The sequence below is a fragment of the Kitasatospora sp. NPDC087314 genome (genome assembly GCF_044744365.1).
GTDB lineage: Bacteria > Actinomycetota > Actinomycetes > Streptomycetales > Streptomycetaceae > Kitasatospora.
Map to the genome: position 1 here is coordinate 226,711 of NZ_JBIUYE010000003.1, position 56,443 is coordinate 283,153.

Annotated in this window: 49 protein-coding genes and 2 tRNA genes (2 of these 51 running past the window's edge); 27 read left to right on the forward strand and 24 right to left on the reverse strand. The window is 73.1% G+C overall.

Going from position 1 to position 56,443, the window contains the following annotated elements; translation table 11 throughout:
• The 4 genes from dnaJ to ACIO5E_RS07545 all read left to right on the forward strand — a co-directional run.
• Positions 1–350: the 3' end of a molecular chaperone DnaJ gene (gene dnaJ / locus ACIO5E_RS07530; protein ID WP_400664787.1), read on the forward strand. 808 nt of this gene lie to the left of the window's left edge; 350 of the gene's 1,158 nt are visible here — the last part of the coding sequence; the start codon falls outside the window, past its left edge; the stop codon is at positions 348–350.
• A gap of 7 nt (positions 351–357) precedes the next feature.
• On the forward strand, positions 358–882 hold the full coding sequence (locus ACIO5E_RS07535; RefSeq protein ID WP_280673756.1) for a heat shock protein transcriptional repressor HspR: 525 nt from the start codon (positions 358–360) through the stop codon (positions 880–882).
• 192 nt (positions 883–1,074) lie between these two features.
• The gene (locus tag ACIO5E_RS07540) at positions 1,075–2,082 is read left to right on the forward strand and encodes a hypothetical protein (RefSeq protein ID WP_400664789.1); all 1,008 of its coding nucleotides are present in this window, start codon (positions 1,075–1,077) and stop codon (positions 2,080–2,082) included.
• Positions 2,083–2,627: 545 nt separating this feature from the next.
• The gene (locus ACIO5E_RS07545; RefSeq protein WP_400664791.1) at positions 2,628–3,254 is read left to right on the forward strand and encodes a hypothetical protein; all 627 of its coding nucleotides are present in this window, start codon (positions 2,628–2,630) and stop codon (positions 3,252–3,254) included.
• Positions 3,255–3,261: 7 nt separating this feature from the next.
• On the opposite strand, the gene ACIO5E_RS07550 is transcribed toward ACIO5E_RS07545, so the two are convergent.
• The 3 genes from ACIO5E_RS07550 to ACIO5E_RS07560 form a co-directional block, all read right to left on the reverse strand.
• Positions 3,262–4,239 (reverse strand): LuxR C-terminal-related transcriptional regulator, encoded by a 978-nt coding sequence (locus tag ACIO5E_RS07550; RefSeq protein ID WP_400664793.1) that lies wholly within the window; start codon positions 4,237–4,239, stop codon positions 3,262–3,264.
• Positions 4,232–5,206, reverse strand: a complete 975-nt coding sequence (locus ACIO5E_RS07555; RefSeq protein WP_400664795.1) for a LuxR C-terminal-related transcriptional regulator — start codon at positions 5,204–5,206, stop codon at positions 4,232–4,234. Before ACIO5E_RS07555 ends, ACIO5E_RS07550 begins: the two co-directional genes overlap by 8 nt.
• A gap of 585 nt (positions 5,207–5,791) precedes the next feature.
• A complete protein-coding gene (locus ACIO5E_RS07560; protein ID WP_400664797.1) occupies positions 5,792–6,910 on the reverse strand; it encodes a TDT family transporter in 1,119 nt (372 codons plus the stop codon).
• A 70-nt stretch (positions 6,911–6,980) separates the two neighbouring features.
• Here ACIO5E_RS07560 and ACIO5E_RS07565 point away from each other — a divergent pair, with 70 nt between their 5' ends.
• The 4 genes from ACIO5E_RS07565 to ACIO5E_RS07580 all read left to right on the forward strand — a co-directional run bounded on the left by ACIO5E_RS07565 (position 6,981) and on the right by ACIO5E_RS07580 (position 12,746).
• Positions 6,981–7,904 carry a LysR family transcriptional regulator gene (locus ACIO5E_RS07565; RefSeq protein WP_400664799.1) on the forward strand — a complete coding sequence of 308 codons (924 nt, stop codon included), beginning with the start codon at positions 6,981–6,983 and terminating at the stop codon, positions 7,902–7,904.
• Positions 7,905–7,997: 93 nt separating this feature from the next.
• On the forward strand, positions 7,998–10,604 hold the full coding sequence (clpB, locus tag ACIO5E_RS07570) for an ATP-dependent chaperone ClpB (protein WP_400664801.1): 2,607 nt from the start codon (positions 7,998–8,000) through the stop codon (positions 10,602–10,604).
• 301 nt (positions 10,605–10,905) lie between these two features.
• On the forward strand, positions 10,906–11,466 hold the full coding sequence (locus ACIO5E_RS07575) for a YbjN domain-containing protein (protein WP_280673768.1): 561 nt from the start codon (positions 10,906–10,908) through the stop codon (positions 11,464–11,466).
• Between the two features lie 119 nt (positions 11,467–11,585).
• Positions 11,586–12,746: a pyridoxal phosphate-dependent aminotransferase gene (locus ACIO5E_RS07580; RefSeq protein WP_400664803.1), complete on the forward strand. Its 1,161-nt coding sequence runs from the start codon at positions 11,586–11,588 to the stop codon at positions 12,744–12,746.
• A 25-nt stretch (positions 12,747–12,771) separates the two neighbouring features.
• Here ACIO5E_RS07580 and ACIO5E_RS07585 read toward each other — a convergent pair whose 3' ends face one another.
• Positions 12,772–13,356, reverse strand: coding sequence for a TetR/AcrR family transcriptional regulator (locus ACIO5E_RS07585; protein WP_400664804.1), 585 nt, complete (start codon positions 13,354–13,356; stop codon positions 12,772–12,774).
• A 92-nt stretch (positions 13,357–13,448) separates the two neighbouring features.
• Between ACIO5E_RS07585 and ACIO5E_RS07590 the strand changes: the two genes are divergently transcribed.
• The 5 genes from ACIO5E_RS07590 (at position 13,449) to pyrE (ending at position 19,329) form a co-directional block, all read left to right on the forward strand.
• Positions 13,449–14,876: an amidase gene (locus ACIO5E_RS07590; RefSeq protein WP_400664806.1), complete on the forward strand. Its 1,428-nt coding sequence runs from the start codon at positions 13,449–13,451 to the stop codon at positions 14,874–14,876.
• Positions 14,877–15,333: 457 nt separating this feature from the next.
• Positions 15,334–15,864: a DUF2617 family protein gene (locus ACIO5E_RS07595; RefSeq protein ID WP_400664808.1), complete on the forward strand. Its 531-nt coding sequence runs from the start codon at positions 15,334–15,336 to the stop codon at positions 15,862–15,864.
• 139 nt (positions 15,865–16,003) lie between these two features.
• Positions 16,004–17,644, forward strand: coding sequence for a polyamine aminopropyltransferase (locus tag ACIO5E_RS07600; protein WP_400664810.1), 1,641 nt, complete (start codon positions 16,004–16,006; stop codon positions 17,642–17,644).
• A gap of 85 nt (positions 17,645–17,729) precedes the next feature.
• Complete coding sequence (locus ACIO5E_RS07605; RefSeq protein ID WP_400664812.1) at positions 17,730–18,761, forward strand: hypothetical protein; 1,032 nt, start codon at positions 17,730–17,732, stop codon at positions 18,759–18,761.
• A 31-nt stretch (positions 18,762–18,792) separates the two neighbouring features.
• Entirely contained in the window at positions 18,793–19,329 is a 537-nt protein-coding gene (gene pyrE / locus ACIO5E_RS07610) for an orotate phosphoribosyltransferase (RefSeq protein WP_280673778.1), read from the forward strand.
• Positions 19,330–19,435: 106 nt separating this feature from the next.
• Here pyrE and ACIO5E_RS07615 read toward each other — a convergent pair whose 3' ends face one another.
• Positions 19,436–20,161 carry a DedA family protein gene (locus ACIO5E_RS07615; RefSeq protein WP_400664814.1) on the reverse strand — a complete coding sequence of 242 codons (726 nt, stop codon included), beginning with the start codon at positions 20,159–20,161 and terminating at the stop codon, positions 19,436–19,438.
• A gap of 342 nt (positions 20,162–20,503) precedes the next feature.
• Between ACIO5E_RS07615 and fbaA the strand changes: the two genes are divergently transcribed.
• The gene (gene fbaA, locus ACIO5E_RS07620; RefSeq protein ID WP_280673780.1) at positions 20,504–21,526 is read left to right on the forward strand and encodes a class II fructose-bisphosphate aldolase; all 1,023 of its coding nucleotides are present in this window, start codon (positions 20,504–20,506) and stop codon (positions 21,524–21,526) included.
• A gap of 90 nt (positions 21,527–21,616) precedes the next feature.
• Here fbaA and ACIO5E_RS07625 read toward each other — a convergent pair whose 3' ends face one another.
• Positions 21,617–22,036, reverse strand: coding sequence for a DUF3151 domain-containing protein (locus ACIO5E_RS07625; RefSeq protein WP_400470529.1), 420 nt, complete (start codon positions 22,034–22,036; stop codon positions 21,617–21,619).
• A gap of 208 nt (positions 22,037–22,244) precedes the next feature.
• On the opposite strand from ACIO5E_RS07625, the gene ACIO5E_RS07630 reads away from it, so the two are divergent.
• Positions 22,245–23,039, forward strand: coding sequence for a DUF3152 domain-containing protein (locus ACIO5E_RS07630; protein WP_400664817.1), 795 nt, complete (start codon positions 22,245–22,247; stop codon positions 23,037–23,039).
• An 88-nt stretch (positions 23,040–23,127) separates the two neighbouring features.
• Here the strand turns inward: ACIO5E_RS07630 and ACIO5E_RS07635 are convergent, their stop codons facing one another.
• From ACIO5E_RS07635 to purS, 4 genes are all read right to left on the reverse strand, one after another.
• On the reverse strand, positions 23,128–23,955 hold the full coding sequence (locus ACIO5E_RS07635; RefSeq protein WP_400664819.1) for a sterol carrier family protein: 828 nt from the start codon (positions 23,953–23,955) through the stop codon (positions 23,128–23,130).
• Between the two features lie 81 nt (positions 23,956–24,036).
• Positions 24,037–26,292: a phosphoribosylformylglycinamidine synthase subunit PurL gene (purL, locus tag ACIO5E_RS07640; RefSeq protein WP_400664820.1), complete on the reverse strand. Its 2,256-nt coding sequence runs from the start codon at positions 26,290–26,292 to the stop codon at positions 24,037–24,039.
• Positions 26,292–26,969 carry a phosphoribosylformylglycinamidine synthase subunit PurQ gene (purQ, locus tag ACIO5E_RS07645; RefSeq protein ID WP_400664821.1) on the reverse strand — a complete coding sequence of 226 codons (678 nt, stop codon included), beginning with the start codon at positions 26,967–26,969 and terminating at the stop codon, positions 26,292–26,294. Before purQ ends, purL begins: the two co-directional genes overlap by 1 nt.
• Positions 26,966–27,220: a phosphoribosylformylglycinamidine synthase subunit PurS gene (purS, locus tag ACIO5E_RS07650; protein ID WP_045692676.1), complete on the reverse strand. Its 255-nt coding sequence runs from the start codon at positions 27,218–27,220 to the stop codon at positions 26,966–26,968. Before purS ends, purQ begins: the two co-directional genes overlap by 4 nt.
• A gap of 466 nt (positions 27,221–27,686) precedes the next feature.
• On the opposite strand from purS, the gene ACIO5E_RS07655 reads away from it, so the two are divergent.
• From ACIO5E_RS07655 to ACIO5E_RS07685, 7 genes are all read left to right on the forward strand, one after another.
• Positions 27,687–28,004: an Lsr2 family protein gene (locus ACIO5E_RS07655; RefSeq protein ID WP_280673786.1), complete on the forward strand. Its 318-nt coding sequence runs from the start codon at positions 27,687–27,689 to the stop codon at positions 28,002–28,004.
• 140 nt (positions 28,005–28,144) lie between these two features.
• Positions 28,145–28,217 (forward strand) — tRNA-Gly (locus ACIO5E_RS07660).
• Positions 28,218–28,256: 39 nt separating this feature from the next.
• A tRNA-Gly gene (locus ACIO5E_RS07665) sits at positions 28,257–28,332 on the forward strand.
• 225 nt (positions 28,333–28,557) lie between these two features.
• Positions 28,558–29,568 carry an ABC transporter ATP-binding protein gene (locus ACIO5E_RS07670; RefSeq protein ID WP_400664823.1) on the forward strand — a complete coding sequence of 337 codons (1,011 nt, stop codon included), beginning with the start codon at positions 28,558–28,560 and terminating at the stop codon, positions 29,566–29,568.
• Complete coding sequence (locus tag ACIO5E_RS07675; protein ID WP_400664825.1) at positions 29,565–30,410, forward strand: ABC transporter permease; 846 nt, start codon at positions 29,565–29,567, stop codon at positions 30,408–30,410. The genes ACIO5E_RS07670 and ACIO5E_RS07675 overlap by 4 nt, the downstream gene beginning before the upstream one ends.
• A gap of 99 nt (positions 30,411–30,509) precedes the next feature.
• Positions 30,510–31,739: a sensor histidine kinase gene (locus ACIO5E_RS07680; RefSeq protein WP_400664827.1), complete on the forward strand. Its 1,230-nt coding sequence runs from the start codon at positions 30,510–30,512 to the stop codon at positions 31,737–31,739.
• Positions 31,740–31,765: 26 nt separating this feature from the next.
• Positions 31,766–32,386, forward strand: a complete 621-nt coding sequence (locus ACIO5E_RS07685; protein ID WP_280673791.1) for a response regulator transcription factor — start codon at positions 31,766–31,768, stop codon at positions 32,384–32,386.
• A 24-nt stretch (positions 32,387–32,410) separates the two neighbouring features.
• On the opposite strand, the gene ACIO5E_RS07690 is transcribed toward ACIO5E_RS07685, so the two are convergent.
• The 4 genes from ACIO5E_RS07690 to purD all read right to left on the reverse strand — a co-directional run bounded on the left by ACIO5E_RS07690 (position 32,411) and on the right by purD (position 38,546).
• Complete coding sequence (locus ACIO5E_RS07690) at positions 32,411–33,310, reverse strand: phosphoribosylaminoimidazolesuccinocarboxamide synthase (protein WP_400664829.1); 900 nt, start codon at positions 33,308–33,310, stop codon at positions 32,411–32,413.
• Between the two features lie 89 nt (positions 33,311–33,399).
• Positions 33,400–34,938, reverse strand: coding sequence for a N,N-dimethylformamidase beta subunit family domain-containing protein (locus ACIO5E_RS07695; protein WP_400664831.1), 1,539 nt, complete (start codon positions 34,936–34,938; stop codon positions 33,400–33,402).
• 218 nt (positions 34,939–35,156) lie between these two features.
• The gene (locus ACIO5E_RS07700) at positions 35,157–36,740 is read right to left on the reverse strand and encodes a hypothetical protein (protein WP_400664833.1); all 1,584 of its coding nucleotides are present in this window, start codon (positions 36,738–36,740) and stop codon (positions 35,157–35,159) included.
• Positions 36,741–37,298: 558 nt separating this feature from the next.
• Positions 37,299–38,546, reverse strand: coding sequence for a phosphoribosylamine--glycine ligase (purD, locus tag ACIO5E_RS07705; RefSeq protein WP_400664835.1), 1,248 nt, complete (start codon positions 38,544–38,546; stop codon positions 37,299–37,301).
• A 369-nt stretch (positions 38,547–38,915) separates the two neighbouring features.
• Here purD and ACIO5E_RS07710 point away from each other — a divergent pair, with 369 nt between their 5' ends.
• Positions 38,916–39,701, forward strand: a complete 786-nt coding sequence (locus ACIO5E_RS07710; protein ID WP_400664836.1) for an SLATT domain-containing protein — start codon at positions 38,916–38,918, stop codon at positions 39,699–39,701.
• 103 nt (positions 39,702–39,804) lie between these two features.
• Here ACIO5E_RS07710 and ACIO5E_RS07715 read toward each other — a convergent pair whose 3' ends face one another.
• The 3 genes from ACIO5E_RS07715 to ACIO5E_RS07725 form a co-directional block, all read right to left on the reverse strand.
• Positions 39,805–40,452, reverse strand: a complete 648-nt coding sequence (locus ACIO5E_RS07715; protein ID WP_280673803.1) for a hypothetical protein — start codon at positions 40,450–40,452, stop codon at positions 39,805–39,807.
• A 115-nt stretch (positions 40,453–40,567) separates the two neighbouring features.
• Positions 40,568–41,572 carry a GntR family transcriptional regulator gene (locus ACIO5E_RS07720; RefSeq protein ID WP_400664839.1) on the reverse strand — a complete coding sequence of 335 codons (1,005 nt, stop codon included), beginning with the start codon at positions 41,570–41,572 and terminating at the stop codon, positions 40,568–40,570.
• A 141-nt stretch (positions 41,573–41,713) separates the two neighbouring features.
• Positions 41,714–42,511, reverse strand: coding sequence for a carbon-nitrogen family hydrolase (locus tag ACIO5E_RS07725; RefSeq protein WP_400664840.1), 798 nt, complete (start codon positions 42,509–42,511; stop codon positions 41,714–41,716).
• A 173-nt stretch (positions 42,512–42,684) separates the two neighbouring features.
• Between ACIO5E_RS07725 and ACIO5E_RS07730 the strand changes: the two genes are divergently transcribed.
• Complete coding sequence (locus tag ACIO5E_RS07730; protein WP_400664842.1) at positions 42,685–43,506, forward strand: maleylpyruvate isomerase family mycothiol-dependent enzyme; 822 nt, start codon at positions 42,685–42,687, stop codon at positions 43,504–43,506.
• Between the two features lie 111 nt (positions 43,507–43,617).
• Here ACIO5E_RS07730 and ACIO5E_RS07735 read toward each other — a convergent pair whose 3' ends face one another.
• The 3 genes from ACIO5E_RS07735 to ACIO5E_RS07745 form a co-directional block, all read right to left on the reverse strand.
• The gene (locus ACIO5E_RS07735) at positions 43,618–44,961 is read right to left on the reverse strand and encodes a nitrate/nitrite transporter (protein WP_400664843.1); all 1,344 of its coding nucleotides are present in this window, start codon (positions 44,959–44,961) and stop codon (positions 43,618–43,620) included.
• A 73-nt stretch (positions 44,962–45,034) separates the two neighbouring features.
• Positions 45,035–46,264, reverse strand: a complete 1,230-nt coding sequence (locus ACIO5E_RS07740) for a M64 family metallopeptidase (protein WP_400664845.1) — start codon at positions 46,262–46,264, stop codon at positions 45,035–45,037.
• Positions 46,265–46,468: 204 nt separating this feature from the next.
• Positions 46,469–47,692, reverse strand: coding sequence for a benzoate/H(+) symporter BenE family transporter (locus ACIO5E_RS07745; protein WP_400664846.1), 1,224 nt, complete (start codon positions 47,690–47,692; stop codon positions 46,469–46,471).
• A gap of 205 nt (positions 47,693–47,897) precedes the next feature.
• On the opposite strand from ACIO5E_RS07745, the gene ACIO5E_RS07750 reads away from it, so the two are divergent.
• Complete coding sequence (locus ACIO5E_RS07750; RefSeq protein WP_400664847.1) at positions 47,898–48,833, forward strand: LAETG motif-containing sortase-dependent surface protein; 936 nt, start codon at positions 47,898–47,900, stop codon at positions 48,831–48,833.
• 79 nt (positions 48,834–48,912) lie between these two features.
• Here ACIO5E_RS07750 and ACIO5E_RS07755 read toward each other — a convergent pair whose 3' ends face one another.
• From ACIO5E_RS07755 to pdhA, 3 genes are read right to left on the reverse strand one after another with little or no spacing between them, the layout of a single operon-like run.
• Positions 48,913–50,346 (reverse strand): dihydrolipoamide acetyltransferase family protein, encoded by a 1,434-nt coding sequence (locus ACIO5E_RS07755; RefSeq protein ID WP_400664848.1) that lies wholly within the window; start codon positions 50,344–50,346, stop codon positions 48,913–48,915.
• Positions 50,347–50,360: 14 nt separating this feature from the next.
• A complete protein-coding gene (locus ACIO5E_RS07760) occupies positions 50,361–51,335 on the reverse strand; it encodes an alpha-ketoacid dehydrogenase subunit beta (protein WP_400664850.1) in 975 nt (324 codons plus the stop codon).
• Positions 51,335–52,489 (reverse strand): pyruvate dehydrogenase (acetyl-transferring) E1 component subunit alpha, encoded by a 1,155-nt coding sequence (gene pdhA / locus ACIO5E_RS07765; protein WP_400664851.1) that lies wholly within the window; start codon positions 52,487–52,489, stop codon positions 51,335–51,337. Before pdhA ends, ACIO5E_RS07760 begins: the two co-directional genes overlap by 1 nt.
• Positions 52,490–52,915: 426 nt before the next feature.
• Between pdhA and ACIO5E_RS07770 the strand changes: the two genes are divergently transcribed.
• Both ACIO5E_RS07770 and ACIO5E_RS07775 read left to right on the forward strand, forming a co-directional pair.
• Complete coding sequence (locus tag ACIO5E_RS07770) at positions 52,916–53,575, forward strand: response regulator transcription factor (protein ID WP_280673821.1); 660 nt, start codon at positions 52,916–52,918, stop codon at positions 53,573–53,575.
• 67 nt (positions 53,576–53,642) lie between these two features.
• Entirely contained in the window at positions 53,643–54,743 is a 1,101-nt protein-coding gene (locus ACIO5E_RS07775) for a phosphotransferase enzyme family protein (RefSeq protein WP_400664852.1), read from the forward strand.
• A gap of 20 nt (positions 54,744–54,763) precedes the next feature.
• Here ACIO5E_RS07775 and ACIO5E_RS07780 read toward each other — a convergent pair whose 3' ends face one another.
• Positions 54,764–56,443 carry the 3' portion of a protein kinase gene (locus tag ACIO5E_RS07780; protein WP_400664853.1) on the reverse strand. Its footprint extends 105 nt past the window's final position, so 1,680 of the gene's 1,785 nt are visible here — the last part of the coding sequence; the start codon falls outside the window, past its right edge; it ends in the stop codon at positions 54,764–54,766.

The following is a 56,443-nucleotide window of genomic DNA, read 5'->3' on the forward strand; positions in this document are numbered from 1 at the left end:
ACGTCGACCCGCACCCCGTCTTCGGGCGCAAGGGGGACAACCTCACCGTCACCGTCCCCGTCACCTTCCCCGAAGCCGCCCTCGGCGGCACCATCGAGGTGCCCACGCTCAACGGCCCCGCCGTGAAGCTCAAGCTGCCCCCCGGCAGCGCCAACGGCCTCACCATGCGCGCCCGCGGCAAGGGCGCCACCCGCAAGGACGGCACCCGCGGCGACCTCCTCGTCACCGTCGAGGTCGTGGTGCCGCAGCGCGTCTCCGGCGACGCGCTGAACGCCCTGGAGCAGTACCGCGAGGCCACCGCCTCCGACGACCCACGAGCCGCCCTCTTCCGGGCGGCGAAGGGAGCGTGACGACCAGATGATCCCCGACAGCCCCATCGGCCCCGGCATCGGCCCCATCGGGCCCGGCATCGGCGAAGGCCTGCCCGGCGACGGCCGCCGCACCCGGCGCCCCGCCGCCCCGCCGCAGTACGTACTCACCGAGGACACCCCGGTGTACGTCATCTCCGTCGCCGCCGAGCTCTCCGGCCTGCACCCGCAGACCCTGCGCCAGTACGACCGCCTCGGTCTGGTCTGCCCCGACCGCACCGCCGGCCGCGGCCGCCGCTACTCCGCGCGCGACATCCAGCAACTGCGCGAGGTCCAGCGGCTGTCCCAGGACGAGGGCATCAACCTGGCCGGCATCAAGCGGATCATCGAGCTGGAGAACCAGGTCACGGCCCTGCAGTCCCGCATCACCGAGCTCGTCGACTCCCTGGAGGGCGCCGCCACCGCCCTCCAGCAGCGCGAGGCCGCCGTCCACGCCTCCTACCGCCGCGACCTCGTCCCGTACCAGCCCCCCACCCAGTCCAGCGCCCTCGTCGTCTGGCGTCCCAAGCGCTGACTTGGCTGAACACCTCCAGCCGCCGGCTCCCCTCCACCCGGGGGGTGCCGGCGGCTTGATCGTGGTGAGAGAGTGCTGTCGAACAAATCTTGTCGCCCTCACCGATGCCACCCGATCTGGCATGCTGCACTGCGATTCCGGTATTGGTGCCCGGCAGGTAGTGCAGACACGGCCACGGCAAGGAGCCCGCAGATGAGTGGACGAGAACAGCCCAGTACCGCCGCGATTGGGCCCTCCGTCCTCTCGAAAGAAGCGCGGGAGTTGTATCTGGCGGTCATCCGCGAGAACGGGCGGATCCCGAAGGACTCCGACCTCGCCAGGGCAGGCGGGGCCCAGGACGAGTTGGTGGCCATAGGCCTTCTGGTCGCCGACACCGACGAACCCGGTGTCCTCGTCGCGGTCGACCCTCAGCAGCTGTCCGAGAGCCTCTCCGTGACCTGGCAGCGCCAGGCACTCGACCTGCTCACTCGCGCATCGGCCCTCGCCACCGATCTCCACGACCTGACGGCCGCCTACCACTCACCGGAGCAGGCCGGCGGCGCGATCGAGTACGTGCGAGGCAAGGTGCTGATCAACCAGCGGGTGCAGCAGATCGTCGCCAGCGCCTCGGAGGAGATTCTCGCCGCCCAACCCGGCGGTCCACGCCCGTCGGAGGCGCTCACCGGCATTCTCGCCCGCGACCTCGAAGCCCTCCGCCTGGGCATCACGCTCAGGACGATCTACCACCCGAGCACCCGGTACCACGCTCCCACCAGGGAATACGTGGCCACGATAACCAAGGCCGGCGGACGGTTCCGGACGCTGGAGGAGCCTTACACGCGATTGATCGTCATCGATCGTCGAATCGCGGTCATCCCCATCGCCGAGGACCTCAATCTGGCCGCGTTCGTCCATGATCGGGCCGTCATCAGCTACCTGATCAGCGAGATCTTCGAGCGGAACTGGAGCCGGGCGCTGGACTTCGACGGCGCGCGCGCCGTTCCGCAGCAGGTGGTCTCCGGGATGCGACAGACAATCATCGACCTCATGCTCGAAGGCGTGAACCACCGCGTGATCGCCCGCAGACTCGGCATCAGCGAACGGACGCTCGCGCGGCATCTGGCCGAGATGCGCGACGAGCACAATGTCGAGTCACTCTTCCAACTCGGGTATGCGTTGGCCCGGAACAGCGTTCCGATCGACTCCGACAGCTATCACTGACCAAGCGTCGCGGCAGTCTCAGTTCCAGATGGTGTCATTGGCCAACGCCATGGTCTTTGGCGCTGCCACATCATGGGAAACCCCGATGTTCCAGATCGTGTCGTCAGCCGGACTCGAACCACTGCCGATGAAAAGCGCCAGACCCACAACGACTGGAACCAGGACAAACCGCACCACCCGGCGTATCCGAGACATGGTGCCCCCTCTCTTTGTAAGGCTTAGTGCGGGTACCCAGCCCATTGTTTCGAACAACCTGCCACATAATGCCGCAAGCCCATGCCGGAAGCCAGGGGGCCTGCTACCTCAGTGCGTCATCTCTCTGCCAGGCATCGAGATGACACCACGGCTCTGTGGACGGTGGCGACGGTCGACAGAGACGATCAGTGCACTCCCCAACCCTCTCGCGGGAGGGGGAAGACGGGGACACCACAATCAACATGTCCATGACTAGTTTGTTTCGACCATAACGAATGCACAGCAGCATTCCGATAGTCACCACCCAACGGGGCGATCGGCCTGGTTGGCACCTATCCCCGGAGTCGACAATGAGTGAGCCCTACCTGCGAGAGCACGCCGGACAGGCCCCCGAGGGCCGGCGTGCACGTGTGTTCCTGGCCGCGCCGCTGATGCGGCTGACCGGGCCGGCGGACAGTGTGGTGACGCTCGCCAGCCGGACGCGGCTGACGACGCTTCGCACCACCCTGCTCCGCAGCGGTGCCGCCGTGTACAGCGCGCACCACAGTGACGCCTGGACCGTCGCCGGGCAGGCGCCGGAGCCCCGGGTTCCGTCCGACTTCCGGGCGCTGCAGTCCGCGGACCTCGTGTTCGCCTACGTCGGAGCGCCGCTGTCGGCCGGGGTGAGCCTGGAGCTGGGCTGGGCGTCGGCACTGCGGAAGCCGATCGTCCTCCTCGTCGACGAGGCCATCACGCACAACCCGCTGATCGCCACCATCGAGCAGGTCGCCCCCGTCCTCCCGCTGGTCTTCGACGACACCTGGTCGCAGGAGGCCCTCAACCACACCGTGGAGACCGCGCTCGACTGGGCCGGCATGGCGCTGTCCCTGCGCGAGGGCTTCTGGACCGCCCCCGGTGAGCAGTTCAACGTCCCCCGGCAGCAGCCCCCCGTCGTCGGCCGGGCCGGCTACTGGCCGACCGGCGCCGCCACCGGCTGAGCAGCGCTCACTCACCGGGCTTCCCCGTCCGGGCTCCCCGCATCTGCCAGCCCAGTTGGAAGAGCGTCTCCGCGTCGTACAGCTCACGCAGCCGGGCGATGTGGCCGGCCACCGTCCGCTCGCTCAGGCCGAGCCGGGTGGCGATCGCCCGCTGCGTGAGCCCCTGCGCGAGCAGGCGCCCCACCTGCTCGTGGATCACGGGCTCCGCCGCGCCTTCCGCGAGCGCGGCCCAGTTCACGCCCTCGGCCAGTTGCCAGAAGCGGTCGAACACCTCGGCCAGGAAGTCCACCGTCGCCGGGTCCTCCACGAAGGCCGCGCTGTCGAAACCGGCCGACGCGGGGATGACGGCGACCGTACGGTCGAAGACCATCATCTTGGGGAACGAGAACGGCGCGACCCGGACGTGGCAGCCGATGTCCGTCAGCCGGGCGGCCAACCGGACGGTCGGGCCGTCGAACTGTGCCGCCGTCTCGTACAGGGTGCGAATGGCACCGCCCAGCTCCGTGAAACGACGGGCGTGGTCGACGATGTCGTCGGCGGCGTCCGCCGGACGAGCGCCGCCCGGCTGGGCGGACAGCACTTCGTGCCGCAGCTCCTCGGAGAGTTGGGAGACACGGTGCCGGATGTTGTCGATCCCGTCGACGATCCGGGTGGCCCCGGTCCGTTCGTGGCGCCGGGGGGCGGTGTCGTAGGCGGTGGTGAGATCGCCGAGGAGGTCGGGAAGTTCCTCCGCCTGCATCAGCAACCGGGTGCCCGCGGCCCGCAGGTCGGCACCGATCCGGGCGGTGACCGCACGCGGGTTGACCGCGCTGAGCGAGCCCTCCGAGACGTAGGCCTTCAACAGACCCAGGTCCAGCAGCGCCCGGACGGTGTCCGCGTCCTGCGCCGCGACCTCCGCCATCCGGATCCGGCCTCCCGCACGCAGGATCGACCGGTAGAGGTCGCGGGCGGCGGCGTCGAGGACGTCGAGCACGGGTTCAGCCATCGCGGGTGCCTCGCATCAGCCAGCCGAGTTGGAAGAGGGTCTGGGCGCCGTGGCGGTCGCGCAGGCGGGAGATGTGGGCGGCGACGGTGCGTTCGCTCAGGCCGAGCCGGGTGGCGACGGCCCGCTGGGTGAGGCCGCGGGCGAGCAGGCGCCCGATCCGGTCGGGGGCGGTGCGGGTGGGGCCGGGCGCGGCGGCGGTGTCGGCGCGGGCCCAGTCGCGTTCGAAGGCGCCGACCAGGAAGGCGACGGCGGCCGGGTCGGTGAGGAATGCGGCGGTGCTGTTGTCGTCGCTGGCGGAGATCACCGCGACGGCGCGGTCGAAGACGATCAGCCGCTGGAACGGCTCGTCGAGGACGCGGATGAGGGAGCCGTGCCGGGTGACCTCTTCGACGTAGGCGAGGACGGGCGGGTCGGCGAGGGCGTCCGGCTGGTAGATGGTGCGCAGGGAGCAGCCACGCTGGAGGAGCCGGACGTCCTGGAGCAGGGCGACCTGAAGGGTGTCGGCGGGGCGGTGGCCGGGCTGGGCGGCGAGGACCTCGGAGCGGCAGTCGGAGGCGAGTTGGGAGATCCGCTGACGGATGTGGACGTGGCCCTCGACGTGGACGGACCCGCCGGCGCCGCCGGCCGGGCGGGGCATCGCGTCGTAGGCGCGGGTGAGGCCGTCGAGGGCGCCGGGGAGGTTCTCCGCGCGGACCAGCAGTCTGGTCGCCTCGCTGCGGAGTTCGGCGCCCAGGCGGTCGCTGACGGAGCGTGGGCTGATGGCGGTGTAGCAGCGGTCCATCGGGTTGGCGATGAGCAGGCCGAGGCCGATGAGCTGACGGAGCGCGGCCGGGTCGGTCTCCTGGGCGCCGGTGAACGGGACGCGACCGCCTGCGGCGAGGATCGCCAGGTACAACTTCCGGGCGGCCTCGTCGGGTTCGCCCTCGGGCTGTCCGTGCCGCGGCGCGACCGCCGGTTCCGCCGTCACGTCGCACACTCCCTGCCGGACTCTTCTCCCCTGGTGCCGCCTTCGCGCCGTCCGGCGCGGGGCTCGGCGGTCACGGTACCGGGCGGCCGGCGGACCCCCGGGGCCCGGGTGCCGTCGCACTCCGGGATGCCCGGGGGCCGCCGTCACCACGCCAGCGCCTAGGCGCTTCCGTCGAGGCGGAGCAGCAACGCCTCGCCGGTTCCGGTTCCGGGACCATCACCACACATGGCGCCCCGACCGGCGCTCTTCCCCCCCGTTCCACAGGTGCGGGTCGTTGCACCTGCGGTCAGTTCCGAAGAGCAAGTCGCCAGCGTCGGGCTGCGGTGCCCGGACGGCCTGGCGTGACTTCCACCCTCACAGCGTGACGGCCGGTGAACAAGTGGCGCCCGAGTGCATGTTCGCGCAATTGCAGCTATCTGCACGGGGGCTGGGCGGGGCGGGCCGAGCGGCGGGCCGGGTTCCGGTAAAGGCCGAGGCCAGCGGGGTGGGTGGGCGGAGCCCGCCGGTACGACCGGTTGGCCGTGCGCGGTCAAGCAGCGGGTGCGAATTTCTGCACCGGGGGCGTCCACCGGGCATGACGGCGGCTCAGCGCGCCAGCAGCCGCCCGCGGGCGAGCCCGGCGGCCGTCCCGCCGGCGGCGAGCACCCAGGCGACGGCCAGCAGCAGGTAGAGCCCGGCGGCGAGCGCGGTGAAGCCGCCGAACCCGGTGTGCCGGGCGAGCGCGGAGGCGCCGGTGACGCAGGTGCCGATCGGGAAGGTGTACGCCCACCAGGTCATCGCGAACGGCATCCCGGCCCGGCGGGCACGCAGGTTGGCGGTGAGCGCGACGGCCAGCCAGAGCATCGCGACGCCGATCACCGCGACGCCGTACAGCTCGGCGAAGGGGAGCATGGTCGGCGCCAGGGCGGGCAGCACCGGCCGGGCGGCGTCGGCGAGTTGGTGGACGGCGGTGACGGACTGGCCGAGCGGGCCGAGCACCAGGAACAGCGAGGGGGTGAGCACCAGGGTGGGCAGCTTGCTGTGGAACAGCCCGGTGAAGACCACGGGCAGCAGCACCAGGGTGGCCAGCAGGCCGACCCCGAAGAGGGCCCAGCAGCCGTACAGCATCGCCTGCTGCGCCGGCCCGGCCGGCAGGTGCGGGATGAGCGCCGGGCCGGTGGCGGAGGCGACCAGCGGGGCGACCACCGGCAGCAGCCAGGTCGGGTTGGCCTCCAGGGCGGAGACCGGGTGCCGGGTGATCATCAGGTACGGGATGCCGCCGGCGACGGCCAGCGCGTACAGGGTGCCGACGCCCCACAGCACGGCGTCGACGGCCACCGCGGGGCCGGTGCCGATCACCCGGGAACCGAGCAGCAGGGTGCCGAGGCCGACCGAGAGCAGGGCCATCGGCGGGCAGCCGTAGAAGACGGCGGTGGCCGGGTTGTCCAGCAGCTGGGTGCGGGCGGCCTCGCGGTGCCGGGTGAGGTGGACCAGCCGGGCCGCGCCCAGCACCAGCAGGGCGGCGAGTCCGAGCGCCCACATCACCACGCCGAAGCCGGTGAGCCCGGGCAGCCGGACCGGCAGGACGGCGGCGCCGTTGCCCAGGATCGCGGTGCCCATGACGGCGGCGTACCAGTTGGGACCGAGCTGGGAGAGGTCGAGGCGGGCGAGGCGGGCGTTCAGCGAGGGACGGGCGAGCGGGCGGGCATCGGCCAAGGTGGACATGGTTCCACCGTGCCGCCCCGGGCGGGGCTCCGGTAGCGCCGCGGGCTCTATGAGGACATAGCCTGAACCTATGGCCCTCTCCCCCCGCGTCCCCGAGCTCGGTGCCCTGGAACTGCTGCTCGCGGTGGCCCGGCTGGGCAGCGTCGGACGGGCGGCGGCCGAGCTGGGCGTCAGCCAGCCGACCGCCAGCGCCCGGATCAAGGGCATGGAGCGGCAGGTCGGTGTCCCGCTGCTGGAGCGCTCCCCCCGGGGCAGCAAGCCGACCGAGGCGGGCCGGCTGGTGGTCGAGTGGGCCCGGCAGGTGGTGGAGGCGGCGCAGTCGCTGGACGCCGGGATCGACGCGCTGCGCGAGCGGCGGGACGCCAAGCTGCGGGTGGTGGCCAGCCTGACCGTCGCCGAGTACCTGATGCCGGGCTGGCTGCTGGCGCTGGCCGAGGTCAGTCCGGGGACGTCGGTGACACTGCGGACGGCGAACTCGGCGGAGGTCGCCGGGCACGTACTGGCCGGGGACGCCGACCTCGGCTTCGTCGAGGGCCCGTCCACCCCGCCCGGGCTGGCCGGCGCGGTGGTGGCGGCGGACCGGCTGGTGGTCGTGGTGGCGCCCGGCCACCCGTGGGCACGCCGCCGGACGCCGCTGACCGGGCCCGAGCTGGCGGCCACCCCGCTGGCGCTGCGCGAGTCGGGCTCCGGCACCCGGGAGGTGCTGGAGATGGCGCTGGCGCCGTACGGGAGCGCGGTGCGGCCCCGGCTGGAGCTGGCCTCGTCCACCGCGTTGAAGGCGGCGGCGATGACCGGGGCCGGGCCGGTCTGCCTGAGCGAACTGGCGGTGGTGGAGGAGCTGGCCACCCGGCGGCTGGTGGAGGTGCCGCTGGCGGAGGGGCTGGACCTGCGGCGGCCGCTGCGCGCGGTGTGGCCGCCCGGGCAGCGGCCGAGCGGGCCGGCCCGGGAGCTGCTGGTGCTGACCCGCCGGACGCCCCGGACGAAGCGGGCCTGAGCACGCGAGGTAAAAACTTGAGCGGAATAGACTCAACTTAGTGCATGCTGTAGGTAGCAGCACTGAAGGACGACGAGGGAGGATCCCCCAGCAGTGGACGCCAGCAAGTTCACCACCAAGACGCAGGACGCCCTGTCCGCCGCGATCCGGCAGGCGGGCGCGGACGGAAACCCGGACGTCAAACCGGTGCACATCCTGATCGCCCTGCTGGAGCAGCCCGAGGGCATCGCCCGGCCGCTGCTGGAGGCCGTCGGGGCGAACGTCACCCGGATCGACGCCGAGGCGCGCCGCCAGCTGGCCGCCCTGCCCAAGGCGATGGGCTCGACCGTCGCCGCACCGCAGCTCGCCCGGAACACCCTCGCGGTGCTCACCGAGGCCGGCCGGCGGGCCGACGACCTGGACGACCAGTACGTCTCCACCGAGCACCTGCTGGTCGGCCTGGCCGCCGAGGGCGGGCCCGTCGCCGAGCTGCTGGTGCAGCAGGGCGCGACGCCCAAGGCGCTGCTCGCCGCGTTCAAGGACGTGCGCGGCAGCGGCCGGGTCACCTCGCCGGACCCGGAGGGCACCTACAAGGCGCTGGAGAAGTACGGCACCGACCTGACCCAGGCCGCTCGGGACGGCAAGCTCGACCCGGTGATCGGCCGGGACCAGGAGATCCGCCGGGTGGTCCAGGTCCTCTCCCGCCGGACCAAGAACAACCCGGTGCTGATCGGCGAGCCGGGCGTCGGCAAGACCGCCGTGGTCGAGGGCCTGGCCCAGCGCATCGTCGCCGGCGACGTGCCGGAGTCGCTGCGCGGCAAGCGGCTGGTCGCGCTGGACCTCAGCGCGATGGTGGCCGGCGCCAAGTACCGCGGCGAGTTCGAGGAGCGGCTGAAGGCCGTCCTGAACGACATCAAGCAGAGCGACGGCCAGGTCGTCACCTTCATCGACGAGCTGCACACCATGGTCGGCGCGGGTGCCGGCGGCGACTCCGCGATGGACGCCGGCAACATGCTCAAGCCGATGCTGGCCCGCGGCGAGCTGCGGATGGTCGGCGCCACCACGCTGGACGAGTACCGCGAGCGGATCGAGAAGGACCCGGCCCTGGAGCGCCGCTTCCAGCAGGTGCTGGTCGGCGAGCCCAGCGTGGAGGACTCGATCGCGATCCTGCGCGGCCTCAAGGGCCGGTACGAGGCGCACCACAAGGTGCAGATCGCGGACGCCGCGCTGGTCGCCGCGGCCACCCTGTCCAACCGCTACATCACCTCCCGTTTCCTGCCGGACAAGGCGATCGACCTGGTCGACGAGGCGGCCTCCCGGCTGCGGATGGAGATCGACTCCTCCCCGGTCGAGATCGACGAACTCCAGCGCTCCGTCGACCGGTTGCGAATGGAGGAGCTGGCCCTGGAGAAGGAGTCGGACGCCGCCTCGATCGACCGGCTGGACCGGCTGCGGCGCGATCTCGCCGACCGGAACGAGCAGTTGAGCGCCCTGAACGCGCGCTGGGAGCAGGAGAAGAAGAGCCTCAACCGGGTCGGCGAGCTCAAGGAGCGGCTGGACGACCTGCAGGGCGCGCTCGAACGGGCCCAGCGCGACGGGGACTTCGAGCGGGCGTCGAAGCTGATGTACGCGGAGATCCCGGCCGCCGAGAAGGAGCTCACCGACGCCCAGGAGCGTGCCGCGGACCAGGACGCCTCCGCCTCGATGGTGAAGGAGGAGGTCGGCCCGGACGACGTGGCCGACGTGGTCGCCTCCTGGACGGGCATCCCGGCCGGCCGCCTGCTGGAGGGCGAGAGCGCCAAACTCCTGCGCATGGAGGAGGAGTTGGGCCGTCGCCTGATCGGCCAGACGGAGGCCGTGCAGGCGGTCTCGGACGCGGTGCGCCGCACCCGCTCCGGCATCGCCGACCCGGACCGCCCGACCGGCTCGTTCCTCTTCCTCGGCCCCACCGGCGTCGGCAAGACCGAACTCGCCAAGGCCCTGGCCGACTTCCTGTTCGACGACGAGCGGGCCATGGTCCGGATCGACATGAGCGAGTACGGCGAGAAGCACTCGGTCTCCCGCCTGGTCGGCGCCCCGCCCGGGTACGTCGGCTACGAGGAGGGCGGCCAGCTCACCGAGGCGGTCCGCCGCCGCCCGTACAGCGTGGTGCTGCTGGACGAGGTGGAGAAGGCCCACCCGGAGGTCTTCGACGTCCTGCTCCAGGTGCTGGACGACGGCCGGCTCACCGACGGCCAGGGCCGCACGGTGGACTTCCGCAACGCGATCCTGATCCTGACCTCCAACCTGGGCAGTCAGTTCCTGGTGGACCCGGCCATCCCGGAGGACCGCAAGAAGGCCCTGGTGCTGGACTCCGTCCGGGCGGCGTTCAAGCCCGAGTTCCTCAACCGGCTGGACGACATCGTGGTCTTCGACCCGCTGGGCACCGCCGAGCTGAGCCGGATCGTCGACCTCCAGGTGGCCCGCCTCGGCGAGCGGCTGCGCGAGCGGCGGCTCACCCTGGACGTCTCCGAGGCCGCCCGCGACTGGCTGGCCCTCACCGGCTACGACCCGGCGTACGGCGCCCGACCGCTGCGCCGGCTCGTCCAGTCCGCGATCGGCGACCAGCTGGCCCGGGCGATCCTGTCCGGCCAGGTGCACGACGGGGACACCGTCCTGGTCGATCGGGACGAGGAAGGCGACCGCCTCACCATCCGCAGTCGCGGCCCGCTGGAGAAGTAGCGCCGCAGGTCCGGGCCGCCCGCACAGTCGAGCAGGCGGCCCGGGCAACCTCTGCGTGGCACCGCGCAGTTGAGGCGCGATGCGCTCGCGGACGGGCCGGCCGACACCCTCGCCCGGGCGCTGCCCGACCGGACACGCTCCGTCACCAAAGCCCCGTTCACCAGGCACCGGAAAGCCCCGATCGAAGATCGACGCGTGCCCGGGTGCCCCTGTGAGGCGAGCCCCGAATGAGGCAGGATGGGAGGTGGAAAGGGCGGCCTCTCATTGCCGGCCACCACGTGCACTGAGGAAGAGGACCCCCATGAGCATCGACCCGTCGTCCATCCCGTCGTTCGGCGCCCCCCAGGGCGGTCAGCCCGGCGGCCAGGGGCGGCCGGCCGGCCCGCCGCCGATCATCGTCCCGGACCAGGGCCTGGTCACCCAGCTGCTGGACCAGATGCAGCTCAAGCACGTCGTGGACGAAGAGGGCGACCTCACCGCCCCCTGGGAGGGCTTCCGCGTCTACTACATGTTCCGCGGCGAGCAGAAGGAGCTCTTCGCGGTGCGCGCGTTCTACGACCGCGCGTACCCGCTGGAGAAGAAGGGCGAGATCCTCGACCTCATCGACGAGTGGAACCGCGAGACCCTCTGGCCCAAGGTCTACACCCACACCCACGAGGACGGCGTGGTCCGCCTGATCGGCGAGGCCCAGATGATCGTCGGCACCGGTGTCAACCTGGACTACTTCGTCACCACCACCGCCAACTGGACCCAGGCCTCCGTCGGCTTCGAGCAGTGGATCGTCGAGCGCCTCGGCCTGCAGAACGACATCGAGGGCGAGGACGGCGAGGGCGGGACCCCCGAGGGCACCAACGAGGCCTGACCCCTCCCCCGGCACGCGAGCACGGCCCGACCACTTGGCCCCAGGTGGTCGGGCCGTCCTTGTCCCCGGCCCCCGGCTGTCCCAGGATGGGGCCGACGACGACGCGTGAGGAGCCACCGATGGGTAACAGGCCGCTGCTGAACCGCAGGCTGGCGGGCATGGGCACGACCATCTTCGCCGAGATGTCGGCGCTGGCCACGGCCACCGGCTCGATCAACCTCGGCCAGGGCTTCCCCGACACCGACGGGCCCGCCTCGATCGCGCGGGCCGCCGCCGACGCGGTGGTGAACGGCCGCGGCAACCAGTACCCGCCCGGCCCCGGCATCCCCGAGCTGCGCACCGCCATCGCCGAGCACCAGCAGCGCTTCCACGGCCTCACGTACGACCCGGACACCGAGGTGCTGGTCACCGCCGGCGCCACCGAGGCCATCGCCGCCACCCTGCTCGCCCTGCTGGAGCCCGGCGACGAGGTGATCGCCCTCGAACCCTTCTACGACTCCTACGCCGCCTGCATCGCCATGGCCGGCGCCACCCGCGTCCCGCTCACCCTGCGCGCGCCCTCGTTCCGCCCGGACCTGGACGAGCTGCGCACCCTGATCACCCCGCGCACCCGGCTGCTGCTGATCAACACCCCGCACAACCCCACCGGCACCGTCCTCACCGCCGACGAACTGGCCGCCATCGCCGCCCTCGCCGTCGAACACGACCTCCTGGTCGTCACCGACGAGGTCTACGAGCACCTCGTCTTCGGCGCCACCCACCACCCCATCGCCGCCCTGCCCGGCATGCGCGAACGCACCGTCGCCATCTCCTCGGCCGGCAAGACCTTCTCCTTCACCGGCTGGAAGGTCGGCTGGGTCACCGCGAGCCCGGCCCTGGTCTCGGCCGTCCGCACCGCCAAGCAGTACCTCACCTACGTCAGCGCCGGCCCCTTCCAGTACGCCGTCGCCGAGGCCCTCCGACTCCCCGACGACTACTTCGACGGCTTCCGCGCCGACCTGCTCCGCAAGCGGGACCTGCTGGCCGACGGCCTCACCTCGGCCGGCTTCCGGGTGTTCACCCCCGAGGGCACGTACTTCATCACCACCGACATCACCCCGCTCGGCGAGAAGGACGGCATCGACTTCTGCCGCTCCCTGCCCGAGCGCTGCGGCGTCGTCGCCATCCCCAACGCCGTCTTCTACGACAACGCCGAGGCCGGCCGCAGCCTCGTCCGCTTCACCTTCTGCAAGAAGGACTCCGTGCTGGAGGAGGCGGTGTCACGGCTGCAGCGCCTCTGATCCGACGGCCGGCCGACGGGAATGGTCAGCCCCGCCCTAGACCAGCCAGATGGGCGTGCAGGATCGCCCGGGCCTCGGGGGCGGTGAGGCGGCCGACGAGGACGTGCGTGGTGAGCCCGTCGGCCAGGGCGAGCAGTGCCCTGGCCTCCCGGACGGCGTCCGGGCCGGCGGTCGGCGACGCCTCGGCGATCAGCCGGGTGAACAGGCCTTCCAGGGCGGCGTAGTCGGCGTTCAGCGGCCCGGCCAGCCGTTCGTCGACGGCGGCCTGGGCGACGAAGGCCAGCCAGACCCGCGCCTCGGAGCGCTGCCCCTCGCCGAGCAGCGCCACCTCGGTGGCCGCGTGCGCCAGGGCGGCGGCGGCCGTCGGCGCCGGGTCGGCGGCGGGGGGCGTCCGGACCCGGGCGGTGATCCGCTCGCCGACGTAGCCGAGGGCGAAGCGCAGCATCTCGTCCTTGGTCCGGAAGCAGCGCTGGACGGCGCCGGCCGAGACCTGCGCGCGGTCGGCCACGTCGCGCAGGGTCACCCCCTCCAGGCCGCGCTCGTCGGCGAGCCGGCAGACCGCCTCGGCGATCCGCCGGCGCCGGCTCTCGTGGTCCACCTGTCTGGGCACGGGCCCCGCCTCCGGTTTATTCGATGCGCTCGTATCGGGTCCCAGGCTACGGTACCGATACGAGTGCATCGGTACGAAGAGGGGAGCACATCATGCCGGACGCCCTGTGGCGCCTGACGGCCACCGCGCAGGCGGCGGCGGTACGCAGCGGAGAGGTCTCGGCCGTCGAACTGCTCGACAGCCACCTGGAGCGGATCGATGCGGTGAACCCGCAGGTCAACGCCGTCACCCAGGTCCTGGCGGAGCGCGCCCGCGCGCAGGCGCGGCGGCTCGACCGGGCGCGGGCCGCGGGTGAGGAGCTTGGCCCGCTGGCGGGCGTGCCGTTCACGGTGAAGGAGACCACCGCCGTCGAGGGGGTGGCGACCACCTTCGGGGTGCCACGCTTCCGCGACCTGGTGGCGCGGGCCGACGCTCCCCCGGTGGCCCGGCTCCGCGCGGCCGGGGCCGTACCGATCGGGCACAGCAACATGCCGACCCTGATCCTGGCCGGGATGCACACCCGCAGCGAGCTGTACGGGGACACCGCCAATCCGTGGGAGCCCGGCCGCACCCCGGGCGGCAGCAGCGGCGGTGACGGCGCGGCCGTCGCGACCGGCCTGGCCGCGCTCGGGCTCGGCAACGACTCCGGCGGCTCCATCCGCGTCCCGGCCGCGTTCTGCGGGGTCGCCGGGCTGAAGCCGTCCACCGGCCGCTTCCCCGCCGACCACCGCGCGTTCGGGCCGCAGGACCCGGGCCCGGCCGCCCAGTGGCTGGTCACCGACGGCCCGCTCGCCCGGAGCGTCGCCGACCTGCGGCTCGCCTACGAGGTGCTGGCCGGCCCCGATCCGCGCGACCCGCGGGCCCTGCCCGTGCCGCGCTACGGCGAGCCGCTGCCCGGACCGGTGAAGGTCGCGGTCGTGGCGGACCCGGGCGGACACGGCGTCCACCCGACGGTCCGGGCCGCGGTCGAACGCGCGGCGGCGGCGCTGCGGGACGCCGGGTACGACGTGCGCGAGGTGGCGGACGTCCCGCGGATCGACGAGACCCTGGACGTCTGCGACCGGATCGTGATGACCGAGTTCGCGCCCGGGTGGCCCGCGGTGCGCACCCTGCTCGGCCCGGGCGGCGACCGCTACATCGACATGACGATGGCGCGGACTCCGCCCGCGACGGCCGACGAACTCGTGCAGCTGATGGGGAGTTGGCTCGGCATCCGCCGCTCCTGGGCCGAATTCCTGGACGAGTACCCGCTGTTGCTCGGACCGGTGTTCACCGAGCCACCGGTGGAACCGGGCGTCGAGTCCCGGGACGCCGCGGGGTGGGAGCTGGTCCGCACGGCGATGCGGCTGTGCAAGGCGACCAGCTTCGCGGGGCTGCCCGCGGTGGCGGTGCCCACCGGCCTGGCCGACGGCCTGCCGACCGGGGTGCAACTCGTCGGGCGAGCGTTCCGCGAGGACCTCTGCCTGGCGGCGGCCCAAGCGGTCGAGGACCGGCTCGGGGTCCTCGCACCGATCGACCCCCGGTCGCGAGGGGAGCAATGATGGCCCGACAGGGCGGATGATTGATCGTCAACTCTCCTGACGACCATGCCGTGTTGATGCCTCTGAGACAATTCCGCCGACCTCTCCGGAACGTCCGCCCCGCCCTGCGCGCCCGGCGCACGCAGGGCGGAGGCGTGCGGGCCGTGTCCACGGCTCACTACCGGCGTGCACGGCGCACGAACCGGTGAGAGGGGCGCGCGCTGTGCAGAGTCGCACACCGGGTCGATCAGAGCCGGGGAGCTGGTGTGCTCTAACCGGTGAATGCTTGACAAAGTTGGGTAAATCACCGACGGACCCGGCGTATTCGTGCTTCTCTGCTGCTGAATCTCCAGCCGGAATCCTTCCTTCCACGGTCGGCCGCGCCCAGGGCCGCACAGCCACGAACAGCCTCGCCATCGCCTAGGCCTACTCGATGCTGCTCGGCGGGCGCGCACGGAGCTGAAACGCGGAGCCGAGCATGCTCACCACACTGCAGACCTCCTACACGGACACCCGCGCCGGTGACCTGGCCTGGTGCCTGGGCGGCGAACCGCTGCCCGCTCTCGCGGTCCGCGACCTGAGACTCGACGGAGGCGGCCGCCCGGGCAGGTCCGGCACCCTCCAACTGCGGCTGCTGGGCGCTTCGCACCAGGTGGTGATCGCCGCCGGCCCGGGCAGGTGCCTGGAGACCGTCGCCTGCCTGCCCGGCCGTCGCACCCCGCTGCCGGCCCGGGTGGCCAAGCAGGTCGGCGGCTGGGAGTACGAGTTCGCGGCCCGGATCGAGGCGCTGCCCCCGCACGACTTCGCGGCCCGCGCCCAGGAACTGCTGGCCCTGGTCGAGGGGCACCCGCGCGGCCTGGCCGGGGTGTTCCCGGGCGACCCGAGCGCCTTCACCGCGCTGGTCACCCAGGGCGGCGTGGACCGGCTGCTCTGGCGCACCTGGCACGCCTACCCGCAGGAGGGCCAGCTGGTCTGCACCCGGTCCTCGCTGGTGGTGTCCGAAGCATGACGGCCGCCGATCCGACCAAGGGGGCCGATCCGGCTACAGCCTATGAATCGTACGCAGGAACGATTCGTCAACGCGGCATCCTGCACTGTCCGTCGAATGGACGCAGCTATCCGTCCCGAACGTCCCCTAGCGTTTGTTCGTGATCAACCATCCGGCCGGTCCACCCGCCCGCTCGCGAGTGGACATCGACGACGGCGCCCCACCCCGGCCCGGGCGGAGCCTCGCCCCCCTGCCCGCCCGCCGTCGGTCCCGGCTGCGCTCCCACCCCCGGCTGGCCCGCCTGACCGTCCTGCTGGCCGCGTTCGTCTGCGCGGCCTGCGGACTCGTCTACGAACTCGAACTCGTGGCACTCGGCGACTACCTGCTCGGGGACTCGGTCACCCAGACCTCCGTCGTGCTCTCCGTCATGGTGTTCGCGATGGGCCTCGGCTCACTCCTCGCCAAACGCCTCACCCGACGGCCCGCCACCGCCTTCGCCCTGGTCGAATGCGCCCTCGCGCTCACCGGCGGCCTCTCCGTCCTCGCGCTCTACTCCTGCTGGGCCTGGATCGGCCGCTACCAGGCCGCCATGGTCGGCCTCACCTGCCTCATCGGCATCCTCATCGGCGCCGAGATCCCGCTCCTGATGACCCTCATCCAGCGGATCCGGCGCGAGGACGCCGGGCGCGCCGCCGCCGACCTCTTCGCCGCCGACTACGTGGGCGCGCTGATCGGCGGCCTCGCCTTCCCCTTCCTCATCCTCCCCGGCCTCGGGCCCGGCACCGGCGCCCTCGTCACCGGCGCCGTCAACGCCGTCGCCGGAGCCGCCGTCGTGCTCTGGCTCTTCCGCGAGGAACCCACCCCCCGGCTACGACTCCTGCTCTGGGGCGGCTGCGCGCTCGTCCTCGCCCTGCTCGCCGCGGCCGCCGCCGGCTCCGACGCCATCGAACGCTCCGCCCGGCACGCCCTCTACGGCGCCCAGGTCCGCTTCGCCACCCGCAGCCACTACCAGGAGATCGTGCTCACCGGCCCCGCCGAAGGCCCGCTCCGGCTCTACCTCGGCGGACGGCTCGCCGTCTGCGGACCCGACGAGTACCGCGGCAACGAAGCCCTGGTCCACCCGGCGATGGCCGCCGGACCGGACGCCCGGATCCTGCTCCTCGGCGGCGGCGACGGGCTCGCCCTCCGCGAGGTGCTCCGGCACCACGGCGTCCGCTCCGTCCGGCTCGTCGACGCCGACCCCGCACTCCCCCGGCTCGCCCGCACCGACCCGGGGCTCGCCGCCCTCACCGGCCACTCCCTCGACGACCCCCGCGTCCACACCACCGCCGCCGACCCGATGGCCTGGCTGCGCGGCGGCGCCGCCGCGGCCGACGGCACCTACGACGTGGTGCTCGCCGACCTGCCCGCACCCGCCGACGGCGGACCGGTCACCTTCCACTCCCAGGAGTTCTACGGCCTCGCCACCCGGCTGCTCTCCCCCGGCGGCCGCGTCGCCGTCCGGGGCGGCGGCGACGCGGGTGGCCTCTGGCAGATCGAGTCCGGTCTGCGGACGGCGGGGCTGCAGACCGTCCCGTACGCCGTCCAGGGCGGCGCCACCGCGAGCTGCCGCGCCGACCCGCCGGACACCGCCCAGCACTTCCTCCTCGCGGCCGCCGCCCGACCCCCGCTCGCCCTCGCCCCCGACGCGCCACCGCCCCGCGCCCTCACCCCCGACGGCCTCCGCAGCTCGGCCGCCCGCCTCACCGCCCTCCGCCCCACCCGCCCCCCGGCCGCCCTCACCCTGCTCGGGCCCCGCTGAGGGCAGGGCCGGCCGGGGGCGGGACGGGGAAGTCGGGTGGCGGTAGGTAGGGACCGTGCGGGGTTGGGTCGGTAGGCTCCGTGGCATGGAGCATGAGGTTGTCGTCCCGATGTCCGCCGAGTTGGTGCGGCAGGCCCTGCAGGATCCGGCTCTGCTGGCCCGTAGCGTGCCTGGGCTGAGCACCGAACCGGCCGCGGTCGGTGCCGGGCCGGCGGAGGAGATCGGCGGCCGGCTGAAGCTGCGCATCGGCGGCTCCACCATCACCTACAAGGGCGTGCTGTCGCTGATCGAGGGGCGCGAGGGCGTGCTGACCGTGTTCGCCGAGGGCCAGGAGGCCCGCGGCAGCGGCGAGGCGACCGCCACCGTCCGGGTCAGCGTCGCGGACGGCGCCGAGGACGGCACCGCGGTGGTCCGCTTCACGGGTGACCTGAGCGCCACCGGCCGGCTCACCGAGTTCGACGAGGAGACCCTCGACGCCACCGGCCGCCGGCTGCTGGACCGCTTCGCCGCCGCGCTCGCCTCCCCGGACGCCGAGCAGGAGCCGGAGAGCGACGGCGAGGGCGAGGGCGAGGGCGCCCCGGAGACGGGCACCGACGCCGACACCACGGCCGACACCGACAACGACGGCTCCGACGGCGCCGACGACGCCGACGACGCCGACGTGGTCTTCATCGAGGAGCACCAGGACCAGCCCGGCGACGACCTCGACGACGACCTGTCCGACCTGATCGCCTTCTCCGACGCCGACGCCGAGCGCTTCGGCCTGCCCACCGGCGCCACCGGCGACGACGGGCACGAGGAGGGCGTCGCCGAGGAGCTCCCCGCCGAGCCGCTGTTCGAGTACGAGGACGAGCCGGCGGGCGGCGGCCCGGTGCGCCGCAGCATCGTCGGCCGGTCGGCCGAGGAGGTGGACCACGCCCCGCCGCGCGGACGGTACGCCCCGGCGCTGCCGGCCCGCAGTGCCCGGGCCCGGGCGGCGTCCCGCTGGGGCGGCGAGGCCGGCGGGATCGTGGTGCCGGGTTCGGGCGGCCGGAACGCCGTGCCGTGGGTGATCGGCGGCGGGGTGGCCCTGCTGGGCGGCGCCGTGGTGCTGGTCAGGGCCTTGCGTCGCCGCTGACCGACCCGGGAGCGGACTAGACTGAACGCTCATGAGCAACGACCGCGACGCCCTGCTGGCACAGATCAAGGACAAGGCCGTCGTGCACGGCAAGGTCACCCTTTCCTCCGGCAAGGAGGCCGACTACTACGTCGACCTGCGCCGGATCACGCTGGACGGCCAGGCCGCCCCGCTGGTCGGCCGGGTGATGCTGGACGCGACCTCGCACCTGGAGTACGACGCCGTCGGCGGTCTGACCCTGGGCGCCGACCCGGTGGCCGCCGCGATGCTGCACGCCGCCGCCGCGCGCGGGCGTGAGCTGGACGCCTTCGTGGTCCGCAAGGCGGGCAAGGCGCACGGCCTGCAGCGCCGGATCGAGGGCCCGGAGGTCAAGGGCCGCCGGGTGCTGGCGGTCGAGGACACCTCCACCACCGGCGGCTCGGTGCTGACCGCCGTCGAGGCGCTGCGCGAGGCGGGCGCCGAGGTGGTCGGCGTCGCGGTGATCGTGGAGCGCGGCGGCGCGGCCGCGGTCGAGGCGCAGGGCCTGCCCTACGTGACCGCGTACACCCTGGACGACCTGGGCCTCTGAGCCCGAACGGCCCGACGCCCGGACGCCTGAGACACACGAGGGGCCGGGTCCTGTTTCACGTGAAACAGGACCCGGCCCCTCGGCAGGTGCCCGGAAGCCCCGGTGCTCAGCCCCGCCGGTGGCGGCCGCCGCCGCTCTGCACGGTGTCCGTGTCGGCATCGGCGCTCTCCACGCCACCGGCCTTCTTCTTCTTGCGCTCGCGCAGGACCTCGATCAGGATCGGCGAGACCGAGAGCAGGACGATCAGCAGCACCGCCGGGATCAGGTACTTGTCGATCACCGGGGCGAGCGCGTCGCCGAAGAAGTAGCCGATCAGCAGCATGGACTCGGTCCACAGCACACCGCCGATGACGTTCCACAGGAAGAACGTCCTGGCGGGCATCTCCAGGGTGCCGGCGACCGGGTTGAGGAAGGTGCGGACGATCGGCATGAAGCGGGCCAGCACCACGGCCTTGCCGGGCCCGAACTTGTTGAAGTACTCCTCCGCCTTCAGCACGTACTCGCGCCGGAAGATCTTCGAATCGGGCTTGTCGAACATCTTCGGCCCGACCTTGACCCCGATCAGGTGCCCGAGCTGGGCGCCGGCGATCGCGGCCACCGGGGTCCCGATGAGCAGGACGGCGATCGGCAGCTTGGCGCCGTCGCCGAGCACCGACGAGGCGGCGTTCGAGGCGGCGACGCCCGCGATGATCAGCAGTGAGTCACCCGGGAAGAAGAACCCGACCAGCAGGCCGGTCTCCGCGAAGATGATCGCGATCAGCCCGATGGCGCCGAGGGACGAGATCAGTGATTTGGCGTCGAGCAGGTTGACGGCCAGCTGGTAAGAGTCCACGGGCGCAGGATAGCGGGCCGTCCTGTACGAAGGCTTCGCCCGGCGGGTGGATCCGGTGTCCTCCCGGCGTCGCACGCGGGGCGGTCCGCACCGCCGGCGGCGACGGTCCGACTGGCGGGCTCCTGCTGACCTGCGGGCACGAGTCTGGGAAGATGGCCCAGGCGTCCGGTCCGCAGCGGCACACCACCCTCATCGCCGTACCGCGGAGGTCGCCTCGAACCTTGGTGCCGGAGAGCCACACCGCAGCGCCGCGCGTCGGCGGCCGGCACGGAGTCGTACCGAAGGCGTACACAGCGTCGGACAGCACCGTCCGTACGCCGCAACCCGACAGGAGCGGATCGCATGCCCATCGCAACTCCCGAGGTCTACAACGAGATGCTGGACCGGGCCAAGGCGGGCAAGTTCGCCTACCCGGCCATCAACGTCACGTCGTCGCAGACCCTGCACGCCGCACTGCGTGGTTTCGCCGAGGCCGAGAGCGACGGCATCATCCAGATCTCGACCGGTGGCGCGGAGTTCCTGGGCGGCCAGCACAACAAGGACATGGTGACCGGCGCCGTGGCGCTGGCCGAGTTCGCGCACATCGTCGCCGCCAAGTACGACATCACCGTCGCGCTGCACACCGACCACTGCCCGAAGGACAAGCTGGACGGCTACGTCCGCCCGCTGCTGGCGATCTCCGCCGAGCGCGTGGCCAAGGGCCAGAACCCGCTGTTCCAGTCGCACATGTGGGACGGCTCGGCCGAGACCCTCGCCGACAACCTGGCCATCGCCCAGGAGCTGCTGGCCCAGGCCGCCGCCGCCAAGATCATCCTTGAGGTCGAGATCACCCCGACCGGCGGCGAGGAGGACGGCGTCACGCACGAGATCAACGACGAGCTGTACACCACCGTCAACGACGCCGTGCGCACCGCCGAGGCGCTGGGCCTGGGCGAGAAGGGCCGCTACCTGCTGGCCGCCTCGTTCGGCAACGTGCACGGCGTCTACAAGCCGGGCAACGTCGTGCTGAAGCCGGAGCTGCTGCGCGAGCTGCAGGACGCGATCGGCAAGCAGTACGGCAAGACCGACCCGTTCGACTTCGTCTTCCACGGCGGCTCGGGCTCGACCGCGGCGGAGATCGCCACCGCGCTGGAGAACGGCGTCGTGAAGATGAACCTGGACACCGACACCCAGTACGCCTTCACCCGCCCGGTCGTGGACCACATGTTCCGCAACTACGACGGCGTGCTGAAGGTCGACGGCGAGGTCGGCAAGAAGAGCACCTACGACCCGCGCACCTGGGGCAAGCTCGCCGAGGCGGGCATGGCCTCCCGCGTGGTCGAGGCCGCGCAGCAGCTGCGCTCGGCCGGCAACCGCCTGAAGTGAGCCCGGTGGCCGGGCTGAGCGCCCGGCCACCGTGCGTACGCGGAGGTGCCCCCCGGTGAGTCCACCGGGGGGCACACGTGTGTGGGTGTCCTACTGCTTCAGCTCCGCGTACGCCTCCGCGCTGCTGTCCTTCAGGAACTGCCAGCAGCGGGCCTCCTCCTCGGTCTCCTTGATCGCGCCGGCGGCCCGCGCGAGCGCCGCCAGGCAGCGCAGGAAGCCGCGGTTCCCGCGGTGCTCCCACGGCACCGGCCCGTGGCCCTTCCAGCCGCTGCGGCGCAGCGCGTCCAGGCCGCGGTGGTAACCGGTGCGGGCGTAGGCGTAGGACTCGACGTAGCGGCCGGCCGCGTAGGCGTCGTCGGCGAGCATCGCCCAGGCCAGGCAGAAGGTCGGGAAGTCGGCGGCCACCTGGGTGGGTGAGGCCGACTCCTCCGCCAGCATGCGGTAGGGCTGCTCGTCCTCCGGGAGAAGGGTCGGGTCGGGGCCGTCGAGAAGATTCCGGTGAATCGCCATGCAGGCAGTCTGCCACCCGAGGCGCTGGGGTCAACCGCCCTCCCGGGTTCGGCACCGGGTGACGGTGCCTGCATACCCGGTATGTGGACATTCACCCGTTCGCCATGCCAGGGTGTCGATCGTGCCCGCAGCCCGATCCGCCGCCCGACGCAAGAACTCCCAGGGCGGCCGCCGACGCCGACGGCAACGGCGCAGACTCGGGCCTGGCATGCTCGCGGCACTGGTCACGACGGTGGCGGTGCTGGGCGGTACGGCGGTCGTGCTGAATCGTTCCGCCGATGCGCCCGACGCCGGGCCGACCGCCCAGGCACGGGTCGCCCCGCCCGCCGAGCAGACCCCCGTGCCCGCCACGCCGACGCCGACCGCGGCCGACACCCCGAGCGCGCCGCCCGCCCCGACCCCGGAACCCACCCCCACGCCCACCGCGCCCGACCCGGGCCCGGCCAAGGGCGCGGGCACCTTCAGCATCGCCCCCGCCACCGCCCAGCCGGTCGGACGCGGCAACGTGCGCCGCTACCGGGTGGAGGTCGAGGACGGCATAGGCATCGACGCCCCGGCCGCCGCCACCCAGATCCACGGCGTCCTCGGCGACAAGCGCGGCTGGACCAACGACCGCAAGAACGGCTTCCAACTGGTCGCCGGCGGCGGCTACGACTTCACCGTGAAGATCGCCTCGCCGGCCACCGTGGACAGGATCTGCGGCGCCTCCGGCCTGGACACCCACGGCGAGGTGAACTGCAACGTCGGCAACCAGGTGCTCGTCAACTCCAAGCGCTGGAACACCGGTTCACCGCAGTTCAGCGGTTCGATCGACGAGTACCGGGCGCTGATCGTCAACCACGAGGTCGGCCACCGGATAGGCCACGGGCACGAGGGCTGCCCCGGCCCGGGCCAGCCGGCACCCGCGATGATGCAGCAGATCTACGGGCTCAAGGGCTGCGCGCCGAACGCCTGGCCGTACTCGGAGAACGGCACCTACCTGAGCGGGCCGTCGGTGCCGTAGCCCGGAGCGCCGTACCCCGGAGCGCCGCTGCGCAGGGCCGCCCCGCCGAGGCCCACGCCGAGGCCTCGACGCCCGGCACCGGCCCCGGCTACCCGAGCACCGGCAGGTAGGCCCGCAGGTCGCTGCGCTCGCCGGAGGCGGAGACCGCCGCGGCGTCCACCGCGGCCGCCCAGTCCGCCCGGCCGGTGGCCAGCCGGATCCAGGTCAGCGGATCGGTCTCGACCACGTTCGGCGGGGTCCCCCGGGTGTGCCGGGGCCCCTCGACGGCCTGCACGACGGCGTACGGCGGGATCCGCAGCTCGACCGCGCCGCCGGGGGCGCGCTCGGCGAAGGCGTCGGCCAGCAGCCGGGTGACGGCGGCGACGGCCTGCCGGTCGTGCGGGAAGCCGTCGAGGCCGAGCGCCGCCGCCAGGTCGTCGGCGTGCACGACGGTCTCCACCAGCCGGGTCACCAGCATGTCGGCGAGCGTCATCGAGCCGAGCCGGATCTCGAACCGGCGCTGCGGGTCCCGGACTCCGTCCTCGGAGAGCAGGTGGACCAGTCCGCTCGCGGCCCGGTCGAAGGCCTGCGCCACCGAGGCTGGATCCCCGGCGAACTCGCCCCGGGCCGTCGCCCGCGCCTGCTCGTCGAGCAGCGGCGCGACCGTGCCGACCGCGGCCACCCAGCCCGGCAGGTCCAGCGGCGGCCGGCCCTCCTGCGGATCGTCGAAGTGCGCCGGGACCCAGTCGATCTGGACGGCGAGGTGGGCGAGCAACTCGCGGACCGTCCACTCCCCCATCCTGGTCGGCCGGGCCAGCCGCTCCGCGGCGTCCGGGCGGGCGCAGAGCTCGTGGACGGCGGTACGCAGCGCGCCGGTCTGCGCGACCAGGGCGGCGATCACCTTCGCGGGCTGGTACGTACGGGGTTTGGGAGGCATGGGCCCCAACATACGCCGAGGGGCGGACGGTTCGACCGAACCGTCCGCCCCTCGGAGGCCGCCCACGGGGGGCCGCCGCGATCAGGCGAGCAGAGCCTCGATGACGCCGGTGTGGGCGTCCTTCAGCTCGGCCAGCGAGACGGTGAACTGGCCCTGGACGTCCAGGGATTCACCGTCCACGACACCGATGCGGGTGGCCGGCAGGCCGCGCGCGGTGCACATGTCGTTGAACCGGAGCTCCTCGCTGCGCGGCACGGCCACGACGGCGCGGCCGGCCGACTCCGAGAACAGGAGGACGAACGGGTCCACGCCCTCGGGCACGATGATCCGCGCGCCGCGGCCGCCCTTGAGGCAGCTCTCGACGAGCGCCTGGCCGAGGCCGCCGTCCGAGAGGTCGTGCGCGGCGTCGATCATGCCGTCGCGCGAGGCGGCGATCAGGATGTCGCCGAGCAGCCGCTCGCGCTCCAGGTCGACCTTGGGCGGCAGGCCGCCGAGGTGGTCGTGGACCACCTGCGACCAGGCCGAGCCGCCGAGCTCGTCCGCGGTGTCACCGAGCAGGTAGAGCAGCTGCCCCTCCTCGGTGAAGGCGATCGGCGTGCGCCGGGTGACGTCGTCGATGACGCCGAGCACCGCGACCACCGGGGTCGGGTGGATGGCGACCTCGCCGGTCTGGTTGTACAGCGAGACGTTGCCGCCGGTGACCGGGGTGCCGAGCACCAGGCAGGCGTCGGCCAGGCCACGGGTGGCCTCGGCGAACTGCCACATCACGTCCGGGTCCTCGGGGGAGCCGAAGTTGAGGCAGTCGGAGACCGCGAGCGGCTTGGCGCCGCCGGCCGCGACGTTGCGGTAGGCCTCGGCGAGGGCCAGCTGGGCGCCGGTGTACGGGTCCAGCTTGGCGTAGCGGCCGTTGCCGTCGGTGGCGACCGAGACGCCGAGGTTGGTCTCCTCGTCGATCCGGATCATGCCCGAGTCCTCGCCGACCGAGAGCACGGTGTTGCCGAGCACGTAGCGGTCGTACTGGTCGGTGATCCAGGACTTGGAGGCCTGGTTCGGGGAGCCGGCGACCTTCAGCAGGTCGGCCTTGAGGCCCTCGCCGGTGGTCGGGCGGGCCAGCCGCTCGCCGGTGGGGGCGTCGGCCTGCAGCGCGTCCTGCCAGCTCGGGCGGGCGTACGGACGCTGGTAGGTCGGGCCCTCGTGGGCGACGGTGCGCGGCGGCACGTCGACGACGAGCTCGCCGTGCCAGAAGATCTCCAGGCGCTCGCCGTCGGTCACCTCACCGATGACGGTGGCGATGACGTCCCACTTCTCGCAGATCTCCAGGAAGCGGTCGACCTTGTCGGGCTCGACGATGGCGCACATGCGCTCCTGCGACTCGCTCATGAGGATCTCCTCCGGCGAGAGCGTGTTGTCGCGCAGCGGCACGGTGTCCAGCTCGACCCGCATGCCGCCGGAGCCGGCCGAGGCCAGCTCGCTGGTGGCGCAGGACAGGCCGGCGCCGCCGAGGTCCTGGATGCCCTTGACGAGCTTCTCCCGGAAGATCTCCAGGGTGCACTCGATCAGGAGCTTCTCCTGGAACGGGTCGCCGACCTGGACCGCCGGGCGCTTGGTCGGCTTGGTGTCGTCGAAGGTCTCGGAGGCGAGCACCGAGACGCCGCCGATGCCGTCGCCGCCGGTGCGGGCGCCGTACAGGATGACCTTGTTGCCGGCGCCGGAGGCCTGCGCGAGGTGGATGTCCTCGTGCTTCATGACGCCCACGCACAGCGCGTTGACCAGCGGGTTGCCCTGGTAGCAGGAGTCGAAGACGACCTCGCCGCCGATGTTCGGCAGGCCCAGGCAGTTGCCGTAGCCACCGATGCCCGCGACGATCCCGGGCAGCACGCGCCGGGTGTCCGGGTGGTCGGCCGCACCGAACCGCAGCGGGTCCATCACGGCGACCGGGCGGGCGCCCATCGCCAGGATGTCGCGCACGATGCCGCCGATGCCGGTGGCCGCGCCCTGGTAGGGCTCGATGTACGACGGGTGGTTGTGCGACTCGACCTTGAAGGTCACCGCGTAACCCTGGCCGACGTCGACCACACCGGCGTTCTCGCCGATGCCGACGAGCATCGCGTCCGAGTCGGGCTTCTTCTCGCCGAACTGCTTCAGGTGGACCTTGCTGCTCTTGTACGAACAGTGCTCCGACCACATGACCGAGTACATCGCGAGTTCGGCGCCGGTCGGGCGGCGGCCGAGAATCTCCCGGATGCGCGCGTACTCGTCCTCCTTGAGGCCGAGTTCGGCCCAGGGCTGGGCGACGTCCGGGGTCTGCTCGGCGTTCTTGACGGTGTCGAGGCTCATCAGGCGTTCACCAGCTGCTTCAGGACGGAAGTGAAGAAGCCCAGGCCCTCGACGGTCGGACCGGTGAGCGGCTCCACGGCGTGCTCCGGGTGCGGCATCAGGCCGACGACATTGCCGGCGGCGTTGGTGATGCCCGCGATGTCGCGGTACGAACCGTTCGGGTTGACGTCCAGGTAACGGGCGACCACCCGGCCCTCCGCCTCCAGTTCGTCCAGGACGTGCTCGTCGGCGACGAACCGGCCCTCGCCGTTCTTCAGCGGAACGACGATTTCCTGGCCCGCCGAGTAATCCCGGGTCCACGCGGTGCCGGCGTTCTCGATGCTCAGCTTCTGGTCGCGGCAGACGAAGTGCAGCGAGTCGTTGCGGGTGAGCGCGCCGGGCAGCAGGTGCGATTCGCAGAGCACCTGGAAGCCGTTGCAGATACCGAGGACCGGCATTCCCAGCTTCGCCTGCCCGATGACGGTCTCCATGACCGGCGAGAAGCGGGAGATCGCGCCGCAGCGCAGATAGTCGCCGTAACTGAATCCGCCCGGCAGGACGACGGCGTCGACCTGGTGGAGATCCTTGTCACGGTGCCAGAGGGCGACCGGCTCGGCGCCGGCCAGACGGACCGCGCGCTGGGCGTCGCGGTCGTCGAGGGAGCCGGGGAAAGTGACGACGCCCACGCGGGTGGTCACTTCGCCGCCTCCTCGACCCGGACGGTGAAGTCCTCGATCACGGTGTTGGCGAGAAAGGTCTCGGCGGCTTCGCGGATACGGGCGAGCGCGGCGTCGTCGACCGGGCCCTCCACTTCCAGCTCGAAACGCTTGCCCTGGCGGACGTCGGCGATCCCGGTGAATCCGAGGCGGGGCAGTGCACGCTGCACCGCCTGTCCCTGGGGGTCGAGGATCTCCGGCTTGAGCATGACGTCGACTACGACGCGTGCCACTGGCACTCCCGGTGGTGTCTTCGGTGAGGCGGGGGAACCCCAGACTACCGGGGGTTTCGGGCAGGATTGCTGGCCGGGGATAGCGACGCGCGTAGACCCGAGACCCTTACGCGACAAGGGATCCGGGCCCGCCGACCCCCGCCCGGGCCGGCCGGTTTCAGCGGATTCGGACCCCGGAACGAGAACACCCGAAGAACACCCGAATACGGCACTCCGGGACAGATCGACCCGTCGGCACTCCGGTATCCGGCATCCCGGCGAAGACACGTGAATATCCGGAAAAGAATGCCGGACTCTTCGATTTCGACCCCCTTCGGGTGCAGAATAGGGCCACCTGTCGCGGCAAGTGCTGCGTATCCGGCAGGCCACCAGGCCTGCCCGTATGCGCTTACGCGAGTGGTGCACATCAGGCCCCCGGACGCACCCCGCGGACCAGCGGCCGAATTGCCCGAGAGGATTGACACCCATGGCTCAGCGTGTAGTTGTCACGCTCTCCGACGACCTGGACGGCGGCGCCGCGGCGGAAACCGTCCACTTCGGCGTCGACGGGAAGTCGTACGAGATCGACCTGTCCGTGGACAACGCGGAAAAGCTGCGGGAGGCCCTCGCTCCGTTCGTCGCGGCCGGCCGCCGCCAGAGCCGTACCGGAAAGTCCTTCCGCCGCACCGCGCTCACCCCGGACCCGGCCGCGGTCCGCGCCTGGGCCCAGTCGCGCGGCATGGAGCTGCCGGCCCGCGGCCGCATCCCCAAGCACGTGTACGAGGAGTTCGCCGCGGCGAACTGACCGCCCCGGGTAGCGCACCGGTCGCCCCGCCCGCCTGGACCGAAAGGGTGGGGCGACCACCCCGAACGATGCTGTAGAGTATTCCTCGTCGCCGCAAAGGAGTGATCCGGAGAGGCGGCCGGTGCCCCACCAGGCACCGTGCGGACGTGGCTCAGTTGGTAGAGCATCACCTTGCCAAGGTGAGGGTCGCGAGTTCGAATCTCGTCGTCCGCTCGCAGTGCGCGAGCACAGCACAACTCCATAGTTTGACCTGCGGACGTGGCTCAGTTGGTAGAGCATCACCTTGCCAAGGTGAGGGTCGCGAGTTCGAATCTCGTCGTCCGCTCCAGAACGAAGGGCCCCCTCGATCGAGGGGGCCCTTCGACATTCCCGCCGAAGGGCCCCCGAAGTCGCGCCGAAGTCCCGCCCACGGACAATCCGGCCGAACCGCATTCCCGCTGCGGCCACGGCGGCCCGGCCCATGACATTTGTCACCGCCGACCCGTGGATCCCCACCCCCAGGTCATGACGGCGCGCACTGCCCGCGCGGCCGGGACGGCGGAAGGCTGGAGGCATGGAAACGAGCCAGCCCTTCCGCTCCGGCGACAGCGTGATCGAGGTCACCGACCTGCACCGCCACTACGGCACCGGCACCACCGGCTACCACGCCGTCCGCGGCGTCGACCTGGCCGTCGGCCGCGGTGAGCTGTTCGCCCTGCTCGGCACCAACGGGGCCGGCAAGACCTCCACCATGGAACTCATCGAGGGCCTGGCCGCCCCCACCGGCGGCACCGTCCGGGTGCTCGGCCACGACCCCCACCGGGAGCGCGCCGCCGTCCGCCCGCGGATCGGCATCATGCTCCAGGAGGGCGGCTTCCCCGGCGACCTCACCGTCGCCGAGACCGGCCGCAGCTGGGCCGGGATGACCAGCGGCGCCCGCCCGGTGGAGGAGGCCCTGGAGCTGGTCGGCCTCGGTCACCGCCGCGGCGTCCGGGTCAAGCAGCTGTCCGGCGGCGAGCGGCGCCGGCTCGACCTCGCGATGGCCCTGCTCGGCCGTCCCGAGGTGCTCTTCCTGGACGAGCCCAGCACCGGCCTCGACCCGGAGGCGCGCGCCGCCGTCTGGCGGCTCGTCCGCGAACTGCGCGCCCAGGGCACCACCGTGCTGCTCACCACGCACTACCTGGAGGAGGCGGAGGAACTCGCCGACCGGCTGGCCATCATGCACGGCGGCCAGGTCGTCACCACCGGCACCGTCGCCGAGGTGATCGCCGGCCGGCCCTCCCGGGTCAGCTTCGAACTGCCCGAGTACACCGGGACGGCGCTGCCGGTCCTCGCCGGGGCCGAGATCACCGTCGACGGCCGCAAGGTCACCGTGCAGACCACCGGCCTCCAGCGCACCCTCTTCGACCTGCTCGGCTGGGCCCAGCAGCACGGGATCGCGCTCGGCGCCCTGGACGCCCGCAGCGCCTCGCTGGAGGAGGCCTTCCTCGCCATCGCCTCCGAGGCCGCCCACCAGGCCCCGCCCCAGTCGCCCGCCACCACCGCCCGCCCCGCCCGCCGCCGCCTGATCGGATCCGCCCGATGACCACCGCCGCCACCGCCGGAAAGACCGCCACCACCACCGTCGGCCCGCAGAGCACCTCCCCCCGGCGCCTGCTCTCCCTCGGCCGCGCCGAGGCCACCCTGCTGCTGCGCAACCGCACCGCCCTGTTCACCGCCCTGCTGCTGCCGCTGCTGCTGATCGCCGGCCGGCGCAACATGCTCAAGCAGCAGGCCGAGTCCCACCCCGGACTGGACGTCGACACGCTGCTGATCACCGGCACCATCGGCGGCATCCTGGCGTTCGTCGTCTACTACAACCTGACCGCCGCGTACGTCGCCCGCCGCAACGAACTGGTGCTCAAGCGGCTGCGCACCGGCGAGGCCCGGGACGTGGAGATCCTGGCCGGCACGGCGGTGCCCTCGGTGACGCTCGCCCTGCTGATGTGCGCCGTGGTCTCCGTCGGCGGCGCCGCCGTCCTCAAGCTCAGCACGCCGGTGAACCCGCTGCTGCTGGCCGCCGGGCTGGTCCTGAGCATCGGCACCATGATGGCGCTGGCCGCCGTCTCCAGTGCCTTCACCAAGACCGTCGAGACCGCCGGCATCACCACCCTCCCGGTGCTGCTGATCTCCCAGTTCGGCTCCGGCCTGCTCATCCCGCTGGAGGTCATGCCCCCGCAGCTGGCCGACTTCTGCCGGCTGCTGCCCACCACCCCGGCCTTCCAGCTGATCCGCATCGGCTGGACCGGCACCGACGGCTCGGCGGCCGCCACCGGCTTCGCCGGCACCTGGTCCACCGCCGCCCCGCACCTGGTCACCGGCGCCGTCTGGCTCGGCCTGGCGGTCTGGGGCGCGGTGCGCTACTTCCGCTGGGAGTCGCGCCGCTGACGCCCCGGCGGACACGGTTTCGAATCCGAAGGCTCTGCTCCCATTCCACCTCTGATATGAAGGCATCGACAGGGTAGTGATCGAACGGAGAGCAATTCGATGGACGTCCGGGGGCCGGTCCGCCGGTGGAAGGGCTTCGGCAAGCCGCAGCGCGCCGAGCTGTACTTCCGCTGGTCGCTCTACCTGATGGCCTGGATCATGCTGCCGGTGAACCTGCTGGCCAGCGCGTCCACCGTGCAGGTCGCGCAGTCCGGCACGGCCGTCCAGGTCGCCCTGGTCGTCTCGCTCGCCTCCACCCTGGTCACCCTCCGGGCGTACCGCACCTCGCTCGACCACTACCTGCGGCGCCCCAGCGAGTACCTGCGCTGGCTGGTCGTCAACGGCACGCTCACGGTGGTCGGTTCCTGGGCCGTCCTGCTGCTCGGCCCGTCCTCCGCCGGACCGTCGCACCCCCACGGAGCGCCGTTCACCGCGGTGATCGCCACCTGCCTGCTGGGCGCGAGCGTCGGCCCGATGAGCGTGGGACTGCCACTGCGCTGGGCCTGCCTCGGCGGACTCGGCCTGGTGCTGCTGCTCGCCCCCGCACTGCTGCTCGCCGGGGTCGGCGCCGCCACCACGGCCGGGCTGCTGATCGGAGCGACCTTCGGGATGGCCCTGCTCATCGGCAGCTGCCGCAGCTTCGCCTGGATCACCGCCATCGTCTGGGAACTGGACGCCGCCCGCGAGGCGCAGTCCCGGCTCGCCGTCGCCGAGGAGCGGCTGCGCTTCTCCCGCGACCTGCACGACGTGATGGGCCGCAACCTCACCACCATCGCGCTCAAGAGCGAACTCGCCGTCCAACTCGCCCGCCGCGGGCGGCCGGAGGCCGCCGACCAGATGGCCGAGGTGCAGAAGATCGCCCAGGAGTCACAGCGCGAGGTCCGGGACGTCGTCCGCGGCTACCGCACCGCCGACCTGCACGCCGAGGCGATCGGCGCCAGCGCGGTGCTCCGCTCCGCCGACGTGGCCTGCGAGATCGACCTCGGTGAGGACGCCGACCACCTGCCACCCCCGGTCCAGTCGGTGCTCGGCTGGGTGATCCGCGAGGCCACGACCAACGTGCTCCGGCACAGCGAGGCCCGCCGCTGCCTGATCCGGCTGCACCAGGAGGACGGCCGGGCGGTGCTGGAGCTGGAGAATGACGGGGTGCCCGCCGCCCCGCTCCCCTCGCAGGGCGGCGGCACCGGGCTGCGCGGGCTGCGCGAGCGGCTGGCCGCCCACGGCGGCGACCTGACCGTCCCGCAGGCCGCTCCGGGCACCTTCCGGATGCTCGCCTCCGTCCCCCTCTGACCCGACTCCACGGAGGAAGACCGCCGATGACCGACACCGCGCCCGTGCGCATCCTGCTCGCCGACGACGAGCACCTGATCCGGGGCGCGATGGCCGCGCTGCTCTCCCTGGAGGAGGACATCACCGTGGTCGCCCAGGCCGGCTCCGGCCCGGAGGCGCTGGCGATGGCGCAGGCCCACCGCCCGGACGTCGCGGTGCTGGACCTGCAGATGCCCGGCAAGGACGGCATCGAGGTGGCCACCGAGCTGCGCCGGCTGCTGCCGGACTGCCGCTGCATGATCGTCACCGGCCACGGCCGCCCCGGCTACCTGAAGCGGGCGCTGGAGGTGGGGGTGCGCGGCTTCCTGCCGAAGACCGTCTCGGCGGCCGACCTGGCCGGCATCATCCGGACCGTCCGGGCCGGCGGCCGGTACGTGGACCCGGAGCTGGCGGCGGACGCGATCAGCGCCGGCGAGACCCCGCTCACCCCGCGCGAGACGGACGTCCTGGAGCTGGCCGCCGACGGCACCTCGATCGCCGAGATCGCCGAGCGGGCGGCGCTGTCCCCCGGCACCGTCCGTAACTACCTGTCCTCGGCGGCCACCAAGCTGGGCGCGGAGAACCGGCACGCGGCGGTGCGGATCGCCCGCGAGCACGGCTGGATCTAGGACCGGCCCGCGGGCGGTCGGGCGTCAGGCCCAGGAGGTGCCGGTCAGCCGCTGGTACACCTCGATGTACTTGGCCCGGGTCTGCTCGACCACCTCGGCCGGCAGCTCCGGCGGCGGCTGCTCGCTGTGGCGGTCCCAGCCGGAGGCCGGGGAGACCAGCCAGTCGCGGATCAGCTGCTTGTCGAAGGACGGCTGCGAGCGGCCCGGCTGCCACTCGTCGGCCGGCCAGTAGCGGGAGGAGTCCGGGGTGAGCACCTCGTCGCCGATCACCAACTCGCCGTCCAGCAGGCCGAACTCGAACTTGGTGTCGGCCAGGATGATGCCGCGGTCGCGGGCGATGTCCCGGGCCCGGGCGTAGACGTCCAGGGTGGTGCGGCGCAGCTGGGCGGCCAGCTCGGCGCCGATCCGGCGCGCGGTCTCCTCGTACGGGACGTTCTCGTCGTGCTCGCCGACCTCGGCCTTGAGCGCCGGGGTGTAGATCGGCAGGGGCAGCTCGGAGCTGTTCTCCAGGCCCTCCGGCAGGGCGATGCCGCAGACCGTACGGCTCTCCTCGTACTCGGCCAGGCCGGAGCCGGCCAGGTAGCCGCGGGCGACCGCCTCGACCGGGATCATGTCCAGGCTGCGGCAGATCAGCGTGCGGCCCTTCCAGTCGGCGGGGGCGCCGACCGGGACCTCGGTGGAGATCACGTGGTTGGGGATGATGTCGGCGATCCGCTCGAACCACCACAGGGACAGCTGGGTGAGGATGCGGCCCTTGTCGGGGATCTCGTTCGGCAGCACCCAGTCGTGGGCGGACATCCGGTCGCTGGCGACCATGACCAGTTCGCCCGACTCGGTGCGGTAGAGATCGCGCACCTTGCCGGTGTGCAGGTGGACCAGGCCGGGCACCTGGACCGGCTCAGGCTTGGTGACAAATCCGCTCAACGTGTCTCAGTCCTCAGGGGTCGTTCGCGGGCGCGAGCACGCGAAAGGGGAGGTCACTGCCCCGGCAGTCTTTCATGCCCCCTGAGCGCCTAGTTCTTGGCGAGGTGGTCCAGCAGGTTGGCGGTGGCGCGCTGGATGCGCTCGTCGGTGAGGCCGGGGCGGCCGAGCGCGGGCGACCAGGCGAAGGTGCCGGCCGCGAACACGTACGCGCCGCTGGGCGCCCGGTACAGCGAGGTCTCCTGGTAGCGGGTGCGGCCGGTGAGGTCCTGGTACGGCGAGTGCGCGAGCAGCACGCGCTCGGTGTGCTCGGGCAGCGCCACCTTGGGGTAGTACCGGTCGGCCTCGCCGGCGACCAGGCCGGGCAGTTCGTCGCCCTCCTGCAGGCCGGTGCCGTCCCACAGCCAGTGCGCGGTGTGCCGGGCGACCAGCGGGACGGGCGCGGCGACCCGGCCCGAATACTGGACGCCGAGCACGTGCTGCTCGGGCTCGCCGGCGTCCCGCCACAGCGCGCTGGCCGAACCGGGCACCCCGGCGGCCGGGCTGCCGGGCCCGACCTTCTGCCGTTTGCGGCAGTTGAGCAGCCGGTTGGGTTCGCCGGAGGCGGCGGCGGTCAGCTCGACCCGCCAGTACATGGTGTTGGCGGACAGGAACACCAGCGAGGTGCCGTCGTCCCTGGCCTGCTCGACGGCCCGGCGCATCGGCTCGGACCAGTACTCGTCGTGGCCGGGGAAGATCAGCGCCCGGTGCCGCCCCGGGTCGACCAGGCCCGCGTGCAGGTCGGTGGCGGTGGCATAGGAGAGGTCGTAGCCGTAGCGCTCGGCCCAGCGGATGAAGTCGTACGCGTGGCCGACGTGCAGCGGCAGTCCGGCGGTGGCGTGCGGGCGGTCGAAGGAGACCGTGACGGCCGCCTCCGGCTCGCCGACCAGGCCGCCCCGGCCGTCCCAGGCGTGGTAGAGGCTGGCGCCGCTGCGGCCGTCCTCGGGGAACAGGTTGTAGGCCTGCCAGGTCACGTCCGGGACCACCAGGAGCAGTTCGGCGGCGTGCTCCCGGTCCTCGAAGTCCCTGACCGTGAACGGGATGTGGCTGCGGTGCAGCATGTCCGCGGTGGTCAGCACGGCGACGTAGGCGCCGGGCTTCCAGTGCACCGGGATCTGCAGCCGCCAGGAGTGCCACCAGTGGTGGCAGGAGACCGTCCGCTCGACCACCAGCGGGGCCGGCTGGGCCAGCCCGGCGATCAGCGGGCTGGACGTCATGTGGCTGGCGCCGTCGCCGCCGTAGTGGCCGATCCGGAAGACGTCCACGGTGAACTCGCGGGGCGGGTTGACGGTGACCCGGAAGTCCACCGAGCCGCCGGGGCGGATCACCCCGGCCGAGGCGAAGCCCTTGATCTGCTGGTCCACGTCGTTGGCGCTCTGCGGGGTGCCGACCGGCGGCTTGGGCCGGGCGCCGGCCGCCAGCGGCCGCTGGCCGGGCGCGTCCACCGAGACGTACCAGGGGATGGCGCCCTCCGCGCCGGCCAGGTACTGGTCCGGGCTGCGCAGCCAGGGCAGCGGACCCTGACCGAAGGGGTCGGAGACGCTGTAAGCGTGCGTTCCGGACTCCCAGCGGCGGTTGAGCTCGGTCTCCACGCGCCCCTCCCAGGTGCACTTCCGCCCGGTTGGCACGTGCCCCCCGGATGTGCGTGCGGTCTAATACACCACAGAGTGCAGGCGCTCCGTCACCCTGCGGTCGCAATTCGTGCCGGGAATCTCACGGCCGCCCCGGACCAGGCCTCCGGCCTGCGGAGACGGCCGCCCGCGGAACCGTTCGGGGGCGCGCGCCGGAGCACCGAGCGCCGCCTGCCGGCTCACAACCGGACGGGTTTCTCCAGGCGGACGTCGGCGGCGTCCAGCCAGGCCCGTAGCGGGCCGTCCTGGCCCTGCTCGACGGCCTGGGCGACCGGCCCGGCCAGATCGGTGCGGCGGACCCCGCCGAGCAGCAGCACCGGGCCGTCCAGCCAGTCCAGGCCGGGTGCGCCCCCCGCGGTGTCGACGGCGGCGCAGCAGACCATCGCGGTGACGTGGTCGACCAGCAGGTCGCGACCGCTCCGAACGGGTTCGAGCAGCGGGGCCGGGGCGGTGGTGGGGGCCAGCTGGGCGGTGAGCGCCGCGGCCAGCCGCTCGCCGTCGCCCTCGGCGAGCCGGCCCAGCAGCCGGGTGAGCGTCGGGGCGCCGGGGCGGGACTGCGGGGCGAGCCGGTCCAGGGCGGCCTGCAGGACGGCGGCGCGGGCCCGCCAGCCGGCGTCCACCACGTCGGCCGGGTAGTCGCCCCACTCCAGCTCGTGCCAGGCTCCGGCGGCCGGACGGCCGAAGAACAGCTCGGCGGCGAGCCGGGAGACCGCCCGGTCGACGGTGCCGGGCTCCTCCAGCAGGTCGCAGGCGGGGCGGTCGCCGAGCCGGCTGCCGTAGCCGTCGGCCAGCCGGTCGCGCCGGGACAGCTCGGTGAGGGCGGCGACCACGCCGGCGTTGAGGTGGACGGGGTGGCGGCCGAGCCGCCAGGCGGGCAGCGCGACCCGGGTGAGCAGCCGGTCCCAGCCCGCGTAGGCCAGGCCGACCTGCTCCTGGGCGGCGATCCGCAGGCCGTAGTCCACCGCCCTGGCCTGCTCGGAGGCCCAGCTCGCGACGGAGCGCTCCAGTTCGGCGGCATGGCCGCGGCAGGAGCCGAGCAGCCGGCGGGTGATCCCGCCGGTGATCCGCTCGGCGAGCGCTGCCGGGCCGCGACGGGGCGGCCGGGGCGGGCTCGCCAGGGTGCCGCCGCCGAGGCCGGGGGCGGCGACCTCGCCGGAGTCCAGGCTGGCGTCCAGGCCGCGCAGGAAGCGGCGGGCGGCGGCGATCTCCGGGTCGGCGGAGGCGGCGGCGCCGGCCACCACGGGGGCGAGCAGGGCGCGCAGTTCGCCGGCCCGCATCCACCACAGGAACGGCGAGCCGATCACCAGGACCGGGCCGGGCGGCTCGGGGTGCGGCCGGAACAGGCGGGCCGGCCGCACGGGCGGGACGTCCTCCAGCCAGCTGTCACAGTCCGGGGTGAGCGCGACGGCGGAGGGCGCGGGCACGTCCAGCCGGGCGGCGAGTTCGTCGATCAGCCGGTACAGCTCGGGGGCCTCCGCGCGTTTCAGCGGGACGGCCGGAGTCTGGGGCGGGACGGCCCCGCGGTAGCCGCGGGCGGTCAGCCCGGCGACCAGGAGGGTCAGCGCGGCCACCGCGCAGACCACCCAGCGGGCGGCGTCCCACCCGGCGGTGTCGGAGGAGCCGGGCTCGCCGATCCGCCCGGTGAACCGGCCCGCGAGCAGGACCACCGCGACGGCGGCGGGCATGGCGGCGGCGGCCAGGGCGAGACCTCGGACCCGCAGGACCGCCTGAGCGTGAGCGCGCGCGGTGTCGACTGCGGCCATACGGTGCGGCACCCCCTTCGGAGCCCTCGGGCGCCCGGCGACGGGCCCTGAGCCGACTCGAAACGATCAGTTCCGACCGGGAAGCGGAGGTGTCCGATCCCCGGTAGTGCATGCTGTGTGGCGCTTCTGCCATTTTCGACGCCCGGGCCCGGGTGGGTGTTCCGGATCGCCCCGGTTTCCACTCGTCCCGGTGACACCGCCCGGATTCCGGACGGCCGCGACCGGTCCGGTGCGAAGCACCCGGGCACCCGCCCGGCCGGACGCCGTCCAGCATCCCCCCGCGGGAGCGCCGCTACCCGGCGGCGACCCCGGCGCACGGCCACGTCGCACTGCGATCCAGCGCACCATAAGGCCGGGCGCCCGGTTACGTCAGCTGGATGCTGGTGCTGTCACCCGATGGGCTGGATTCCACCCGCCGAACGGTGCGCCGGCCCCCGGAGCCACTCCCGCCCCGGAAACCCGCAGGGCGCTGCGTCCATGGGGGGAAATCCCACGATGCGCAGCGCCCTGCGGGCGGGTGCCGGGAGTATGCGAACGGCCCCTGGGGGCAGGCCCTAGCTAGGCGGTGGCTGCCTTGAGGGCGATGTCGGTGCGGTGCTGGCCACCCTTGAGGGTGATCCGGTCCACGGCGGCGTACGCGCGGTCGCGCGCCTCGACGAGGTCGGTGCCGGTCGCGGTGACCGACAGGACGCGGCCGCCGGCGCTCAGCACCTGGCCGTCCTCACCGGCCCTGGTGCCGGCGTGCAGGACGAACGCGGTCCCGTCGGCCTCGGCCTCGGCCAGGCCCTCGATCGGGTCGCCGGTGCGCGGCGCGGCCGGGTAGCCCTCGGAGGCGACGACCACGGTGACGGCCGCGCCCTCGTCCCAGCGCAGCGGCTCCAGCTGGTCCAGGGTGCCGGTGGCGGCGGCCAGCAGGACGGCGGCCAGCGGGGTGCGCAGCCGGGCCAGCACGACCTGGGTCTCCGGATCGCCGAAGCGGGCGTTGAACTCGATCACCCGGGTGCCGCGCGAGGTGAGCGCCAGGCCCGCGTACAGCAGGCCGGAGAACTCGGTGCCGCGGCGGCGCAGCTCGTCGACCGTCGGCTGCAGGACACTCGCCTGGACCTCCTCGACCAGCCCGGCGGGCGCCCACGGCAGCGGCGAGTAGGCGCCCATGCCGCCGGTGTTGGGGCCCTCGTCGCCGTCCAGCGCGCGCTTGAAGTCCTGCGCGGGCTGGAGCGGGACGACGGTGGTGCCGTCGGTGATCGCGAACAGCGAGACCTCGGGGCCGTCCAGGAACTCCTCGATGACCACGCGCTCGCAGGAGGCGGCGTGCGCCAGCGCGGCCGCGCGGTCGGAGGTGACCACCACGCCCTTGCCGGCGGCCAGGCCGTCGTCCTTGACCACGTACGGCGGGCCGAAGGCGTCCAGCGCCTCGGCCGCCTCGGCGGCGGTGGTGCAGACGTAGGAGAGGGCGGTGGGCACGGCCGCCGCGGCCATCACGTCCTTGGCGAAGGCCTTCGAGCCTTCCAGCTGGGCAGCTGCCGCGGACGGGCCGAACACCGGGATGCCGACCGCGCGCACGGCGTCGGAGACGCCCGCGACCAGCGGGGCCTCCGGACCGACGACGACCAGGGCGGCGCCGAGCCGCACGGCCAGGTCGGCGACCTGCGCACCGTTCAGCTGGTCGACCGGGTGGACCGTCGCCACCTGCGCGATCCCGGCGTTGCCCGGGGCACAGTGCAGCTCGGACACGGCGGGATCTTGGGACAGAGAGCGGCACAGGGCGTGTTCGCGGGCGCCGCCGCCGATGACGAGGACCTTCACGGTTGGCAAGGGTAGTCGGTGGCCAGTTCCGGCCGCTCTCCGGTCCCGTCCGATCCTCCAGGAGAAGAGCTCCGTACGCCGACGAAGTCGGAGGAACCTCCAAATATTCCCCCGGTCGGTGCGCGCCGGGTGGCCGAGTCAGGACGGCGGGTCACCGGGCCCTCGCTCGGACGGGTGAAATCTCGCCGACCCCCGCATCCCTCCCACCTCGGGTTCCGGTGGCCGAATCCGGTAACGATCACCGGGGAAGCGCCCCCATGGTCAGCCATTTGGCGGTAAGAAGTGCTGTTGGACAACCACCGGCAGACGCCGCGTCAGTCGATGGACCGCCAGACCCAGCAGTCCCGCCCGCCACAGGGAGCCCCACAGGTGAGCCAGCCGGAAATGCAGCCCGAGGAGAGTGCCTGGGGCAAGGAGATCGGCGAGGAGGACCCGCCCGCCGCGACCGTCGCCGACCGGGCGTCCACCCGCCGACGGGCCGATCTGAGCGCCCGCCAGTTCCCGCTCGGGGACTGGGGCGAGCCCGCCGAGCGCCTGGAGGAGCTGTACCGCTGGTCCGAGGAGCGGGCGGTCGAGGCGATCGACTGGTACCGCAAGGACCGGGTCTGGAAGCGCCGCTGGGCGCGCCTGCTGCGGTTCGGCACGGCCGGCTTCGCGGTGGGCGGGGTGACCGCCCCGCTGGTCGACCTGACCGGGGCGGTATCGCACGGCACCAGCTGGGGCTACGTCGGCCTGGCGCTCGCCGCCGCCTGCTACGGCACCGACCGGGTGTTCGGCCTCACCTCCGGCTGGATGCGCGACGTCAGCACCGCGCAGGCGCTGCAACGCCGTCTGGAGGCCTTCCAGTTCGACTGGGCGTCGGAGTGCGTGCGCGAGGTGCTCGGCCCGACCGAGGGCACCGCGGGCGAGGCCGCCGAGCGCTGCCTCGGCGTGCTGCGCCGGTTCTGCGAGGACGTCTCGGACATGGTCCGGACCGAGACCTCGGAGTGGATGCTGGAGTTCCGCGCGTCCATGACCCAGCTGCCCACCCAGGCCCCGGGGACCTGGGGCGGGCGCAGCGAGACCGGGGTGGGTGCCCAGGTGCGGGTGCTGCCGCCACCGGGCACCCGGCCCACCATGCCGCGCCAGCGGCCGCCGGAGGGGCCGCTGCGGTAGCGGGCGGCCGCGGTAGCGGGTGCCGGAGGGCCGCTGCGGCAACGGGCGGCCGAGGGGCTGCCGAGCGGCCGCTGCCGCGAAGGGGCAGCGGCCTGCTGGGGCTTCAGGCGAAGACGACCATCGAGCCCTGGGTGAGGCTGCGGGTCGCCGCCGCGTACAGGCCGGCCCAGGCGTGCCGCTCGCGGGCGAAGGGGTGCAGGTCGTCCAGCGGCGGCCCGAACGGCTGCTCCAGGCCGGTCGGGCCGAGCGGCCGGGTCGGGTCCGGCGGGTTGAGCGGGTCGATGCCCAGCACCGGGGCGACGGCCTGCAGTTCGCGCAGCAGCCCGTGGCTGGAGCCGAGCGGGCCGCCGGAGGCGAGCAGCGCGTCGTCCACCAGCGGCGCCGGGAACTCGATCGGCACGTAGGCGCCCGCGTGGTCGAAGTGCCAGACCAGGTGCGACTGTTCGGCGCTGCTCTCGAACATCTCCAGCAGCTGCTCGTAGTCGCCGCCGAGCGAGTCCACCGGCGTGATGTCCAGCCCGGTGAGGCCCAGCAGGTAGGCGCGGCGCAGGAAGTGCAGCGAGTCGTAGTCGAAGGCGGCTATCGGCTCGACCGCACCGCTGATCCCCGGCACGAACTGGTAGACCGGCACCTCGGGCAGCCCGCGCGAGGCCAACACGGCGTTGTAGAGGGCGAGATCGTCCCGGAAGGGATTGTCGGGGCTGTGGCTCAGCACGTCCACGAGCGGGACGAGCCAGAGGTCGCAGGCCATGGCCGGCAGTTCCTCTCCGGGTGGCGGGGTCGCCCGCAGGGCGGGACGACGACGGGGGCGGGGTCGGTACCCGGACGGCCGTTGTGCGGAGCGCCCGGTTCGACGACCGCCCACCCTACCGGCCCGGGGCCGGGTGCGGGTCGGGCCGTCCCTGCGGTGCGTCCGGGGGCGGCTCGGGCAGCCGCCGGCCGAACCGGCTGTACGGCACCGCACGCGGCTGCGGCACCAGGCCGAGGCCCAGTCCGAGTTCGCGGCCGAGCTCCCGGCCGACCTCCTCGCCCGGCCGACGCCGACCCGACCCGACCCGACCGGCGGCCGGTCGGGCCTCCGGCTGAGCCGCCGTGGGCGGGGCGGGGACGGGCGGGGACGGTGGCGCGGGCTCGTCGTCCACGAGTTCGGTGAGCAGCGCCAGCACCGTCACCGACTCCAGCGGCCGCCCGGCCAACCCGGCCAGCAGCCGGGCGGTGTACAGGTTGTACTCGCAGATGATCCGGTGCGCGCCGGCCAGGTCACCCGCTCCGATGGCGTCGACCAGGTCGAGGTGGCGGTCCCAGCAGACCCCGGCCAGGACGGGCATCTCCCGCAGGTAGGGGGCGGCGAACATCCACGACTGCACCCGCAGCCAGTCCAGGTAGTCGCCGATCCGGCGGTTGCCGATCAGCGCGGCGACCTCCTGCCAGAACCGGCGGTCGCAGCCCACCATCACGTCCAGGTTCCCGGTCCGGGCCGCCCGGACCGCCGCGTCGGCCCGGCGGCGCAGCGAGGGCAGCCGGGTGAGGTCCGGCAGCGCCCGGCGGGCGGAGAACTGGCGGTAGTAGCTGTCGGTGACCAGGACCCGGGACTCGAAGATCTCCAGGAAGTCGTCCCAGCCCAGCGCGGGCACGGTGAATCCGCGGTGGTGCTCGGCCCGCAGCAGCCCCTGCGAGCCGAGGTCGACCAGCGCCTCGCGGGCCGGGGTCGCCGAGACGCCGTACAGCTCGGCGATCTCCTTGACGGTGAAGTTGCGACCGGCCGCCAACCGGCCGGCCATCATCTCCTCGCGCAGTGCGCCGGCGATCTGCTCGCGCAGGCTGTTGCGCTGGATGACGGGACGGGTGTCGCCTGCGCCGTTGCCGGACATGCGCGCGACCTCCTCGGGCGGGCCGACCGGGCCGACCCTCGGTGGACCGGCCATCGAGCGGCGGGGAACACGACGAGTGCTCATCTTCTCAAACCCGCCCCGAGAAGGTACAAACCAACCCCTGGCCGGCCCCGCCCGGGGTCAGCGCTGGACCGGCGCCGGGATCCCCAGCAGGCGGTCCCGCAGCACCGGGAACTCCTCGCGGGCCCTGGCCACCTCGGCCGGGTCGAACTCGACGGTCAGCACCTGCTCCTCCGTGCCGGCCTCGGCCAGCACCCGGCCCCACGGGTCCACCACGATGCTGTGCCCGGCCTGCTCGACCCCGGCGTGCGTCCCCGCGGTGTTGCAGGCCAGCACGAACGCCTGCTCCTCCACCGCGCGCGCCCGGGCCAGCAGCGTCCAGTGCTCGCGCCGCCGGGCCGGCCAGGCCGCCGGGACCACCAGCAGCTGCGCGCCGGCGTCCAGAAGCGCCCGGAACAGCTCCGGGAAGCGCAGGTCGTAGCAGGTGGCCAGGCCCAGGGTGGCGAAGTCGGTGGGCGCGGTGACGATCTCCTGCCCGGCCCCCATCACCACCGCCTCACCACTGTCGAAACCGAAGCGGTGGATCTTGCGGTAGGTGTGCACCAGCTCGCCGTCCGGCGCGAACAGCAGCGAGGTGTTGTAGATCGGACCGTCCGGATCGCGTTCGACGATCGAACCGGCGTGCAGCCAGACCCCGGCCGCCCGGGCGGCGGCCGCCATCGCGTCCGAGGTGGGCCCGTCCAGCGTCTCGGCGCCGTCCGACCACAGGTCGTACGCGAAGCCGCCGAGCGGCCACAGCTCCGGCAGGACCACCAGGTCCGCACCCTGCTGCGCCCGGACCAGGGCGGCGGCACGGGCCCGCCGCTCCGCGGGCGGCTCGGCGTCGGAGACCGCGATTTGGATCAATGAAGCGCGCACAGTACCACCGTCCACGGCAAGAGACCTACGATCGTCACCCGAAAGCGCTGCCCAGCTGTCTCCCGGCAGCGTAACGTGCGGTTAGCGTGTGCGCCCGGAAGCCGGACCAACCCGGCCGACCGGGGAGGCCGGGCGCAGAGGGCAAGGAAGCTGACGGAAGGCCGGAAATTCCCGTGACGGACAACCAGACCGTGCAGGCTTACACGGAGGCGTGGACCCAGAGCATCGAGTCCATATCGGAGCTGGTCGCCCCCCTCCCCGAGGGCTCCTGGAACCGGGCCACCGAATGCTCCGGCTGGTCGGTCCGGGACGTCGTCTCGCACGTCATCGCGGTCGAGTCCGAGCTGCTCGGCGACCCCCGCCCGATCCACTCGCTGCCGCGTGACCTTCGCCACGTGACCACCGAGTTCGCCCGCTACATCGAGCTGCCGGTCGACAAGCGCCGCTGCCACACCGCGCTGGAGATGACCAGCGAGCTGGAGTACACGATCATCCGCCGCTCCCGGGCGCTGCGGAACGCCAAGCAGACGCCCGAGGAGCCGGTGCGCTGGCCGGCCGGCCCGCACAGCCGCGACGTGCCGTACCACGAGCTGCTGCGCCTGCGGGCCTTCGACGTCTGGGTGCACGAGCAGGACCTGCGCCGGGCCCTGGACACCCCCGGCAACCTGGCCGCCCCGGCCGCCCTGATCACCCGGGACGTGCTGCTGGGACTGCTGCCCAAGGCCGTCGCCCACCAGGCCGGCGCCCCGGCCGGAACGGCCCTGGTGCTGGACGTCACCGGCCCGGTGGAGTTCCTGCGCACCGTCCGGGTCGACGCGGCCGGCCGTGGCACCGTCGACGAGTCGATCAGCCTGGCCCCGGACGTCCAGCTCACCATGGACTGGGAGACCTACCTCCGGCTCGCCTGCGGCCGCGGTCGCCCCGGACCGGTGACCGTCGAGGGCGACGGGGAACTGGCCGACCGGGTCCTGGCCGCCTTCACCGTCACCGTCTGACCCGCTCCGAATCCGACCCCTCCGAGAACCTGCGCGCGCCACCCGGCGGTGCCGCCCCGGCGCGCATCTGACGTTCGGGAAGGTTGATCGCGTTTCCGCAGGTCAGAAACCCTACGCCGCCGCCGCAACCTTCCGCCGGAGCCGCAGGATCATCACCGTGCCGACCGCCAGCGGGGCGTACTGCCAGCAGAACGCCCAGCGGAAGGCGTCGGCCGAGTACTCCCCGGCGCCGGCCGGCGAGAGCCCGTCCAACAGCACGCCGATGCCGAACAACGTGATCATCGTCCCGATGAAGCCGCCCATGTTGACGATCCCGGAGGCGGTGCCGAGGCGCTCCACCGGATTGCGCGCCCGGGCGTAGTCCAGGCCGACCAGTGAGGCCGGGCCGTTGCTGCCCATCACCACGATGATCCCGGCCAGCAGCCAGAGCGGCGGGTGCCCACCGGGCCAGGCCAGCACCAGCGCCCAGCCGAGCCCGGTGGCCGTGATGACGGTGAGCACGATCGGCATCCGGGCCCGCGCCGAGACCGAGAGCACCCGGCCGAACAGGAAGCCGAAGGCCATGTTGCTGAGCACCAGCAGGGTCAGCAGCCCGCCGGCCTCGGCGCGGGACATGCCCTGCGCCTCCACCAGGTAGGGCAGGCCCCAGAGCAGGCCGAAGGCGTTGCCGGGGAACTGGGTGGTGAAGTGCACCCAGAGGCCGAGCCGGGTACCCGGCTCGCGCCAGCAGGCGCGGACCTGCCGCCCGACCTTCGGCCGCGCCGCGGACGGCTGCTCCGGCGGCCGGGCGGCCGGCGCCGCCGGGGCCTCCTTCAGGAAGAGCGCGACCAGCGCGAAGACCGCGACGCCGAGCAGCGCGATCGCGGTGAAGGTGGGCGTCCAGCCCTCGTGGTGCAGGGCCTGGGCGAGCACCACGGTGGTGACCAGGTTGCCGCCCATCCCGGCCAGGCCGGTCAGCTGGGCCACGAACGGGTTCCGGGCGGCCGGGAACCACCGGGCGGCGATCCGCAGCACGCTGATGAAGGTCATCGCGTCGCCGCAGCCGAGCACCGCCCGGGAGGCCAGCGCGGGGGCGAAGGAGGAACTGAAGGCGAAGGCCAGCTGGCCGGCACTCAGCAGGACGACGCCGAACAGCAGCACCCGGCGCGGCCCGAACCGGTCGACCAGCAGGCCGACCGGTATCTGCATGGCCGCGTAGACCAGCACCTGGAGGATCGAGAAGGTGGAGAGCGCGGAGGCGCCGATGCCGAAGCGGTCGGCGGCGTCCAGCCCGGCCACGCCGAGGCTGGTGCGGTGGATCACCGCGAGGATGTAGACGCTGACGCCGATGGACCAGGCCAGCCAGGCCGCGCGCCCGCCGGGCGGTGAGGGGGTGGGGACGGCCGGGGGCTCGGCCGCGGTTCGGGGAGCGGGGACGGACAGGGGCGCGGCTGAACGGGCGGGCTCCACGGTCATAGTGCGACCAGATTAGTCATCCCATGATGGGAGGCCTAGCACAGGGTGCGGTCGATCGGGCACGAACCCGGCCTCAGCCGGTCACCGTCCAGGACACCGACCGGGTCATGTAGCGGTCCCGGAAGGTCTCGTCCCGTACCCAGTCGGTGGTGTCCCGGACGGTCGCGGTCACGGTGGCCGTCCGCCCAGGGGCCAGGTTCAGCTGGGCGGTGTCCAGCGCACCGCCGCCGGCCTGCGGCACCACCGGGACGCCGTCCACCGTCCACTGCACCTGCAACTGGCGCGAGCCGGCCAGCGGCAGCGGCCGGACCTGCAGCCGGGGGCGCCCGGCCACCTCGCCGGGCGCCGGCGTCGGGGCGTCGGTCGGCCGGACCCTGCGGTACAGCTCCTCGATGATCGCCTCGCGCGACGGCAGGTTGTACGCGCTGCCCAGGGTGCGCATCACCGAGTCGGGGGTGGGCCGGTAGAGGCCGTTGGCGCTGCGGTAGGCGCCGACCGTCCCGGCGCCGTCCGGGGACTCCACGCCCAGCCAACGCCACCACTTGGTCTGCTTCTTGCGCATGTCGTCGGCGCCGAGGGTGGAGAGGTTCGGGTACTCGGCGTCGTCCGGGGCGCTGTCGTACTCGTCGCCGAGGTCCCCCACGGTGTGCCCGATCTCGTGCTGGATGATCCGCCCGGCGTCCGGGCTGCCGCCGGCCAGGGTGGTCACCCCGGTTCCGCCGGCGCCGCCGTACTCGCTGGAGTTGGCCAGCGCGATCAGGTACTGCGGCCCGGAGCCGTCCCCCGCGTACCGGGCGGTGGCGGCCTCGTCGGCGCAGAGCAGCCGGGCGGTGCCCTCGCACCAGAAGTGCATGCCGAGCGGGGTGGCGGGATTGCGGCCCCGGCTCTCGGTCTCGGCTATCCCGGAGACCGGGGAGACCACCTCGACCCGCCGTATGTTGAAGTACCCCTGGTAGGTGCGGAACGGCTCGATGTCCATCAGCGCGCGCCAGGCCCGGTCCGCCTGCTGCCGGAACAGGTCCTGTTCGGCCCCCGTGTAGCCGTCGCCGAGCAGGACCAGGGTGATCCGGTTGGCCGGGTCACCGGTGCGCCGTATGTCGACGGTCGGGGCGGCCGCGTCCGCCCGGTGGTCGGCGCGCTGGGCGGAGTGCGGCGGCACCGCCCGGTCCGCGGGGGCGCCCGGCCCGATCGCGCCGAACGGCGAGGGGCCGACCAGCTCCAGGGCGGCGGGGAGTACGGCGGTGGACACCAGCACGAGCGCGGCCAGACTCCGGACGAGACGGCCAGGGTTGCCAGGCGGCATACGGGTGCGTCCTCGGGGCTCCGGTCACCCGGCGTCGCCCGGGTGGTGGAGCGGAGACGTACCCGTACGGGTGTGTCGTCCCTACCACTCCCCGAAAAAGTCACCGACCTGGCCGAATGACTAACCCCACACCAGTCATTCCAATGACAGGAACAAGTATCAGAGCAGCCGCCCGAACAGCGACCGGCGAACGCCCTTGCCCCGTCAGCGCTTGCACAGGTTCAGCACCAGATGGGTGCCGAGCCCGAACAGCAGGCCCCAGAAGGCCGAGCCGATCCCGAACAGGCTCATCCCCGAGGCGCTCGCCAGGAAGGTCACCACCGCCGCGTCCCGCCCCTTCTCGTCCGCCACCGCCGCCGCCAGGCTGCCCTGCAGCGAGGCCAGCAGGGCGACCCCGGCGATCACCGCGATCAGCTCCTTCGGCAGGCCGGTGAACAGGCTCACCAGCACCCCGCCGAAGCTGCCCACCAGCACGTACAGCGCGCCCGAGGACATCCCCGCGACGTAGCGGCGGCGTGGGTCGGGGTGGCTCTCCGGGCCGGAGCAGATCGCCGCCGTGATCGCCGCCAGGTTCACCCCCGGCGAGCCGAACGGCGCCAGCAGCAGCGACATCACGCCGGTCGACCCGATCAGCAGCCGGTCGTCCGTCCGGTAGCCGAAGGCCCGCATCACCCCGAGGCCCGGCGCGTTCTGCGAGGCCAGCACCACGATCGTGAGCGGTAGCGCCAGCCCCACCATGGCCGCCCAGGAGAACGCCGGCACGGTGAACACCGGCCGGGTCGGCCCGCTCGATCCCAGGTGCAGCGGCAGTCCGACGGTCAGCGCCGCCAGCACCCCGCCCGCCAGCAGCGCGACCGGCACGGCGTACCGCGGCGCCAGCCGCTTGGCCAGCAGGAACGCCGCGAAGCTGCCCACCACCAGCACCGGCGCGCTGTGCACGGCGCCGAAGATCCCGGCGCCGAAGGAGAACAGGATGCCCGCCAGCATCGCGTTGACGATCCCGGACGGCACCGCCGCGATCAGCCGGCCGAACCAGCCGGTCACCCCGAACAGCGTCACCACCACGGCGCTCACCAGGAACGCCCCGACCGCCTCCCGGTACGGGTACGCGCCCAGGCTGGTCACCAGCAGCGCGGCCCCCGGGGTGGACCAGGCAGTGATCACCGGGGTCCTGGTCCACCAGCTCAGCACGAAGCCGCTCAGCCCGCTGCCGATGGCCACCGCCCAGATCCAGGACGCCGTGTGCGCCGCGTCCAACCGCCCGGCGGCCGCCGCCGCGAGCACCACCACCAGCGGCCCCGAGAACGACACCGCGATGCAGACCAGCCCCGCCAGCAGCGCCGGCCCCGACACGTCCCGCCGCAGTGACCGACGCTCCCCGCCCCCGTCCGACCCCGTCTCCGGTCGGACTGTCAGTTCCTCAGTCATTCCGGAAGTATCCCGAACGCCGCGTCGAAGGCTCCCGAAAAAACTTTTGGCCCCACCTGCAACCACCGCCGGGGATGCGCGTCTATACGGATGAAGGCACGGAGAGCGAGACCGGCAGAGCCGGGGGGCGCTTCCGCTCGGCGAAGAGCGGGGCCGGTCGTCTTCACCCACACACCGTCAGACCATGACCCTGGGGAGTCACGTCATGCGCACGCCCGTTATCACCCGTTTTACGAAGAACGACCGCGTCTTCTCCGGCCGCCGCCGCATCGCCACCCTCGCCGCCGTCACCGTCCTCGCCGGCGGTGTCCAGTTCCTCGCCACCGACTCCGCCTGGGCCTGTGGAGGCCCGGACAACGCGGCCGTCGCCGGTCAGAACGCGCCCGGCCCGATCGCCGACGACTCCTACGATGTGCACGGCCCCGGCACGTCCACGTCCTTCGTCAGCGCCCCGAAGTCGATCGCCATCGGCGGCCCCAAGGTCGAGTTCGGGCTGGAGGTCGGGAACTTCAGCAAGGCCGACTACCAGAAGCTCGTCCCGCAGCTCGGGCTCTTCAACCCGCAGGGCGCCTCGCCCACGCCCTCGCAGGTCACTGTCGAGGTCATGAACCACGGGCAATGGAAGCGCGTGACGATGCGGGGCTCCTGCGACCCGGCGATCCACACCACCGGGCTGGACTCCCTCGGCCAGCCGCTCGCCGTCGGCCACGCCGCCCGCTTCCTGTTCCGCGTCTCGCTCACCGCCGACGCACCGAAGGACATGACCGAGCTGCAGGTCGCCGGCGGTGGCAGCTTCGGGAACGCCCTCACCACGGTCAAGGTCACCGCCCGCCAGGCCCCGGCCCCCAAGCCCACCGCGACCGCGACCGCGACCGCGAAGCCGACCACCCCGGCCAAGCCTGCCCCCGCCAAGCAGCCCAAGCCCGCGCAGGCCGCGCCCGCCGCCGACCAGACCCCGGCCACGACCGCCGCAGCTCCCCCCACCACCGCGCCCGCCACCACCGCGCCGGCCGGCACCCCCGAGCTCGCCCAGACCGGTTCCAGCTCCGCCAACACCTTCCTCGCCGCCTCCGCCGCGGTGCTCCTCGCCCTCGGTGCCGGCGTCCTGATCGCCGTCCGTCGACTCCGTCCCCAGCGCTAGTCGACGGACGGGCACGACGAAGGGGCCCTCCTCCGCACAGCGGTGCGGAGAAGGGCCCCTTCGTCGGTCCTGCGGGCCGTCAGCCCCAGGTGATCAGGCGCTTCGGGCGCTCCAGCAGGGCGGCCACGTCGGCCAGCACCTTGGAGCCCAACTCCCCGTCCACCAGCCGGTGGTCGAAGGAGAGCGCCAGCGTGGTCACCTGACGCGGGACCACCTTGCCCTTGTGCACCCACGGCATGTCCCGGATCGTGCCGACGGCGAGGATCGCGGCCTCGCCGGGGTTGAGGATCGGGGTGCCGGTGTCGACGCCGAAGACGCCGACGTTGGTGATGGTGATGGTCCCGCCCTGCATGTCGCCCGGCGAGGTCTTGCCCTGGCGGGCGGTGTCGATCAGCTCGCCCAGCGCGACGGCGAGGCCCGTGAGGGTCTTGCCGCCGGCGTCCTTGATGTTGGGGACGATCAGGCCGCGCGGGGTGGCCGCGGCGATGCCGAGGTTCACCTGGCCCTTGATGACGATCTCCTGGGCCGCCTCGTCCCACTGCGCGTTGATCTCGGGGTGCCGCTTGACCGCGGTGAGCAGCGCCTTGGCGACCAGCAGCAGCGGGCTGATCCGGACGTCCCGGCCCAGTTCGCCGCTCTCCTTGAGCCGACGGACGAACTTCATCGTGCGGGTCACGTCGACCTGGACGAACTCGGTGACGTGCGGGGCGGTGAAGGCCGAGGCCACCATCGCCTGCGCGGTCGCCTTGCGGACGCCCTTGATCGGCACCCGGACGTCGCCCGTGGTGCCGACCGGCACCGGCAGCGCCTGGACCTGCTCGGCCTCGACGGGCCGCTCCGCCGGAGCGGCCTGCGCGGCGGCCAGGGCCGACGCGTGGGCGTGCACGTCCTCGCGGGTGATCACGCCGTCCTGGCCGGTGGCGACGACGGCGCGCAGGTCGATGCCGAGGTCCTTGGCCAGCTTGCGTACCGGCGGCTTGGCCAACGGCCGTTCCCCGACGGGCTGTTCGGCCACCACGGGCGCGACCTGCGCCGGCACCGGAGCGACCGGAGCAGCAGGCGCGGCCGGAGCCGGCGTCGCGTTGACGGTGGTCGTGGTCGTACGCCGGGCCCGGCGCTGGGCGGTGCCGGTGCGCGGGCCGTAGCCGACCAGCACCTCGCGCCGCTCGGGCTCGGCCGACGCGGCGGCCGGAGCGGCGGCCTCGGCGGCAGCGGGAGCAGCCGGAGCGGCGGCCGGAGCCACGGCCCCGGCCTCCCCGGCGACCGCGACCGAGATGATCGCGGTGCCGACGTCGACGGTCGCGCCCGCCGGGAAGAAGAGCTGCTCGACGACCCCGTTGAACGGGATCGGCAGCTCCACCGCCGCCTTGGCGGTCTCCACCTCGCAGACGACCTGCCCGTCGGTGACGGTGTCACCCGGCTTGACGTACCAGCTGAGGATCTCGGCCTCGGTCAGGCCCTCGCCCACGTCGGGCATCTTGAACTCGCGGAGCGAGCGAACTTCGGTGGTCATCTTCGCTCCCCGGATCAGTACGCGAGCGCGCGGTCGACGGCGTCGAGCACGCGGTCCAGGTCGGGGAGGAACGCCTCCTCGACCCGGGACGGCGGGTACGGCGCGTGGTAGCCGCCGACCCGCAGGACCGGCGCCTCCAGGTGGTAGAAGCACCGCTCGGTGAGCCGGGCGGCCAGCTCGGCGCCCATGCCCAGGAAGACCGGCGCCTCGTGCACCACGACGGCCCGCCCGGTGCGCTTGACCGACTCCTCCAGGGTGGTGAAGTCCACCGGGGAGAGCGAGCGCAGGTCGACGACCTCCAGTCGGCGGCCGTCCTCCTCGGCGGCCGCGGCGGCCTCCAGGCAGACCTTGACCATCGGGCCGTAGGCGAGCAGCGTGGCGTCGGCGCCGGGCCGCACGATCCGGGCGTCGTGCAGCGCGAGGTCGGCGGCGGGACCGATCGCGCCCTTGTCCCAGTAGCGGCGCTTGGGCTCCAGGAAGATCACCGGGTCGTCCGAGGCGATGGCCTGCCGGAGCATCCAGTGCGCGTCGTGCGCGCTGGACGGGCTGACCACGCGCAGGCCGGCGGTGTGCGCGAAGTACGCCTCGTGCGACTCGCTGTGGTGCTCGACCGCGCCGATGCCGCCCGCGTAGGGGATGCGGATGGTGACCGGGAGCTTGACGTGCCCGAGCGCACGGGCGTGCATCTTGGCCAGCTGGGAGACGATCTGGTCGAAGGCCGGGTAGACGAAGCCGTCGAACTGGATCTCCACCACCGGGCGGTAGCCGCGCAGGGCCAGGCCGATCGCGGTGCCGACGATGCCGGACTCGGCGAGCGGGGTGTCGATCACCCGGCCCTCGCCGAAGTCCTTCTGCAGGCCGTCGGTGATCCGGAAGACGCCGCCGAGCTTGCCGATGTCCTCGCCCATCAGGACGGTCTTCGGGTCGCTCTCCAGCGACTTGCGCAGCGCGTCGTTGAGCGCCTTGGCGATGCTGAGTTGACCGGCCATCAGAGGTTCTCCCCCGCCTCGAAGGAGGCCGCGTACTCGACGTACTCGGCCCGTTCCTCATCGACCAGCGCGTGCGGCTCGCTGTACACGTGGTCGAAGATCAGGGTCGGGTCCGGGTCCGGCATGCCGCGCACGCCCTCGCGCACCCGCAGCCCCAGCCGCTCGCTCTCCGCGTCGATCGCGGTGAAGAACTCCTCGTCGGCCAGGCCCTCCTTCTCCAGGAGCGCGCGGAGCCGGGCGATCGGGTCCTTGGCCTTCCAGGCCTCGGTCTCCTCGGTGGGCCGGTAGCGGGTGGGGTCGTCGGAGGTGGTGTGCGCGCCCATCCGGTAGGTGAACGCCTCGATCAGCACCGGGCCGTTGCCGCTGCGGGCGTGGTCGAGCGCCCAGCGGGTGACGGCCAGGCAGGCCAGCACGTCGTTGCCGTCGACCCGGACGCCGGGGAAGCCGAAGCCGGAGGCGCGGCGGTACAGCGGGATCTTGGTCTGGGTGGTGGTGGGCTCGGAGATCGCCCACTGGTTGTTCTGGCAGAAGAACACCACGGGGGCGTTGTAGACCGAGGCGAAGGTGAAGGCCTCGTTGACGTCGCCCTGGCTGGAGGCGCCGTCGCCGAAGTAGGCGATGACCGCGTCGTCGGCGCCGTCCTTGCTGACGCCCATCGCGTAGCCGGTGGCGTGCAGGGCCTGCGCACCGATCACGATGGTGTACAGGTGGAAGTTCTTCTCGTTCGGGTCCCAGCCGCCGTGGTTCACGCCGCGGAACATGCCGAGCAGGTTGAGCGGGTCGACGTCGCGGCACCAGGCGACACCGTGTTCGCGGTACGTGGGGAAGGCGTAGTCGCCGGTGCGCATGGCGCGGCCGGAGCCGACCTGCGCGGCCTCCTGGCCGAGCAGCGAGGCCCACAGGCCGAGCTCGCCCTGGCGCTGGAGTGCGGTGGCCTCGCCGTCGAACCGGCGGACCAGCACCAGGTCGCGGTAGAGGGCGCGCAGCTCCTCCGGAGTGGTGGTGAGCGGGTAGTCCGGGTGCTCGATCCGCTCGCCTTCCGGGGTGAGCAGCTGTACGAGCTCCGGCTGGGCGTCCGTCCCCGTGGCGCGCAGGGTGTCAGGGACGCCGGGGGCCGCCTTCTTGCGAGCCCTCGCCGTGCTTTTGACGGTCACGTTCACTCCTCGGTCTGTCCGGCCGCCCGGGGTCGCCGGTGACCGGTCCGGTCACCGCCTCGCGGGGCGCGCGTGGGTGTGCGCACCTACTGCGGGGCAGGTGGTGATCCTGTTCCGACGGCGTCCCTCACGAGAACGTTACCCAGCGTCCGCCCTTGGCGCGCTTGCGCTAGGACGTCCTACTTGTTCAGGGCCTACAACCCTGAGGGTGCCGCGGGTAGCGCGCCGTCGGAAGGGTGGGGGTGACGGACCGCGTGACGCAGCTCTCAATTCGGGCGCCTTCAGGACACCAGCGCACGTTATCCGGGCGGCGGCCCGTACGTAAGGGGGTTCTCGGTATCGGTTTTGGAGCGCTCCGACCGGATCGCGTTGCCGTGGTGGTAGGGGGGATAGGTCTTTCGTGCGGTGGTATGGGAGTCTTTGGAGGTGACTGATAACGGACAAATCAGGGTATTCCTGCTCGACGATCACGAGGTGGTCCGGCGGGGCGTGCACGATCTGCTCTCGGTCGAGGACGACATCGAGGTCGTCGGCGAGGCCGGCACCGCCGCCGAGGCGCTCACCCGGATCCCGGCGGTGCACCCGGACGTCGCGGTGCTCGACGTCCGGCTGCCGGACGGCAACGGGGTCGAGGTCTGCCGGGAGGTCCGGTCCCGGCTGCCGGAGATCAAGTGCCTGATGCTGACCTCGTTCTCGGACGACGAGGCGCTGTTCGACTCGATCATGGCGGGCGCCTCCGGCTACGTCCTGAAGGCGATCCGCGGCACCGACCTGATCACCGCCGTCCGGGACGTCGCGGCCGGCAAGTCGCTGCTCGACCCGGTCGCCACCAGTCGGGTGCTGGCCCGGCTGCGCGACGGCGGCGAGAAGGAGGACGAGCGGCTGGCGCAGCTCACCAAGCAGGAGCGCCGGATCCTCGATCTGATCGGCGAGGGGATGACCAATCGTCAGATCGGCAACGAGTTGCACCTGGCCGAGAAGACGGTCAAGAACTACGTCTCCAGTCTGCTCGCCAAGATGGGCATGGAGCGGCGCACCCAGGCGGCGGCCTTCGTGGCACGGCACCAGGCGGACCAGCAGCACTGATCAGAACCGCAAGCACAGATCTGATGCCCTGTCAAGGGCCCCCGCACGGGGGCCCTAACCTCTGGCTGTGACTTTCAGCCAGACCCTCTCCTGCTCCCCGGCCCGCCCCGACCTCTCCGCGCCGCCGATAGGGACCCTCAGTCCGCCCGTCCCGCGCGCCGCACTCGCCGAGGTCCTGGGCCGTTACCGGGTAGGGGGGCTGCTGGCCGCCGAACCGGTCGCGGAAGGCCTGCTGAACCGCGGGTACCGGGTCACCACCGAGACCGGCGGGTACTTCCTGAAGTGCTACGTCGACGCCGCCACCGCCAGCCGTCCGAAGATCGTCGCCCACCACCGCGCGATGGCCGGGCTGCAGGCCCTCGGGCTGCCCGTCGCACCCCCGCTGGCCTGCGCCGAACGATCCGGCACGGTGGCCGGCTACGGCGGCCGGCTGTTCGCGCTGTTCCCCTGGGTCGATGGCCGACACCGGCACGGTACCGACCTCTCCCCGCCGCAGTGCGACGCGCTCGGCGCGCTGCTCGGCCGACTGCACGGCGCACTCGACGACGTGTGCACCCCCCTCGACCAGCCCGCCGGCTACCGCGTCGCCGACCCCCTCGACAGCGCCGACCTCGCCCGCGACCTGCGGCGGCGCGCCCGCGACCACCGCCCGTACGGCGACCTGGACGCGCTGGTCGAACTGAGGCTCACCGAACGGCTGGAACTGCTCGCCGAACACGCCCACCGCCGCCCCGACCCGCAGACCGCCCCGCCCACCGGCTGGACCCACGGCGACTTCCACGGGCTGAACCTGCTGTACGGCGACGGCCCCGACGGCGGCCCGGTCGCGGCCGTCCTGGACTGGGACAAGCTCGGACCGCAGCCGCGCGCCGAGGAGGCCGTCCGCGCCGCCACCCTGCTCTTCAACGACCGGACGTCCGGCACGCTCGACCTGGTGCGGGTCCGCCACTACTCGCAGGCCTACCGGGCCACCGGGGCCGCCACCGCCGAGCACCTGGCCGCCGCCGCGCACCGGGTCTGGTGGGAGCGGCTGAACGACTTCTGGATGCTCCAGTGGCGCTACCAGCGGGCCGACCACCGGGCCGACCCGCTCTACCCCGCCTCCGCGGGCCAACTGGCCTGGTGGTGCCAGGAGTACGAGCAGGTCCTGGACGCCTTCGCCAACTGACCGGCGTCAGCCCGGACCGATCAGGGCGTCGCCGGCGGCTGTGTCACCGGCGGGGCCGTCACCGGCGGAACCGACTTGGTCGGCGGCGGCGGTGAGGTGGCCGTGTTGCCACCGCCGCCCGTGCTCGGGGTGGTGGGCGCCGTGGTGGGCGGGTTGGTCGTCGGCGGGGCGGTCGTCGGCGTGTGGCTGGCACTCCCGGTGGACGTCGGGGTCGGCGTGTGCTTGCCCGAACTCTGCGACGGCGACATGTTGTTGTTGCCGCTGTTGTTGTTGTTTCCGTTGTAGTTGCCGTTGTCGGTCGGCTGCTGCGGGCGCCGGGTGCCGGTGTTGGGCGCGGGCGGGCTCTGGGTGCCGCTCTGGGTCGGCGTGGTGGGCTCGGTCGTGCTGACCACCGGTGCGGGCGTCGGCGGCACGACGTGCGAGGTCCCGCCGTCGCCACCGCTGAACGCGAACGCCATGCCGACCCCGGCCGCGACCAGCACGGCCGCCACTCCGGCCACCCAGCCCCACGGCCCGCGCCGACGACCGGAGCCTTCCCCGTCACCGCCGTCGCCCTCACCGCCACCGCCGTAGGGGCCGCCGGCCCCCGGGTAGGGCGTCGACGGGGTGTGCGGTCCGCCGGCCCCCTGGCCCGTCCCCGGGTAGGGCATCATCGAGGTCCGGTCACCGGGGCCGATCGAGCCGAAGGCCGCGGTGGCCGCGGTCTCGTCCGGCCGGATCACCTGGGTGGCGCCGGTGTTCCCCTGCCCCGCGGCGGCCAGCCCGGCCGCCGCGCCCGCCCAGCCCGCACCGGCCGCGCCGTGCATCTCGCGCAGCGCGTGCTGGATGTGCGCACGGAACTCGTCGGCGTCCTGGAAGCGGTCGTCCGGGTTCTTGGCCAGCGAACGCAGCACCAGCGGGTCCAGCCCGGCCGGCACCCGGCCGTTGGCGTGCGAGGGCGGCACCGGCATGTCCTGGACGTGCTGGTAGACCACCGAGAGCGGGGTGTCGCCGGTGAACGGCGGGCGCAGCGCCAGCAGTTCGTAGAGCATGCAGCCGGCCGCGTACAGGTCGGAGCGGTGGTCGACCGGCTTGCCGAGGGCCTGCTCGGGCGACAGGTACTGCGGGGTGCCCATGACCATGCCGGTCTGGGTCATGGTGCTGGCGGTGCCGGTCAGCGCCCGGGCGATGCCGAAGTCCATCACCTTGACCGCGCCCGCGGTCGTGATGATCACGTTGGCGGGCTTGATGTCCCGGTGGACGATGCCGTGCCGGTGGCTGTAGGCCAGCGCCTCCAGGACCCCGGCGATGATGATCAGCGCCTGGTCGACCGGCGGCGCCTCCTCGTCCACCAGCAGCTCGCGGACGGTCCGGCCCTCGACCAGCTCCATCACGATGTACGGCGTGGACTCGTCCCCGACGTACTCCTCGCCGGTGTCGTAGACGGCGACGATCGAGTGGTGGTTGAGCGCCGCGACGGCGTGCGCCTCGCGGGTGAACCGCAGCCGGGCGATGTCGTCCTGGGCCAGCTCGCCGCGGAGCAGCTTGACCGCGACGGTCCGGCCCAGCCGGACGTCCTCGGCGGCGAACACCTCGGCCATGCCACCGCGGCCGAGCCGGTGGGTCAGCCGGTAGCGGCCGTCGCCGACCGTACCCAGCGGGGCGGCGGTGCCGCGGCCGGGGGTGTGCGGGCCGCCGGCCCCGGTGACCGGCGGGAACGC

What these genes read in the sequence shown, in the direction of transcription:
- ACIO5E_RS07545 (WP_400664791.1), top strand. Translation starts at nt 2,628, where the DNA reads ATGAGTGAGCCCTACCTGCGAGAGCACGCCGGACAGGCCCCCGAGGGC.
- ACIO5E_RS07565 (WP_400664799.1), top strand. Translation starts at nt 6,981, where the DNA reads ATGGCCCTCTCCCCCCGCGTCCCCGAGCTCGGTGCCCTGGAACTGCTG.
- ACIO5E_RS07595 (WP_400664808.1), top strand. Translation starts at nt 15,334, where the DNA reads ATGCTCACCACACTGCAGACCTCCTACACGGACACCCGCGCCGGTGAC.
- ACIO5E_RS07590 (WP_400664806.1), top strand. Translation starts at nt 13,449, where the DNA reads ATGCCGGACGCCCTGTGGCGCCTGACGGCCACCGCGCAGGCGGCGGCG.
- ACIO5E_RS07670 (WP_400664823.1), top strand. Translation starts at nt 28,558, where the DNA reads ATGGAAACGAGCCAGCCCTTCCGCTCCGGCGACAGCGTGATCGAGGTC.
- ACIO5E_RS07700 (WP_400664833.1), bottom strand. Translation starts at nt 36,740, where the DNA reads ATGGCCGCAGTCGACACCGCGCGCGCTCACGCTCAGGCGGTCCTGCGG.
- ACIO5E_RS07685 (WP_280673791.1), top strand. Translation starts at nt 31,766, where the DNA reads ATGACCGACACCGCGCCCGTGCGCATCCTGCTCGCCGACGACGAGCAC.
- ACIO5E_RS07560 (WP_400664797.1), bottom strand. Translation starts at nt 6,910, where the DNA reads ATGTCCACCTTGGCCGATGCCCGCCCGCTCGCCCGTCCCTCGCTGAAC.
- ACIO5E_RS07715 (WP_280673803.1), bottom strand. Translation starts at nt 40,452, where the DNA reads ATGGCCTGCGACCTCTGGCTCGTCCCGCTCGTGGACGTGCTGAGCCAC.
- ACIO5E_RS07675 (WP_400664825.1), top strand. Translation starts at nt 29,565, where the DNA reads ATGACCACCGCCGCCACCGCCGGAAAGACCGCCACCACCACCGTCGGC.
- ACIO5E_RS07550 (WP_400664793.1), bottom strand. Translation starts at nt 4,239, where the DNA reads ATGGCTGAACCCGTGCTCGACGTCCTCGACGCCGCCGCCCGCGACCTC.
- ACIO5E_RS07745 (WP_400664846.1), bottom strand. Translation starts at nt 47,692, where the DNA reads ATGACTGAGGAACTGACAGTCCGACCGGAGACGGGGTCGGACGGGGGC.
- ACIO5E_RS07575 (WP_280673768.1), top strand. Translation starts at nt 10,906, where the DNA reads ATGAGCATCGACCCGTCGTCCATCCCGTCGTTCGGCGCCCCCCAGGGC.
- ACIO5E_RS07750 (WP_400664847.1), top strand. Translation starts at nt 47,898, where the DNA reads ATGCGCACGCCCGTTATCACCCGTTTTACGAAGAACGACCGCGTCTTC.
- purL (WP_400664820.1), bottom strand. Translation starts at nt 26,292, where the DNA reads ATGAGCCTCGACACCGTCAAGAACGCCGAGCAGACCCCGGACGTCGCC.
- ACIO5E_RS07755 (WP_400664848.1), bottom strand. Translation starts at nt 50,346, where the DNA reads ATGACCACCGAAGTTCGCTCGCTCCGCGAGTTCAAGATGCCCGACGTG.
- ACIO5E_RS07655 (WP_280673786.1), top strand. Translation starts at nt 27,687, where the DNA reads ATGGCTCAGCGTGTAGTTGTCACGCTCTCCGACGACCTGGACGGCGGC.
- ACIO5E_RS07740 (WP_400664845.1), bottom strand. Translation starts at nt 46,264, where the DNA reads ATGCCGCCTGGCAACCCTGGCCGTCTCGTCCGGAGTCTGGCCGCGCTC.
- ACIO5E_RS07605 (WP_400664812.1), top strand. Translation starts at nt 17,730, where the DNA reads ATGGAGCATGAGGTTGTCGTCCCGATGTCCGCCGAGTTGGTGCGGCAG.
- ACIO5E_RS07625 (WP_400470529.1), bottom strand. Translation starts at nt 22,036, where the DNA reads ATGGCGATTCACCGGAATCTTCTCGACGGCCCCGACCCGACCCTTCTC.
- ACIO5E_RS07580 (WP_400664803.1), top strand. Translation starts at nt 11,586, where the DNA reads ATGGGTAACAGGCCGCTGCTGAACCGCAGGCTGGCGGGCATGGGCACG.
- ACIO5E_RS07680 (WP_400664827.1), top strand. Translation starts at nt 30,510, where the DNA reads ATGGACGTCCGGGGGCCGGTCCGCCGGTGGAAGGGCTTCGGCAAGCCG.
- ACIO5E_RS07630 (WP_400664817.1), top strand. Translation starts at nt 22,245, where the DNA reads ATGCTCGCGGCACTGGTCACGACGGTGGCGGTGCTGGGCGGTACGGCG.
- ACIO5E_RS07720 (WP_400664839.1), bottom strand. Translation starts at nt 41,572, where the DNA reads ATGTCCGGCAACGGCGCAGGCGACACCCGTCCCGTCATCCAGCGCAAC.
- ACIO5E_RS07635 (WP_400664819.1), bottom strand. Translation starts at nt 23,955, where the DNA reads ATGCCTCCCAAACCCCGTACGTACCAGCCCGCGAAGGTGATCGCCGCC.
- ACIO5E_RS07535 (WP_280673756.1), top strand. Translation starts at nt 358, where the DNA reads ATGATCCCCGACAGCCCCATCGGCCCCGGCATCGGCCCCATCGGGCCC.
- pyrE (WP_280673778.1), top strand. Translation starts at nt 18,793, where the DNA reads ATGAGCAACGACCGCGACGCCCTGCTGGCACAGATCAAGGACAAGGCC.
- ACIO5E_RS07735 (WP_400664843.1), bottom strand. Translation starts at nt 44,961, where the DNA reads ATGACCGTGGAGCCCGCCCGTTCAGCCGCGCCCCTGTCCGTCCCCGCT.
- ACIO5E_RS07760 (WP_400664850.1), bottom strand. Translation starts at nt 51,335, where the DNA reads ATGGCCGGTCAACTCAGCATCGCCAAGGCGCTCAACGACGCGCTGCGC.
- fbaA (WP_280673780.1), top strand. Translation starts at nt 20,504, where the DNA reads ATGCCCATCGCAACTCCCGAGGTCTACAACGAGATGCTGGACCGGGCC.
- ACIO5E_RS07540 (WP_400664789.1), top strand. Translation starts at nt 1,075, where the DNA reads ATGAGTGGACGAGAACAGCCCAGTACCGCCGCGATTGGGCCCTCCGTC.